Origin of the sequence: Bradyrhizobium sp. CB1717, from assembly GCF_029714325.1 — a bacterium.
Classification (GTDB): domain Bacteria; phylum Pseudomonadota; class Alphaproteobacteria; order Rhizobiales; family Xanthobacteraceae; genus Bradyrhizobium.
The window spans coordinates 7190372-7247129 of record NZ_CP121666.1 but is presented as its reverse complement, the minus strand read 5'-3'; the positions used below and the strand labels follow the sequence as shown (position 1 = coordinate 7247129).

Sequence of the window (56758 nt, the reverse complement as noted above, 5' to 3'; positions counted from 1 at the left end):
CCCGCGGTCTCCTTCAGGGTCAGCCCGATGAAGGCGACGGGGATGCCCTCGAACTCCCTGATCTCGTAGGGCGGCAGCACGGTCTTGCCGGTCGCGGTCTCGATTGTGGAGGCCGCGAGATAATGGAATTTGGCGCCTAGGAAGGGATGCGGTCCCTGGCAGCCGTCGAGCGGATGGCAGCCGCCGTTCTGCATCCGCAAGAGCTCGGTCTTGCCCTCGTCGAATTCGTGATTGCCGACCGAGGTGATCGCAAGCCCCATCATCGAGAGCGACTCGATCGAGGGCTCGTCGTGGAACATCGCCGACAGGAACGGGCTCGCCCCGATCAAATCGCCGGCGGCAACGAAGATCGTGTTCTTGTGCCCTTCGCGCAACTGCTTGACCAGCGTCGCCATGTACTCGGCGCCGCCGGCCGCGACCATCACCTTCCTGGTCTTGTCTTCGGGATCATTGATGCGGATGCCGCCGGGCGGCGGCCGCAGATTGCCGTGGAAATCATTGATCGCGAGAATGCGCAGCTCGACGGGTGCGCCGGTCTGGGCAAAGGCGGGAAGGGCGCAGGTCAGCGCGAGTGCGGCGAGGATGGATCGGTATTGCATGGCATCGAGACTAGTCGTTCCGCACGAAGATTTCACGATGCTTTCTTCCTTCTCCCCTTGTGGGAGAAGGTGGCGCGAAGCGCCGGATGAGGGGTTGTCTCCGCGAGGTGAAGTTTGAGTTCGAGGAGAGAGACCTCTCACCCGTCTCGCCGCTAGCGCGGCGAGCCACCCTCTCCCACAAGGGGAGAGAGGAAGAGCCCTCACCGCTTCTTCCTGTTCGCAAATGCGTTGAACGCAGCCACGGCGTCGTCCGATTTCAGCCGGTCGCCGAACAGATGGGCCTCCTGGTCGATGCGGCGGGTCAATTCCTCCGGCGGGGTGCGCAGCAGTTTGCGCGAGGTCGCGACCGCCTCGGCCGGAAGCCGGCAGATCTCGCGTGCCACCTTGCGCGCCTCGACCTCGGTATGTCCCGGCGAGACCACGCTGTTGACGAAGCCGGCGGCTTCGGCTTGCGCGGCGGTGAAGGTCCGCCCCATCACCAGCATCGCGAAGGCGCGATGGTACCCCATCGTATTCGGCATCAGGAGGCTGGCCGCGCCGACCGGCACGAGCCCGAGATGGATATAGGGCGCGGAGAACGTCGCGGCTGTCGAGGCGAGCACGTAGTCGCAATGAAACAGCATCACGGTGCCCATGCCGATCGACGCACCATCAACGGCTGCGATGATCGGCTTGGTGTTGAGGGCGAGCGAATAGAGAAACTTGGCGCCGTTCGACAGCGTCTCCGGCCGCGCCGTGTCGGCATGGAGAAAATCGTCGATATCATCGCCGGCGGTGAACACGCCGGAGCCGCCGGTGATGATCATGCAGCGGATATCGGGATTGTTCTGCGCGGTGTCGATCGCGTGGCTCATCTCCCGGTACATGTCCTGGGTGATCGCGTTCTTCTTGCCCGGACGGCGCAGCGTGATCACGCGCGTTCCACGCTCTTCGGTGACGACGATATTGCCATTCGGCATAAGGACCCCCTGGGCTCGCCGCGACGCGTGACTTCGGCGAGTCTCGCAAACATCAGCCTACATCATCTTGCAGGCGTGCCAATCCGCCCGCGCGACCTTTTCGAAAGCTAGTCCGTGAGACCGGCGGATGACACCGCTGTCATGACTGTCTTCCGTCCGGGAGCCGCATCGCGTCAGATCGCGCCGGTTGTATTGTCTTGCACGCTCCATTGCGCATTGCAACAAATGGCTACAATGTTTTGTTTGAAAAACCAGTGGTTGTGAGGCACGATCGTGCCCTCTGCCGTTCCATTTGACCGATTGCTCGATTGATGATTGCCGCAACGAGCGTTGACGAATCTTCGCTGTCCTATCGCGGCTGGCGCGTCGTGCTGGCCTGCTTCCTGATGGCCTTCTTCATGTTCGGCTTCGGCCTTTACGGCCAGGGCGTCTATCTCGCCGAGCTCCAGCGTGCCCATGGCTGGCCGGGCACGCTGGTCTCCACGGCCAGCACCTTCTCTTTTCTGTTGACCTCCGTCCTCGTCATTTTCACCGACGATCTGCTTGCCCGCATCGGGCTGCGCGCGCTGATCCTGTGCGGGCTATCCGCGTTGGGCGCCTCGACCGTGCTGCTGGCGCTGATGCAGACGCCCTGGCAGCTTTATCTCGCCTATGCGCTGATGTCGGTCGGCTGGACCGGGATGGGCACCGTGGTGATCGCGACCGTGCTGAATTCCTGGTTCGACCGGCGCCGCGGCCTTGCGCTCAGCCTCGCCTTCAACGGCGCGACCTGCGGTGGCATCATCCTCGTTCCGCTGCTGCTCTCGCTCACCGGCCGCATCGGCTTCCGTTCGGCGATGCTGGCGGCAACGATCGTGATGGTGGTGCTGGTGCTGCCGGTGGTCCTCGGCTTCATCGCCTGGCCCGGGGGGGCATCATTGGCATCGCCTGGACGCTCCTCCGGTGCCGGCACAGCCGCGCCGGCCCAGTCGCGCAAGGCGCTGCTTGCCAATGCGGCGTTCTGGACCATGGTGCTGCCGATCGCGATCGCGCTGCTGGCGCAGATGGGATTCATCATCCACCAGGTGACGTTCCTCGAACCGCTGATCGGTCGCGCCAACGCTGGCCTTGCGGTGACCATCATGGCCGCGATGGCGGTGGTCGGGCGCCTGTCGCTCGGCCTGTTCGTCGACCGGCTCGATCCGCGGCTTGCCTGCGCGGCGTCGATGACGAGCCAGGCGGCCGCCCTCTTCGTGCTCTTGCAAAGCACGAATCCGACCGTGCTGCTGGCGTGCTGCGCCGTCTACGGCTTCTCGATCGGCAACATGATCACGTTTCCGCCTTTGATCATCCAGCGCGAGCTCGGCTCCGCCGCCTTTGCCGCCGCGATGGGATTGGGCACCTCGATCAGCGGCGTCGTCAGCGCCTTCGGCCCGGGCATCGTCGGCCTCGTGCGCAGCTTTACCGGCAACTATACGACGGCGTTTGCGATGTGCGTGCTGCTGGATCTGGTGGCGGCGGGAATCGTGCTGTGGCGGCCGGGAGGAGGGGCGAAGCTAGCGGCTTCGTAGCCGGGATGAGTTGCCGGGGAGCGCGCAACAATCTCGGCGTCGTCCCGGCGAAGGCCGGGACCCATAACCACAGGCAGTAGTTTGACGAGGACTGGTTGTTAAGCAGTCTTTCCGCGGGACTCCGATTTGATTTCTATCGATAAATCACGCGGTATGGGTCCCGGCCTTCGCCGGGACGACACCGTTTGTGCGGTGCGCCCCCTTACCCCAGCAACACCGCATCCGCCGCCGCGACCGACTCCGCGCTTTCCGTCACGGTGCGCTCGAGCGCGCCGGCCTGCACACTGATGTTCTCGGCGAAGAAACGCGCGAGCGAGACGTAGCGCGCGGCGTCGGTATTGCCGTCGGCTTTCGCGGCAAGCGCCTCGGAGGCCAGCATGCAGCCGCCGAGCGTCGAGCCGAACTGCTGCAGATAAGGCGTCGCGCCGGCCAGCGCCTCGTTGGGTGCCGAGGTGACGCGCTCCAGCAGCCACTTGCTGGTGCGCGTCAACGCCTCCAATGCCTCGCGCAGCTTGGTGCCGGTGGTGCCGAAGGCGGGATCGTTGGAGGCTTCGACCTGCTTCACGACGGTCGAGAGCTCGTCGAGCAGCGCCCACACGGCAGCGCCGCCATTGGCCGCCAGCTTGCGCGTGACCAGGTCGATCGCCTGGATGCCGTTGGTGCCTTCATAGATCGCGGTGATGCGCGCGTCGCGATAATGCTGCGCGGCGCCGGTCTCCTCGATGAAGCCCATGCCGCCATGCACCTGCACGCCGAGATAGGCGACCTCGTTGCCGATGTCGGTGGAATAGCCTTTGGCCATCGGCGTGAGCAGCGCCGCGCGCGCGGCGGCGTCGGCGCGCACCTTCGGATCCTTGGCGCGCAGGGAGACGTCGAGCGCGACGGCGGTGGCGTAGCAGATGGTACGCGCGGCGGCGGTCTGCGCCCGCATCCGCATCAGCATGCGCTTGACGTCGGGATGGACGAAGATCGCGTCCGAGCCTTCGCCCTTCTTGCCGACCGCGCGACCCTGCTTCCGCTCCTGCGCATAGGCGAGCGCCTGCTGATAGGCACGGTCGGCAACACCGACGCCCTCGAGGCCGACGCCGAGGCGGGCCTGGTTCATCATCGTGAACATGCAGCGCATGCCCTGGTTCTCTTCGCCGATCAGGAAACCGATCGCGCCGCCATGATCGCCCATGGTCATGGTGCAGGTGGGCGAGGCATGCATGCCGAGCTTGTGCTCGACGCCGCTGGCAAAAATGTCGTTGCGTGCTCCGAGCGAGCCGTCTGCATTGACCATGAATTTCGGTACGAGGAAGAGCGAGATCCCCTTGGTCCCCGCGGGCGCGTCGGGCAGGCGCGCCAGCACGAAATGCACGATGTTGTCGGTCATGTCGTGCTCGCCATAGGTGATGAAGATCTTCGTCCCCTTGATGCGATAGGTGCCGTCGGGCTGTTTCTCGGCGCGAGTGCGCAGCGCGCCGACATCGGAGCCGGCCTGCGGCTCGGTCAGCTGCATGGTGCCGGTCCACTCGCCGGAGATGAGCTTTTCGAGATAGATTTTCTTCAGCTCGTCGCTGCCATGCGCGTCCAGCGCCTCCATCGCCGACGCCGTCAGCAGCGGGCAGAGCCCGAAGGCGACGTTGGATGCGCTCCAGATCTCGGTGCAGGCGGCGTTGATCGCCATCGGCAGGCCCTGGCCGCCGAAATCCTCGGGCCCGGACACCGCGTTCCAGCCGCCCTCGGTCCAGCGCTTGTAGGCATCCGGCCAGCCCGGCGCGGTCGTGACCTTGCCGTTATCGAGCTTGATGCCGTGCTCGTCGCCGACCTTGTTGAGTGGCGCCAGCACGTCGGTTGCGAACTTGCCGGCTTCCTCCAGCACGGCGGCCACGATGTCGCCGTCGAAATCGCCGTAATGGCCGGCCGCCACGGCAGCCTTCAGGCCGGCGCCGTGGTTGAGCGACAGCAGCATGTCAGAGATCGGCGCGCGGTAGGTCATGGCTCACTCCCGTGGACAGGTTTGGCGCCGTATTCCCATGAAACGGGAGAGGTCTCAATGGGCGTGATACGGGACCGCATCGGGCTTTTGCGGGGCCTATAATTAAGGTGTGGTGCGACCGATCCCGGCTGCTGTGGTATTTTGCCCCTCCAGGCGGTTGAAATGCCGCGCCGCACCCTATAGACCGGCTGCGACCCGAGGGAATCTGCGGCAGCCAATTCTTCCGCCAGTTCCTGGTCGCCTGATGGGGCGTAGCCAAGCGGTAAGGCAGCGGATTTTGATTCCGCCATTCGGAGGTTCGATCCCTCCCGCCCCAGCCAGATTGCCTGCCCCGCCTGAAATCACTCACGCGACCGGCCTAGCTGGGGAGCTGCTGCACAGCTCTGCGACACACTCGCCAAGGATGAAGGCCGGAGCATTGCCGAGCTGTGCGCTATAGCTCAGGCTCACCACGTGAGCGAACGTGGGATCGCGGGCGACACGCTCGATCGCACATCGACACCTGCACAGAGACCGCCGATGCATTGCGGACCTTCACCGTCTCCCAGCCGAATCTCGCGTCTTTGACAGGAACTGCCAGTGTGCAGGTCAGAATGCCCATCATGTTCGGTACGTACATGGCAACGCCGTGTCGTGCGGATACGCGGTCTCAAGAGCTTCTGTCAGCGGCAGGCTTGATGCGCTGACGGTCGGTTTCGATCAGCAGATCGACGAAATGGCGCACCCGCGCGGGTCTGAAGCGGGCGGCGGGGTAGACCGCGTAGATTCCTCCTTCCGGGAGGGACCACTGCGGCAGGACGTGGATGAGCCGCCCTTCCGTGAGGTCGCGCTGGACCATGAAATCCGGCAACACGGTGACGCCGGCCCCGGCGAGAACGCAGGCATAGGCGGCCGGGGTCATATCCGCCATGACCGCCGCCCTGCCGGAGAGAGCGACCATTTTTTTCGCGTTCGAGAACGTCCAATCTAGCGGATGTTTGAGGACCCTGTTTCCGATCCATGGCCATTTCTTGAGGTCAGCGGGAGATTGCAGTTCGGGGGAACTGCGGGCCAAGGACGGTGCACAAACCAGCAGCTGGCGAAAACTGCCGAGCTTTTGCATTTGGTGCGTACTGTCGGTGAGCCAGCCCAACCGGATGGCGACATCGAAATCGGCGCTGACGAGGTCAACAAGGGCGTCGTCGAACTTCACCTCGACCTTGAGATGTGGGAAGCGCTGCAGAAAGGCTGCGATCGCGCGCGCCACCACCGTCTGACCATACTCGACCGGCGCGGTCACGGTGAGGGTGCCGGTCGGAATTGTCGTACCTTGAGAAGCTTCGCCGAAGGCCTCCTCCGCATCGCGCAGGATCACGACTGCCCGGTCATAGAGGCCTCGCCCCGTCTCCGTGAGTTGCAGCTTCCGTGTCGTGCGCTTGAGGAGGGTCGCTTGCAGCTCTTCCTCCAGCCGACTGACCTGATGGCTGACCACCGTCTTGGCAATGCCCAGACGCTCGGCAGCCGCCGTGAATGAGCCGGCCTCCACCACGGCAGTGAAATACGCAAGCCTGTTGAGGTTTGGCACGTCGCGCATGAGATTGTCCAATTCTAACGCACAATGTATCCAATCTGTCCTGATTTATCTACCTCGATCGGTCGCGTATCTCCAGGCCAGCGATGGGAACGACATCCCAACGGTGAGCAGAAGGAGTGCCAAAAGTGAGCAGGATCGCGATCGTTTTCTTCAGCGGGTATGGCCATACGGTCCGGCAAGCCGAGGCGGTGCGCGATGGCGCCCAATCCGTCGCCGGCACGGAGGTCACGATGATCCGGATCCCGGACACAGGCGAGATCGACGCGGCGGTCTTCGAGGATATCGCCGCCGCGAGCGCGATTGTCTACGGCAGCCAGACATACATGGGCGGCGCCCCCTGGCAATTTAAGCGCTTTGCCGATGCGAGCTCGAAGGCTTGGTTTGCGCAGCGGTGGAAGGACAAGCTGGCCGCCGGCTTCACCAACTCAGCTTCACTGAATGGCGATAAATCCTCGACGATGAACTACTTCTGGACCTTGTCGCAGCAGCATGGGCAGCTTTGGGTCGGCCCGGCGACAATGCCGGCAAACAAGCTCGCCAGCGGTCCGAACGACATCAACTGGTCGGGTGGCTTCACCGGCGCGTTCGCGACTTCGCCGTCCGATTCGTCGCCTGAGCAGGCTCCATTCGCGGGGGATCTCCAGACGGCGCACCTGCTGGGACGGCGCATCGCCGAACTCGCCAAGCGTTTCGCATGACTTGCATCGGGTGAGACGCACATGACGAAGGCAGTACAATTCCATTACTTTTTCGATCCTCTGTGCGGCTGGTGCTATGCAAGCGCCCCCGCGCTTGCGGCTCTCGACGGGGCTTATCCAGGCGCGGTGCAGATGATGCCCTCAGGGCTGTTTGCGGATGGCAATGCCCGCGCGGTCTCGTCCATGGCAGACCACGCCTGGCGCAACGATATGCGCATTTCCAAACTGGCCGGTCAGCGCTTCACCGAAGCCTATCGTGAGAATGTCCTTCTGAACCCTCGCGGCGTGTTCGATTCCGGTCCCGCGACGCGGGCTTTGGTCGCGCTCGGTGAGTTGTCGGCGACATTGGAGCCAGTTTTTCTGCATCAAGTTCAGCTCGCGCGTTACATCGAAGCACGCGATACGAGCCTGCCCGATGAAGTAGCTGCTGTCGCGATTGCCGTTGCGCGGGAGGCAAACTTTCTGCTGAAATCGACCGATTTCGCGCTTCGCCTCACCGAGGACGAAGAGCTCGCAGCGCGCGCCAATGAACGCATCGCCGAAACCCGGAAACTGATGGGCCGGCTCTCAAGCAGCGGCGTTCCGCAATTGCTCGTGAGCCGCGACGGACAAGCCGAGGTGATTCACGGCGCTCCCCTTTATTCGGGCGAGGACGAAGTGCTTCGCGCAGTCTCCGACGTGACGTCGCGTCTGACTGCCGCTTCTGGTGAATAGAAGGCGAAGGTCTCACGGCGGTGAGCGATTGGGAGTTTGCCCGCCATAAGAATTCGCTATGGCGGCAGACCGCAGTCGTGCTTCCCCCGCGAACGGCCCTAAATCTATTTTTTACCGTCGGCCGCGGCAAAAAATCCAAGAGCAAAGAGGGGCCGCGGGACTTCGCAGACGCACTAGTTTGGCAGCAACGGAGCGGGGAAATGACGATCGACTTGAGCCGACGGGGGTTCTGCATCGGAACCGCCCTGCTTGGATTCCAGACCATTTCCTCCGGTGTGCTCGCCCGGAGCGAGGACGGCACGGTCAAGCTGGGTCTCGTCGCGCCCATGAGCGGTCCCAACGCGCGCTACGGTTCCTTTTCGCTGCGCGGCGCGCAAATGGCGGCGAAGGAGATCAATGGCGCGGGCGGCGTCGGGGGCCGCAAGATCAACATCATGGCGGGCGACAGCCAGGGGACCCCGGTCGAGGGCGTCTCGGCAACCCGGCGGCTGATCGACCAGGACCAGGTCGATTTCATCATCGGCGACGTATCGAGCTCGGTCACGCTCGCGATGCAGCCCGTGGCCGAAGATGCCGGCGTGCTCCTGCTCAATGCTGCCTCGTCGAACCCGAAGATCACCTACAAGGCGGGCGTCGGCGGCTTCAAATGGACCTACCGCAACTATCCGACCGACGAGAACCGCGCCTTGATCGTGCTGCAATACGCCGCCGAGAAGAAGGGTTTTACCAAATACGCCGTGCTCTCCGTCGACACCGACTATGGGCGAGCGGCCATCGAGTTCACCAAGAAATACCTTCCTCGCTTCAAGAGCCAGATCCTGACGGAAGACTATTACAAGGAGGGCGAGGTCGATTTCCGCAGCGTGCTCTCCAAGATCCGCGATTCCGGCGCCCAGGCCATCATCATGTACGGCAACGCCGACAGCACGCCCATCGTCGGGCGCCAGATGATCGAGGTCGGGATCGCCGGCAAGATTCCCCTGATCGGGAATGCCGAGTTCAACACGGCAAGCACCATCAAGGCGGCGCCGAAAGCGCTGGAAGGAGCTATCGAGGCGGCGGCCTGGCTGCCGGCCTACGACTCCGAGAAGAGCAGGGCTTTCGTTGAAAAATTCACCGCCGAGTTCCGCGAGGCGCCCAACAACCACGCCTACGTGCACTGGGAGACCGTGCACCTGCTGGCCAAGGCGATCGAGCAGGCGCAGAGCATCGACCGCGAGAAGGTCCGCACCGCGCTCTCCAATATCCACTATGCGAGCGCGGTCGGCGAGGTGACCTTCGATGACCACAATCAGGCGCGCTTGCCGATGATCCTGCTCGAGATCGAGAACGGCAAGCCGGCCATCAAGGGAGCCTATTCGGCCGACATCGACTATCCCAAATAGGACGACGGGAACGGATCAACATGGTCTACACGGTCATCGAGCAGGTCGTTAACGGCATCGTATCCGGATCGGTCTATGCGATCGTTGCCGTCGGCATGACGATGATCTTCGGCGTGCTGCGTGCCATCAACTTCGCCCACGGCGAATACTATATGCTCGGCACCTTCGGGGCCTGGTTCGCGATCGACTATTTCGATCTGCCCTATCCGGTGGCGGTCGTGATCGGCGTGGTGGCGACGGCGGTGATCGCTGTCGTCGTCGGCAATTTCGTGATGCAGCGCATCGTGGGGGCACCTGCCGAAGCCGGCGTGCTGGCAACCCTGGGCGTCGCGCTGATCCTGCAGAACACGATCATCCTGGTGTTCGGCGGCAGCTACAAATTCTTCTCCGGCGGCTACATCGAACCGGTGACGCTGTTCGGCTTCACGCTGGCCGAGCAACGCATCTTGATCATCATTGTCGGCCTCATCGTATTCGTCGGCCTCGAGCTGATGGTCACCTACAGCCGGATCGGCAAGGCGATGCGCGCGGTGTCGCAGAATATCGAGTGCTGCGCTGTCGTCGGCATCGACGTCCGCCATGTCGCGCTGTGGACCTTCATCCTCGGTGCCGGCCTTGCGGCGCTGTCGGGTGTGCTGACGGCACCCGTGAATGTCAGCGTCTATGGCGGCATGGGCGAGCTCATCACCTTCAAGACGCTGCCGATCATCATCATGGGCGGGCTCGGCAATGTCCGCGGCACCTTCGTCGCGGCGATGATCCTCGGTATCGCGGAGAGCCTCGTCGCCACCTATGTCGGACTGCAGTTCCGCGACACCGTCGGCTTTGCGACCTTGATGCTGGTGCTGATGTGGCGTCCGCACGGGCTGTTCTCCGCGCAGGCGCGCTTCTGATCGCTGGGATGTGACATTGACCGAGATCGTCCGAGACCAGACCATGACACCGGCCGAAAGCCCAGTCGCGAAGACGGGACCGGATCTGCGCGTCCCGTTCGGCCTGGCGCTCGCGGCGCTGGCTTGCGTCGCGCCCCTATTCCTCGGCAATTACCCGCTGCACGCGATCATCATCGCGCTGATCTTCCTGCTGCCGGCGCATGGTCTCAACCTGCTGCTCGGCTATACGGGCCTTCTGTCGCTGGCGCAGGCGGCGTTCTTCGGCATCGGCGCCTATGCCTCGGCGCTGCTGGCGGTGCATTTCGGCACGCCGTTTTATCTGAATTTCCTCGCCGCCGGCCTCGTCACCGGCGCGATCGCACTGCCGCTCGGAATTCCCGCGCTGCGGCTGCGCTCGACCTCGTTCGTGATGTGCACGCTCGGTTTCGTGATCATCGGGCAGGCGATTGCGAAAAACTGGATCAGCCTGACGCGCGGCGACATGGGACTAGCGGCGATTCCAAAACCTTACTTTGCGCTCGGGCCGGCGTCGTTCACCGTGTCCGGGACGGTCGGCTTCTACTATCTGGTGCTCGCCATCGCGGCGCTGGCGACCCTGGCTGTCTACCTGATCGTGCGTTCACCGGCCGGCCGCAACATGATCGCCATCCGCGAGAATGAGACGCTGGCGGAATCCGTGGGCATTCCGACCTGGTACTACAAGCTGGTCGTGTTCATGATCAGCGCCGTGTTCGCCGGGCTCGGCGGCAGCCTCTATGCGCATTATCTCACCGTGGTCAGTCCGCTGACTTTCCAGATGTACTACTCGACGACGATGCTGATCATCGTGCTCGGCGGCGGGGCGGGGACGATCTCGGGCGTCATCTTCGGCAGCCTGTTGTTCGTCGGCCTCACCGAAGCCCTGCGCGTCGCGCCTGAGCTGCGCATGATCGCCTATGGCTTCTTCCTGCTTGCCCTCGTGTTCTACTTCCCGAACGGCTTCGCGCCGCTGATCGGCCGCTTCTGGTCATTCCTCGAGAGGCGCAAATGAACGGGCTGCCGATCCTCGATATCTCGGGCTTAAGTAAATCCTACGGCGCCGTTCGCGCCGTCGACGGTGTCGACCTGCATGTCGAGCGTGGCGAGATCTGTGGTCTGATCGGGCCAAACGGTTCCGGAAAGTCCACCTTCTTCGATTGCGTGACGGGCCTCGCGCAGCCCAGCGCAGGAGCGGTGAAGCTCGATGGTCAGGACATCACGGGCTGGTCGCTGAACGATATCGCGCGGGAAGGGCGCATGCTGCGCTCGTTCCAGAAGACGGTTGTATTCTCGGCGCTCGACATCGAGGAGAACCTCGTCATCGCCGGCCAGATGTTCACCTTTCCCGGGATCTGGTCGACCTTCGGGATCGGCGCCGCAGCGCGCAATCGCGTTGCGGCCTTGCGCGAGCGGGCGCGCGAGCTCATCAAGATCGCAGGCCTCTGGGACGTACGTTTCCAGCCCGCGGGCAAGCTCTCCGGCGGCCAGCAGAAGCTGATCCAGTTCGCTTCGATGCTGATGCCGGAACCCAAGCTCATTCTGCTCGACGAGCCCATGGCCGGCATCAACCCAAAGCTGATCGAGCGCGTGGTCGAGAGCATCCGCCTCGCCAATACGTCCTTCGGCGTCAGCTTCCTGATCATCGAGCACAACATCGACGTGGTCACCAGCCTGTGCAAGCGCGTGGTCGTGCTCGACCAGGGCCGCAAGCTCGCGGAGGGAACACCCGACGAGATCGTCCAGAACCAGGCGGTGCGGGAGGCCTATCTCGGTGGCTGAATCCTCTCTCTCGATCAAGGATCTGCGCGCCGGCTACGGCACGCTCGACATCCTCAACGGCGTCGATCTCGACGTGCCGCAGGGACAGTTCGTTGCCTTGATGGGGCCGAACGGCGCCGGCAAGTCGACGCTGCTGAAGACGCTCTATGGCCTGACGACCGTCAAGGGCGGTAGCATCGACTGGCGAGGCAAGAACATCACGGCCCTGAAGTCACGCGCGATCCTGGCCGAAGGCATCTCCTTTGTGCCGCAGGGACGTTGCAATTTTCCGGTGATGACGGTCGACGAGAACCTGCAGATGGCCGCCTATACGCTGCGCGACAGCCAGGTGAAGGCGGAACGCGACTATGTCTACGACCTCTTCCCGATCCTGAAGACGCGTCGAAACACGCTCGCCGGCAACATGTCCGGCGGCGAGCAGCAACTGCTCGAGGTCGCGATGGCCGTGCTGCAGCGGCCGAAAATCCTGCTCGTCGACGAGCCCTCGGTCGGGCTGTCGCCGACTGCGATCGGCATTGTGTTCGACGAGCTGCTCCGTATCAACGAAGCCGGCCAGACCATCCTGCTGGTCGAGCAGAACACGAAGAAAGCCATGCAGGTCGCCCAGCGCGCCGTCATCCTGCGGCTTGGCAAGGTGATCTGGGACGGCCGTCCCGCCGACATCACCCATGACGAACTCGGCGAGCTCTTCCTCACCGGCCGCATGCGCGGTGAGACCGACGCCGAACACTGACACGATCTGCAACGTTAAAGGACAACCACAGTGACGATCTTCGTGCCGGCCGCGCGCGTCTCGCGCATCAAGATATCTCCGACAACGGCGGCGTCCGCGCGCGTGCGCGAGCTGAAGGCCGCCGGCCGCGACATCGTCGACATGGCGATCGGCGAGCCCGATTTCGACACGCCTGATGACGTCAAGGCGGCGGCGCATGCGGCGATCGATCGCGGCGAAACCAAATATACCGCCGTCAACGGGACCGTGGCGCTGCGCAAGGGCATTATTGCCGACTACAAGCGGCGCCTTGGGTTGGAGTACGCGGACAACGAGATCTGCGTCGGCGGCGGCGCCAAGCAGATCCTGTTCCTCGCGTTGATGGCAAGCGTGGAAGAGGGCGCCGAGGTCATCATTCCCGCACCCTATTGGGTTTCCTATCCCGACATGGTCATCGCCAATGACGGCAAGCCGGTCATCGTCCGCTGCTCCGAGAACCAGGGATTCAAGCTGACGGCGGAGGCGCTGGCGGCGGCAATCACGCCGAAGACGCGCTGGCTGATCCTCAATGCGCCGTCGAACCCGACCGGCGCAGCCTATTCCCGTGGCGATCTCGAAGCGCTCGGTGCCGTGCTGCTGCGCCATCCCAACGTGCTCGTGCTGTCCGACGATATCTACGACCAGATCTGGTATCGCGACGAACCCGCGACCACGCTTGCGGCGGCGGTGCCCGCCCTGAAGGATCGCATCCTGCTCACGAATGGCGTGTCCAAGACCTATGCCATGACCGGATGGCGGATCGGTTATGCCGCCGGTCCGGCGCCGCTGGTCGCGGCGATCAACAAGCTGCAATCGCAGATGTCGTCCTGTCCGTCGTCGATCAGCCAGGCGGCCGCGGCCCATGCGCTGGCCAGCGACCAGGCGTTCGTTCGCGACAGCGTCAAGCTCTACAAGGAGCGTCGCGACTACGCCTGTGCGCGCCTGAACGCGATCCCCGGCCTGTCGTGCCTGGTGCCTGACGGCGCCTTCTATCTCTATCCCGGCTGTGCCGGCGTGATCGGCAAGACCACGCCGGACGGCAAGGTCATCGAGAACGATCTCGACTTCGTGCTTTATCTGCTGGACGGCGTCGGTGTTGCCGCCGTGCAGGGTGCCGCCTACGGGCTCTCGCCGTATTTCCGCCTGTCGATCGCGACCTCGATGGAGGCGATCAAGGACGCCTGCAACCGTATCGAGCAAGCCTGCCGGGCGCTTCGCTGAGCGCTGCCTGACAAGAATCTCATTGAAATCAAGGGGCTAGATAAAGGATATTGGTGGTCAGGGATCACATTCTCAGAGCCGGTATTCGACCCCTATGAGTGTCGATTTCAGGAAGCTGAAAAGCTTTGTCAAAGTCGTCGATGCCGGCAGCGTCTCGCGCGCCGCCGGCCTGTTGCGAACGGCGCAGCCGGCGCTGTCGCAGCAGATTGCCGCGCTCGAGAGTCACTTCAAGCACAAGCTCCTTCTGCGCAGCAATCACGGCATCGTTCCAACCGAAGCCGGCCTGATCCTTTACCGTCATGCGCAACTGCTGCTGAAGCAGATCGAGCAGGCGCAGATCGACATCGATCAGTCGACCAAGGCGCTGGCGGGCCGGGTGTCGATCGGCCTTGCGACCTATTCGGCGTCGAGCACGCTGTCGCTGCCGATCCTGAAGGAGATGTCCGCACTGCATCCGCAGATCATCGTCCATATCAATGACAGCTTCGGCCATGTGCTGAGTGAGCTCATCATGACCGGCAAGATGGACATGGCGATGATCTACGGCTCCGGCCCGATCAAGGGCGTCAAGCTGCAACCATTGTTTCGGGAGGAGCTGTATCTGGTGTCCCGGGCGGAGCCGGCAGCCAAGAAGCAAAGCGATGAAGCGCTCCCGCTCTCGGCACTGGCCGAGGTCAAGCTGCTGCTGCCGAGCCAGGGCCATTTTCTCCGCCGCCTCATCGACGAATCGCTGGCGCGGGCGCGGGTGACGCCGAATGTCGTGTCGGAGATCGAGTCGGTGTCCGCGCTCGGAGCGGCCGTAACGGAAGGGCTTGGCTCGACCATCCTGCCGGCCTCCGTGGCGGCGAGCGCGTCGAGCTTCGACGGCGTCGAGGTTCGCCGGCTCGTTCGTCCCGCGATCGAAGCGACTGTTTCGCTGTGCGTATCGGATCACCTCCCGCTTTCGGAGCCCGCGCTGGCGACCCGATCGGTGCTTCTCACCATCGTGGAGAAGCTCATGCGCAGCCATCCGCAGGGCATCCGAGCGGTCTGAGCAACACGGCTGCCGTCAAACGTGTCCGGCGCTGCAGCGCCAGACAGGTCAGGCCATAAACAAAACCTATGGCGGCAGATCGGAGTTGTGGTGGTCGGTCGTGACCGCATTTCCTACCCTCGATGATAATCGCTTCGAGGAAACAGATGGCCAAGCTCGCATTCGACACCGGGGGAACCTTCACCGATTTCGCGCTGCTTGACGACAAGGGCGAGCTGCATCTCCACAAGGTGCTGAGCACGCCGACCAATCCGGCCGAAGCCGTGGTTCGAGGCGTCTCCGAGCTGCTCGCCGAGTTCGGTGACGTCGTCGATCTCGACGAGCTTCAGGTGCTCGGGGCAACCACAGTCGTCACCAATGCGGTGCTGGAGCGCAAAGGCGTCAAGACCGGCTTCATTTCGACGGCGGGCTTCCAGGATATGCTGCGCATCCGTAACGAAGGGCGTTACGATCTCTACGACCTGAACTTGAAATATCCCGACCCGCTGGTGACGCGCGCGAACAGCTTTGGCGCCGTGGAGCGCATGTCGGCCGACGGCGAGGTCGTTACCGCGCTGGAGGAGGAGACGGTCCGCGAGATCGCCGGACGGTTGCGCGAGGAAGGCATCAAGTCCGTCGCCGTCTGCCTGTTGCATGCCTACAAATATCCAGATCATGAGCAGCGCATCGCCGCGCTGCTGCGCGAAGAGGATCCCGATATTTTCGTGTCGTTGTCCTCCGAGGTCTGCCCGGAGGTCCGCGAGTTCGACCGCGCCTCGACCACTGTCGTCAACGCCTACACGCGGCCGCAGATGTCCGGCCACGTCGCCCATCTCGAGCGCGAGTTTGCCGCCAAGGGCATCAATCGGCAGGTGCTCTGGATGACCTCGTCGGGCGGCCTCGTGCCGAGCAGCCGGGCTGCGGAGCTGCCGGTGCGGCTGATTGAATCGGGCCCCGCTGCCGGCGCCGTCGCCGCAGCCGAATTCGGCCGCATCGCCGGCGAGGGCAGCGTGCTGTCCTTCGACATGGGTGGCACAACAGCAAAGCTGTGCCTGATCCCGAACGGCGAACCGACGGTCGGCACCGATCTCGAGGTCGCGCATTATCACCGCTTCCGCAAGGGCTCCGGATTCCCGTTGAAGATCCAGTCGATCCGCATGATCGAAATCGGCGCCGGCGGTGGCTCGATCGCAGCGAAGAATCCGCTCGGCCTGCTCGACGTCGGCCCGCGTTCGGCGGGCGCGATGCCGGGGCCGGCCGCCTATCAGCGCGGCGGCACCGAGCCGACCGTCACCGATGCCGATATCTTGCTGGGCTATATGGGCACGGAGTCCTTTGTCGGCGGCTCGTTCAAGGTGTCGAAAGACGCTGCGCTCGCGGCGATGACGAAGCTCTCAGCTTCGCTCGACGTCAGCGTGCCGCGTTGCGCCTTCGGTATCCACGATCTCGTCAACGAATCCATGAGCAAAGCGGCAGCCGTGCATGCGACCGACCTCGGTGTCGATCCGCGAAGCCTGCCGATGGTCGCCTTTGGCGGCGCTGGTCCCGTGCATGCCTATGGCATCGCGCGCAAGCTCGGCATCAAGCGCATCATCTGCCCGACCGGCGCCGGCGTCACGTCGGCGATCGGTCTCTTGATCGCGCCCGTCGCGGTCGATTTGTCCGCGAGCTTCCCGATGCAGGTCGACAACTGGGATTTCGCCGCGATGGATCGCCTGCTCGGCGATCTCTCGGCCCAGGGGGCTGAGGTCGTTCGCGCTGCCGGCGTGGCACCGAAGACCATCACCAACAGCTACACGGTCGACATGCGTCACGTCGGTCAGGGCCACGAGATCACGGTCGCTCTGCCGGATCGCAGCCTGCCGCCGAAGCAGTTCCACGAGGAGCTGCTCGCCAATTTCTACAAGCTCTACCGCGAGCTGTTCGGCCGCACGGTCGCGGGCTCGTCGGTCGAGGTGATCACGTGGCGCCTGCGCTCCAGCGGCGAGAAGGATCAGGTGACGCGGCCGCACACACGCCACGCCGCCGAGGCCAGGAAGGGCACCCGCCAGGTCTATTTCAGCGAAGCCGGCGGCTTCGCCGATACGCCGGTCTATGATCACTACAAGCTGCCGGTCGACGAGAAGATCCTGGGACCCGCGATCGTCGAGCAGCGGGAATCGACCGCGGTCGTCGGGCCGAGCGGTACCGCTCACGTCGACATCAACGGCAATCTCGTGATCAACATCGCCTAAGGACCTCGCCTCCATGTCCGCGAACGCTGCCGATTTCAATGATCCGATCAACCTCCAGGTGATGTGGAACAGGTTGATCTTCATCGCCGACCAAGCCGACATCGTGCTCGGTCGCACCGCGTTCTCGCCGATCGTGCGCGAGAACCACGACTATGTCACCGTACTGCTCGACAGCCGCGGCCGGGCGCTGGCCCAGTGCACCTGGTCGATCCCGGTCTTCATCACCTCGCTGCCGGTCGCCGCGCAGAAATACTTCCTACCCAAGTTTCCGGCCGAGACCCTGCAAGAAGGCGACGTGCTCGCCACCAACGATCCGGAGATCGGCACGGGCCATCTGCCCGACGTCACCATGATCACGCCGATCTTCAAGAATGGCAAGGTCGTGGCCTACGCGGGCTCGATCGCGCATCTGCCCGATATCGGCGGCGCGCCCTTGCATTCCGAAGCCAGCGACATCTTCGAGGAGGGCATTCGCTTCCCGATCGTGAAGCTGCACAAGGCCGGCGTTCCCAACCAGGATGTCCTCGATATCATCGCCGCTTCCGTTCGGCTTCCGACGGAGGTGATGGGCGATCTCGAATCCATGGTGGCAGCCAACAACGTCATGGGCCGCGAACTCGTCAAGTTCCTCGACGAGTATGGTCTCGACGGCATCGACGAGCTTGCCGACGCCATCCACACCCGCTCCGAAGCGCAGACCCGGCGCGCGATCCGGCAATGGCCGAATGGGACCTACAGCGCCGAGGTCCTGCTCGACGGCTACGACACCGACGTGACGCTCAAGGCCTCTGTGATCGTCCGCGACGATTCCATTCACGTCGACTACACCGGAACGTCCGAGCAAATTCTTCACTCGATCAATTGCCGCACCAACTATCGCTACGCCCACTCGGTCTATGCGTTGAAATGCCTGCTCGATCCGGATACGCCAAACAACGAGGGCTGTATCACGCCATTCACGGACGAAGCGCCGCTCGGCTCAATCCTCAACCCCGAGCAATGGACCGCGGGAAATTCGCGCAACCTGATCGGGCATGTCATTCCATCGCTGATCTTCAAGGCGTTGGAAGGCGTGGTGCCTGATAAGGTGATGGGCGACAGCGGCGGTGCGCCGATCTGGGCCGCCAATTGCGTGGGGCGGCGTGACGATGGCACGCAGTATGGCTCGGTGCAGAATTTCCATGGCGGGCAGGGTGCGCGTGCCGAGTTCGATGGGCTCGACACGCTGAGCTTTCCGTCCAACTGCAAGGTCACCGCGATCGAGATGTTCGAGATTGCCGTCCCCGTCCTCACCGAGTGCAAGGAGCTGATTGCGGATTCCGGCGGTGCCGGGAAGGCGCGCGGCGGGCTTGGCCAGCGCGTCGTGCTGCGCAATCTCGGGCGTAATCCGATGAGCATCTATCTGGCATCCGAGCGCGTGCGCCATCCGTGCTTCGGCGTCGTCGGCGGGCAGTCCGGCACTGCCGGCAAGGTGCACAAGAACGGCGAACCACAGTTTCCGAAGGGCAAGGTCGTCCTGAAGACCGGCGAACGCCTCGAGGTCGAGACCCCCGGTGGCGGTGGATGGGGGCAGACGTCCGAGCGCAGCGCGGCATCGATCGAACGCGACCTAGCGGAAGGCTTGATTACGCCGGCGGCCGCGAGGCAGATTTACGGCTATCAGCGCTCAAGCCTGGCCGCGACCGCAGCCGAATAGAGGTAACATGGGTCTGCTCGATGGAAAGATAGCACTCGTCACCGGTGCCGGAACGGGGATCGGGCGCGAGACCGCGATCCTGATCGCCAACGAAGGCGCAACGGTCGTCCTGACCGGACGCCGGATCGAGCCGCTGCGGGATGTCGTCTCGGTGATCGAGCAAGCGGGCGGCAAGGCCGTCGCCCATGTGCTGGACGTCGCCTCGCGCGAGTCGATTCTGGAGACGGTGGCCTGGGCCAAGCGAGACGTCGGGGCGATCGACATCCTCGTCAACAATGCCGGCAGCGCCAGCAAGGTGCTCAATGCCCGCTTCCTCAGCGAGGCCGAGTGGACCGCTACGGTAAACGTCAATCTCACCGCGGTGTTCAATCTCACCCAGGCCGTGCTGGAGGACATGATCGCCAAAAAGGAAGGCACGATCATCACCGTGTCCTCGCTTGCGGTCGTCAACCCGAACCTGCTTGGCGGCGCTGCCTATGGCGCAGCGAAAGCCGGCGCGAAGAATTTCATGACCTTCCTGCACAACACCTATCGCAACCAGGGCATTCGAGCGACGACGATCCTGCCGGGCGAGACCGACACGCCCATCATGGATAATCGCGCGCGCCCTCCGTTGGAGAGTGAACGGGCCGTGATGCTCAATCCGCACGATGTCGCGCGCGCGGTGCTGCTCTGCGCCAGCCTGCAACAGGGCGCCATGATCCCCGAGCTTCACATCTGCCCGACCTTCATGCGCGACACGTCCGCGGACATCGAGACCGCCCGCTGGGTCGGTGCGCCCGAAGGCCTCAAGGACAAGCCGAAGAGCTAAAGAAGAGGATTTCCCATGAACGGAGCCAAACTGCGCGAGCGCCTCGCGAAGGGCGAGGCGATCAGCATGCTAACGCCGCACCACTCCTCATCGGGGCTGGCGGTCCGTCTGGTGGAGCTTGGCGCGGACGCGATCTTCGTCGATTGCGAGCACGGCACCTGGAGCTTTGAGGACGTGCGCGGAACCGCGCAGGCGATTCGCGGGGCAGGTGGTGCGGCCATTGTCCGGCCGCACTCACACGAGCGGCCGCTCCTGATCCGCTATCTCAATGCCGGCGCCGACGGCCTGATGGTGCCGATGGTCGAAACTGCCGAGCAGGCCCGCGCCATCGTCGATGCCGTCCGCTACGCGTGCCCCGCCGACCATGAGAAGCGGCTGATCATCGCCATGATCGAGACGCCGCAGGCGATCGACAACATTGATCAGCTACTCGCGGTAGAAGGGATCGACGTGTTCTTCATCGGTCCCGGCGACCTGTCCCAGAACATGGGCTATCCGCCGGCTCCGGCGTTCGGCCAGCCGCGGCCGCAGGCCGTCACGGAGCGGGTCGGCTTTGCTGTCAAGAAGATCTGCGCGGCCCGCAAGATCGCCGGCACGCTCGTGACGTCGGGCGAGTTGCCGTCCTGGCTCGAGCACGGCGTGCGATACTTCTACATCCATTCCGATCCGTTCCTACGCGTCGGACTGGCTGGCGTGATGAAGATGCTCGGCCGCTAAAGAAGTTTATTCGAAGTTGTCTCAACTTGAGAAGCGGGATTGTCTCTTATCGGCTTCCTCGGCCACTTGAGCCAATCGTCTGCAAGCCGGAACCAAGCTGCTCTGTCCTGTGCGTGGAGTGCCTTATTGGCCAACTTGCGGCATTCTTCCGCTTCATTCCTAAAGCGGTCCGCCTGGGACGCGCTCATCAAAGCCCCCAGCACGACGGCGGTTTTAAGTTACTTGGTGCTCACTTCGTTCCTAGCTCTTTCGTCTGGGCGAGGGCGGCCGATATGGGAGTGTCCGAACGCCAAAACCGGCGATTGCTGGCGCACTCGGCGCAGAGCCAGATTGCTCGGTCGCCTTACGCCGCGGTCCAGCCCCCATCGACCGGCAGATTGGCGCCGGTGATCTGCGCGGCGTCGTCGCTGCACAGGAACATTGCGAGCGAGGCAACCTGCTCGACCGTAACGAATTCTTTGGTGGGCTGCGCAGCGAGCAGGACATCGCTAATCACCTCATCTCTCCTCATCCGACGGGCCTCCATCGTGTTCGGGATCTGCTTCTCTACGAGCGGCGTCCAGACGTAACCGGGGCTGATGCAGTTGCAGGTGATCTTCGATCTGGCGAGTTCCAGCGCCACCGTCTTGGTGAGGCCGGCGATGCCGTGCTTGGCCGCGACATAGGCCGATTTGAAGGGTGAAGCGACAAGCGAATGCGCCGAGGCTGTGGTGATGATGCGGCCCCAACCGCGCCTCTTCATGCCTGGCACGGCTGCGCGGATTGCGTGAAATGCGGCCGACAGGTTGATCGCGATGACCGCGTCCCACTTCTCGATCGGAAACTCCTCGATCGGAGAGACATGCTGGATGCCGGCGTTATTGACGAGGACATCCACACTGCCGAAAGTTTTCTCCGCGAGTGCAATGAACTCGGAAATCTCGCTCGGACACGCCATGTCCGCGGGTGAATAGATCGCCTTGACGGCGAAGTCGCGCTCGATCGCGGCGCGCTCCCTTTCAACCTCGGCCGGCGCACCCATCCCGTTGAGCACGATATTGGCGCCGGCGCCGGCGAACGCACGGGCACACGCAAGGCCTATGCCGCTGGTCGAGCCGGTCACAACGGCCGTTTTACCCTTCAGAATTCCCATCTCGCTTACCTTCGTCTGTGTCTCGCAAGGAAAGAACCGAAACATTGCTAGCCGGAACATCTTCCGGCGGGGGCAGCACTGGGCTCAGAAGACCAGCGCTCTCTCGTTGGCCCGGAGCGAGCGTCGAATAGGTTGCTGCAGATAGTCGTGGACCACTTTGCCGAGACCGAGCGTGAGGTCTGCACGGATGTGAACGGCGGAAACGATCTCCAGAACCGGAAGCTCGGCAACGGGTGCCAGAGCGTGGGGCGTCAATGCCAGAGCCGCTGGGCCGGTCCAGGCCCCCTTCAGCACGATGTCCTCGAGGTGGTATTCGACCAGTTCGCAAATGCGCGGACTGCCGTCGACGTGAGGAATGATCTTGAGCAGGAAATTCGGCTCGTTGAGAGCGGCGTTGACATGCGCCAGTTCGACCTCGCGATGCTTATAGCCCATCGTTCCCGTTGCGACCCGCAGCGGGCCGTAGTCCAGCGTTCCGATCAGGGTATCGATCTCGGTTCGTAAGGTCGGCTGCGCGAGCTTCTTCGGAAAGCCCCAGAGCTCGCGTCCACCCGCAATGGGCCCCTCGTCATTGAGAAACATGCAATGCGTGTAGCCGCCCTTGCGCCCGCGGAAAGAGACGGGGATGACCTGGCCGCTTTCCGTGTAGTCGCCAAACCCGTTGGAGTCCGGCATCCGAATGAACTCATATTTGACGAGAGCTTCGCGCTCGTCGAATTCCAGCGGTTCGGGCACGATGGCGCGCAGCTTCGCGGGATCGGTGCGATAGGTGATGATCAGATACTCGCGGTCGACAAAGCGATAGGGCCCCGGCGAATAGGCCGGGCTGGTCAGGGGCATGGCAAAAGCCCGCCTGAGGACGTCATTCTCGCGCATTTTGGGTTCTCCGTATGACACTGGCGATCGGTCTACTCGCGGCCATCATGCTCGAGGTCGAACGTGAAGACGCCATCAGGACTGGTGGGACGAGCGAGCACTTCGGGATGGCGCAGCGTGCGCAGCGCATCGTGATAGCCGGCGCGCCAATGGTCCTGCATCGACAGGCGGGAAAACTCGTAGTCTTTGGAGTGCCCCTCGTGATTGCGCGCCCGATAGATCAGGTGGACGATGTTGTAGACATGATCGGACGAGGCCGTGCTGAGGAGTTTCACGTCCTCGTGCTCGCGAAGATCTTCGGGCAGGCGTCGCAACAGAGCGGCAAGGGCGCGCTGCAGACGATGAACGCGCTTGAACTGGTCCGTACTTGCGCGCGTACGGCTTGAATACTGGACCTCCTTCTGCCGCGTCGCGACTTCGCCCATGTTGCGCGGAACCTGGCCCCCTGCGCTCCAGAGGTCGACTTGAAAGGCAAGCATGTCCTGCGGGACACCCCACTCGATCACCCACTGCAAGGGTGTGTTCGAAACGAGGCCGCCGTCCCAGTAATGCTCGCCTTCGATCTCGACGGCCGGAAAGCCAGGCGGCAGCGCGCCGCTCGCCATGATATGCTCCGGCCGGATCGTATGCGTTGTGGTGTCGAAATAGACGAAATTTCCGGTTCGGACATTGACCGCCCCTGCGCTGAAGCGCGTCATTCCGGTGTTGAGGCGATCGAAATCGACCAGACGCTCGAGCGTACTCTTGAGCGCGCCGGTGTCGTAGAAGCTGGTGGCATCGCTGCTCCCGGCAGCCTGCAGCCAGGGCAGCATCGGGCGCGCGGAGAAAAAGCCACTCGCGCCGCAGGCCGCGGCGAGGCCCGCACTCATCTGGTTGACGAGATTGCGCGTGGCGTCGCTCCGGGCCCAATCAAAAAGGGAATTGCCGGACCAATCCCAAGGACCGGTCGACGTCACCTGAGTCCAGAAATCCCGGAGCCGGTCAACACGGGTTTCGGGCGGGTTGCCGGCGATGATGGCGGCGTTGATGGCGCCGATCGAGATCCCGGCGACCCAGTCTGGATGGACGCCGGCTTCGGCCAGCGCCTCGTAGACGCCTGCCTGATAGGCGCCGAGGGCGCCGCCGCCTTGCAGGAGCAGGGCGATGCAGTCGAAGGGCAGCCGCCGCTGTGCGGTGGTGAATTGCGCCTGAGGCTGAAAGTTCATGATTTGATATGCTCTTGTTTGTGGAGTGGCCAACGTTCCTGGTTTGTCGAAAGCGATTGCCTGTTGCTGCTATTGCCGGGACGACCCTTGCTTTCCGACCTTGGGCGGCTCGAGCGTGACCTCTTTCAGATGGTCGCCACTGGCGACGACGATCACGAAGTTGAGCTTGCCGTCCTGCGTGATCAGCCCTCCAGCCAGCGCGCTGCCGGCTGCGGCTTTTTCGGCGACCTGCACCGCATCCGCCATTTCCTGCTTGATCCATCTCAGGGCAATGACTTTGGCGAGGTCTTCTCGATCGAGCTCCTTGAGAGTAGATGCGATCTCCTTGCCCGTGATGCTGCCGGTGTTTGCATCAATGACGTTCTCCCATACATGCTCGTTCTTGATCGTGCGCACGCGATAGACGGGTGTGTCGGATGCTTCGAAGCTGATATCCGCGGTTCTGGAGCCGTCATGCAAATGCTCGGCGATCGCCATGGCCTGGCTGAGCGGGACGTGCGTGGCGTGGAATTGCTCGAGCACGCGGCGAATCGCCGTCTCCTCCGAACCGCTTTGTGCCGCCGCGCCGACGGGATCGGCATCCGCAGGCCTCTGGGCGATATCGGCGAGCGCGCCCGTTGCGGCAAGCGTGGCAGACCACACGATCAGGGCAAACAAATGCTTCTTCGACATTCAGGTAAATCCCAAGGTTCAAAACGGCAGGTCGTCTAGTCCGTGTACGAGGGTATGAGCGCGTAGCGGCAGGCGCCGCCGCTGAACGCATTGCACCGGCCGAGCGTGCCGCCGGGTCCCAGACGCCCTGCAGATCGTCGGCGCTTGTCGCTCCGCGCGTGAGCGGATGTGGGTCGCGGCTCGGTCATGGCACGCGCCCCGTCGTGATCGGCGATGGACTGCGCGAGGCTTTCGCGCACTCGCGGGGTCATCGGTGTTGCGGGGCCACTTCGCTGCCGTCCACGGACGCGAGCGAAACCGGCTCTTGGACAGCATCGGCTGCATCAGCGTTCTCCAGATGCGCGGAGGCTGCGATGTCCTTGTCCGCCAGCACTCGCGCGGGCTGATTGGTATCGATGACCACCAGTTCCGGTCCCTTCACATCGGAGTGGATGCGGATCGGCGGCATCGCTCGATCTGGCGCCGCAGATCGGCTCGGCAGGGCAGCAGGCAGCACCCAATCGGCCGCGCACAGCAGCAGGAGCAAGCCCGCGCCGGCCCACAGAAAGTAAGCCCGCAGTGGAATGCCGGACCGAGCGGATCGGCTCGCGCGCATCGATAGAACGGATTGTCGGCTCACTGCACCCGGCTCCTGACCATGATATGGATCGGTCGCATTGTCAGATGCCCCAGGGGCGAGGATGTTGGCGGGCAAGCTCGGAGTCGAGATAGCCTCGCTCGTCGAGCCATGCTCTCGGACAATAGGCGGGCGCCTGCGGGTCGATCACGAAGCCGTCGCGCTCAAGCGCCGTTCGCGTGCCCGTGAGCCCGGTCCAGACGGCACGTCCGGTGGTCGGATCCACGTCCATGACGTTGAATACCTCGACAAAATTCAGCATGTCAGGACCTCAGTCATGATGATCAGGCCGTGTGCGGCGCGACCTGGTCGGCTGCCTCGAGCGCAATTCCTCTGCGCGCCAACTCCGATTCGATCAGGTCGAAAGCGCATTCGATGGGTGCGATCCAGATATTCACCCAACAGATGATGCAGTCGCGCGACAGCAGCAGCATCGGTGTCATGCGAGCCTCCTCCGCGCGACGCGGTTTCGCACCGGCCCCGGCTCGCGATCGGCGAGCGCATGCAGACAGGCGACTACCGAAATCGTGATACCCAGCAGCAGGCTGACGCCCGCGAGCGAAACGGCCACGATCAGATTGAGCGATGCGACGGCAATCCCCGGCCAGGGATTTTCCCGTACGAGCGCCAGGAACGGGCTTGACATCTTTCATCTCCTAAATAAACTACACCGTATATTTCATATACAGCGCGGATATCGGGATGTGTCAAGCGCAGAGATTCACAAGCCCGTGTTCGTCCTTGTTGGACAGAGGGGAGCTCGGTCGCGAGACCTGGTCCGCTCGGAACGCAGATGCCTCACTTTGAGAAAGGATCCGATATGTTCAAGAACCGACTGGTGCTCGCGGTCTGGATTTTCATTTCCATGGGCGCGGCGGCCGCCCTCGCGCAGGAGGACCGCGGCACACCTGAGCAGAGGGCGGCGTGCGCTCCTGACGCGTTTCGTCTGTGCGCCGGCTACATCCCCGACGCCGCGAATGTGGAAGCCTGTCTCAGGCAAAAGAAGTCAGACCTGAGCGATGCTTGCAGAGTCGTCTTCGAGCACGCAGCGCCTGCTGCTTCGGTCAGGACCATAGGATCGCAGCGGTATCGCGGCGCAAAAGATGAGGAATGATCGTATGAACACGATTTATGTTCCCGCTTTCGCCGCGTTCGGCGGCTCGGCCTTTGCGGCGATCTCCACGATCGTGACCGGGTGGGTGACCCGTCGCCGCAGGGTCCGCGAGCGCCATCATGCCCACGCGGTTACCAAGCGTGAAAAGCTGTATCGAAGCTTCATTGAGGAGGCGTCCCGGCTTTATGCGGAGGCGCTGATCAGCGACAAGTCCGAAATCCCGGCGCTGGTGAATTTGTATGCGCTTATCGGGCGTATGCGGATTCTGTCCGACGACGAGGTGGTCCATGCCGCGGAGCGGGCAGGCCGGCTGATCATCGAGACCTACCTTGCACCGAACACGTCGTTCGTAGACCTGCCAGGGTTCATGGAGGAGATGGATCCGTTGCGGGAATTCGGCGAGGCGTGCCGGCGTGAAATGCACGCGATTCCGTCGCGTTGAGGCCTAGCATGCTGAAGGCGCGGACTACCCGTCAGATTGGACCCTCGTGCACTCGCGAACGAATTGTGCAGGCTGCAATCCGCTTATACCGGGAGATCGGGTACCGGAAGACCACGGTTGCCGACGTCGCACGCGACGCATCGATGTCCCCCGCAAATTTCTATCGGTTTTATCCCTGCCGCCGAGCGCTCGAAGAGGCCGTCGTGACAGCGCTGCTTGAGGAAGTATCCGCGGCGGCCGCAAGTGCAGCACGAAGCAGCCGCTCCGGCCTGGAGCGGTTAAATGCCGCTTTTAGGGCGATCTCCCGGATGCATGAAGATCGGCTGGCAAGTAATGTCCAATTGCACGAACTGGTGGTCGCCGCAGGACAAGAAAACTGGCCGGCCAGCCTGTCCCATGCGGCTCGCCTTCGCGGTGTCGTGCAGTCGGTGATCGCGGCCGGGCAGGCCGGTGGCGAATTTCGAGCAGGGAGTCCGATGGTGCTGGCCTGCTGCCTGCTGGACGCGATGGACGCATACCTCAATCCGTCCCGTATCAAGGCGGCCGCTCTTCGGCCGACCTTCGACGAGATGATGAGCTTTTGCGCGGGCGCGCTTAGCAACGCAGTGTCCGTCAACGAGGCGCCCCCGCAAGTGACCAGCATTCGAGCCGGTTTACCTTACAAGCTTCACTGTCGCGCCTAGCGTTTGCGATCGCCGGCTCACGGCGTCCAGTCTGCCTCGCAGGCCGCAAGGAAAAAGCCAACCCGTTCGCGCACGAAAGACGGCAGCTCGCGTCTCAGGTCCTTGGATGTTTCCCCCACCAGCGAACGAAACAGCATCGGCAAAAGTATCAAATCCAGGAAGATCTGAGCGGTTGCAAGGCTTCGCTTGCCACTGAAGGGACCTTTTGAAGACCGCGCCAGCTTCTGCGTTGCTTCATTCAGGAGTTGGGAAATGGCGTTGACGGAGCGATCGCGTGCGGCATCGTGGACGTTGCGGCTCAACTCGGGGAAGCGCTGCGCTTCGGCAATCGTGGCGCGGACCATGCCCAACGATTCTTCGATGACCTTCTCCACGACGGCGGTGCCGAGGCTCGAGAGCTTGTCCTGAAGCGTGCGGCCCTCGGGCTCGAACCCTTCGAAATCCGTCAGCCCGGTAATGGTGCGGGCCACCACCGCCGCGAACAGTGCCTCCTTGCCGGGAAAATGCGCGTAGATGGTTGGTTTGCTCGCCGGCGCCAGCTCGGAGATGTCATCGATGCTGGCGCTACGGTAGCCCTTCTCGAGAAAAAGTTGTTGGGCTGCATCAAGGATCCGGGCCTGAACGTCACCGGCGAGGTCTTTGGGCGGTCTGCCCCGTTTCGGGCTGTTCTTCTTCGTCATCCGTCGATCTCCCAATCACGAGTCTGTGCGCGCGCAGATCGCACTTGACACGCCCGGCGGGAAAAGGCAACAAAAAGAAAATATACGGTATAGTTTATTTAATCGTCGCGACGCCCTCCGGGGCCCGCGACGGCCTCCGGAGGATCGGGGCCCGCAAAACATTTGCGCGCTGACCCCCGAGCATCCGGTCCACCTTAGGAGATCAAAGTGACTGTGCTGAGCCCGGACCCGCACCGCCCACAAGACGGCGTCCTGCTGCGCGAATTGCATCACAGGGTCGATCAAGGGATCGCCTCGGCGATCGATCTGGTTTCGGCCGCGGTCATCCGGGCTGACGGCGCGGAAGCAAAGGCCGCGTTAAGCGATGTGGTCGAGCTGCTGCACGGGCATGCCGAGCTGCATCGGGCGCTCGCAATGCCCCAGGGCGAAGCCCTCCATGACGCCGCGACTTACATTCGCAAGCTGGGCTGCGCCATGCGCCAGTCCCTGTTGGATCGAATGGGGATCCGGTTGGCATTCGCCACGGAATCTCTTCCGCTTCAATCAGAGCGGTGCTGGCGGCTTGGTCTGATCGTCCACGACCTGATCGTAAGCGCAGCGAAGCATGCGTATTTCGACGCGCGCGCCGGCGAGATCAAAGTCAAGCTGACGCGTATCGGCACGGTGGTGAACTGCGTCGTGCTGGATAACGGCTCACGGTTGGCGCGGGCGGCCCCGGGGCGTGAGCGCCAGATCAGTAGCGACCTTGCCAGGGGGCTGGGCGGACGAATTGAGCACGGCCTTGCCGCCGAGTTCACATCAGTCGTTCTCTCGTTTCACTTGAGCGAGCGGGAGCGGCAAGCGAGCTGGTCGATGGCGACGCGCCGCATGAGGTCGCAGCGCCCGCTGAAGGTGAGGTCGTCCGTGACGCCTGGCTCGGGCTCCGGCCTCTCCGATCAGGTCGAGCGCCGGGGCGCGATCGGAGCGGATCCAAATTTGCTGCGAGTGCATCCGAATGAGCTGGCCACGCTCCGCAAGGGCTCGGACGTCTTGGGCGAGCTGCTGTCACCCTCTCACCGCATGGACGCGCTATGAAACCGGACTATTCGAACCACACCAAGATGAAGCCTTTCGCAGGCTTGGCGCTCGCGCTTGTCGCGGCCGCGCTCGGCGGCTGCAACGATCGGGCCAGTGCTCCGCCTGCGCGCGCCGCGTATGTGCGCACAGAGGTCGTCCAGCCGAAGGACCGGCAAGCCTCGATCACCCTGACCGGCGAGGTGCAACCCCGCTTCCGCGCTGATCTGTCGTTCCGTGTCAGCGGACGTGTGATCGCGCGCTATGTCGAAGTCGGGACCCATGTCAAATCCGGCGAAGTGCTGGCGCTTCTCGACCCCGCCGAGCAAGAGGCTGATGTCGATGCCGCGACCGCTGCTGTCCTCGCCACAGAATCCCAGCTGCGTGTGGCGAAGGCGACTTTCGAGCGGCAGAAGGCGCTGATCGCTAGCGGCTTCACCACGCGCACGGCCTACGACCAGGCGGAGGAAGGATTGCGAACCGCGGAAGGCGCGCTCGAAGCGGCGAGAGCGCAGCTCGGAACGTCAAAGGAGACCCTTGGCTATACCGCGCTACGAGCCGAAGCGGCCGGCGTCGTCACCGCTCGCAATCTGGAAACCGGTCAAGTCGTGCAGGCTGCGCAACCGGTATTTTCGCTGGCGCAGGATGGGGAGCGGGACGCCGTGTTTGACGTCTATGAGTCCATTTTCCTCGGCAATGCCGACAACCGCAGCGTTTCGTTGGCGCTCGTCTCCGATCCGGGCGTGACCGCTCGCGGCCACGTTCGGGAGGTTTCGCCGGCCGTCGACGCCAAGAGTTCGACCATTCGGGTCAAGGTGGCGATCAAGGACCCGCCTGCCGCAATGACGCTCGGAAGCCCCGTCGCAGGAACTGTGAAAGTACATGCCCAGCGGCAGATTGCCCTGCCTTGGAGCGCATTGATGGCCGCGGGCACCAGGCCCGCGGTCTGGACTGTCGATCCGGCAACGCGGACCGCCTCGCTGAAGCCGGTAACAGTCGATGGCTATGAGGCGGGAGAAGTATTGATCAAGGCGGGTCTCGAGCCGGGCGAGCGAGTCGTCGTCGACGGCGGCAAGCTTTTGAGCGTGGGCCAGCCCGTGACTTATGAAGGAGATCCCTCATGACGAGCCGCGCAATCATAGTGGCAGCCCCGCTTTCATGGGCGCTTGCACTTGCCGGATGTCAGCAGGAGACAAAGGCGCCGGAGCCCGTGCGGCCCGTCCAATCGGTGCTTCTCGAAGCGGACCACGCAGACGATGCGGTTGCGGTGGGCGTTGTCGAGCCGCGCTACAAAACAGATCTCGGTTTCCGCGTGCTGGGACGCCTGACGGCGCGTCCGGTCTATGTCGGTGATATCGTGAATGAAGGACAGACGGTCGGCATTATCGACTCGACGGCCCTTGAGCTCGCCGTTCGCTCGGCCAAAGGGGAGCTTGCCAAGGCCGAGGCGCAATTCGCAACTGCCCGAGCGACGGAAGAACGGCAGCGAACGCTCATCACCACCGACGCGACCACAAAGCAGACGCTGGATAATGCCGAGCAGGCCCGCGCCGGCGCCGAAGCAACGGTGGCGCACGCACAGGCAAACCTGACCAAGGCGATCGAGCAACTCGGCTATTCGCAGATCAGGGCCGACTTCGCCGGTGTGGTCACCGCAGTCGGGGCGGAAGTCGGCCAGGTGGTATCTCCCGGCCAAAGCGTGGTGACGGTCGCGAGACCCGATGTTCGCGAAGCTGTCGTCGATATCGGACCGGACTTTCCGCTGCCGCTGGAGATCGGTCTGCCATTCACGGTCAGCCTACAGCTCTTGCCCGCCGTTCAGGTGCAAGGCAGCATTCGCGAGATCGCGCCGCAAGCCGATCCGGTGACGCGATTGAGGCGGGTCCGTATTGCGCTCAACAATCCGCCTGAAGGCTTCCGCCTCGGCACGACCGTCACCGCGAAACTTGACAAGGGTCAAGCCCGGATATTGCGCCTGCCTGCCTCGGCGCTGCTCGCCAAGGACGGCGCAAACTTCGTCTGGATCGTCGATCAGCCCGCCAGCACGGTGTCGCTGCAAAAGGTCGATGTCATCGCTGATCAAACCGGCGCGCGCGTCACCGGTGGACTGGTCGCCGGCGCGCGCGTCGTCACCGCCGGGATCCACAGCCTCAAGCAAGGACAGCAAGTCCGCATCGAACAGGATGAAAAGCCATGAAGTCGTTCAACCTTTCCGACTGGGCGCTCGGCCACCGTTCGCTCGTCTGGTACTTCATGATTGCCTTCATGGCGGCGGGCCTTTTTGCCTATCTCCAGCTGGGGCGGCAGGAAGACCCCGACTTCACCATCAAGACCATGGTGATTCAGGCGCAGTGGCCGGGCGCTTCGCCTGAAGAAGTGGCGCGCCAGGTCACCGACCGGATCGAGAAGAAGCTCGAGGAGCTGGAATCGCTCGATTACACCAAGAGTGTCACTGTAGCCGGCGAGACCACCGTCTTCGTCTATCTGCGTGACACCACGAAGGCTGCCGACGTGAAGCCGACCTGGATTCGCGTCCGCAATATGATTGCGGACATCAAGGCCGAGTTTCCGCAAGGCGTGATCGGACCCGGCTTCAACGATCGCTTCGGCGACGTGTTCGGCAACATCTACGCCTTCACCAGCGACGGCTTGAGCCAGCGTCAGCTCCGTGACCGGGTCGAGGACATCCGCGCCAAGGTCTTGACCGTGCCGGATGTAGGCAAGGTCGATATTCTGGGCGCGCAGGACGAGGTCATTTATCTCGAATTCTCCACCCGCAAGATCGCGGCCCTCGGTCTCGACGTCCACTCCATCATGGCTTCTCTGCAGGGGCAGAACGCGGTCGCGCCGTCCGGCGTATTCCAGGAAGGGCCCGAGCGGATCAGCGTACGGGTGAACGGCCAGTTCACCTCCGAGGCGAGCCTGAAGGCGGTCAACCTCCGTATCAACGATCGTTTCTTTCCGTTGACCGATGTCGCAACCATCACCCGCGGCTATGCCGATCCCGCCAAGACCTTGTTCAGGTACAACGGCGAGCCGGCGATCGCGCTCGCGATCGGCATGAAGTCCGGGGCAAATCTGCTGCACTTCGGCGAGGCCCTGAAGGAGGAGATGTCGAGGATTACGGCCGACCTGCCGATCGGGGTCGGCGTTCACCTGGTCGCGGACCAGCCGATCGTTGTCGAGCACGCCGTGTCCGGCTTTACCGAGGCGCTCTTTGAGGCCGTGATCATTGTTCTCGGCATCAGCTTTCTCAGCCTGGGGATGCGCGCTGGCCTGGTTGTCGCGATTGCGATTCCGCTGGTTCTCGCCATCACCTTCGTCGTGATGGCCTATGCCGGAATTTCGCTTCAGCGAATTTCGCTTGGCGCCTTGATCATCGCGCTCGGCCTGCTGGTTGACGACGCCATGATTGCGGTCGAGATGATGGTGGCGCGGCTCGAGATCGGCGATGCCCTCGAAAAAGCGGCGACCCACGTCTATACGTCGACCGCCTTTCCCATGCTGACCGGAACCCTGGTAACCGTTGCCGGCTTCATTCCAATCGGGCTCAATAGCAGCAATGCGGGCGAGTTCACCTTCACGCTGTTCGTGGTCATCGCCGTCTCCCTGATCGTCTCCTGGATCGTGGCAGTGCTGTTCACGCCATTGCTTGGCGTCACCATCCTGCCCGCCAAAATGAAGGGCCATCATGAGGAGAAGGGGCGCGTAGCGCAGTTGTTTGGGCGTCTCTTGCTGTTCTGCATGCATCATCGTTGGATGACGATCGGCGTTACGGTCGCAGCCTTTCTGCTGGCACTGTTCGGTATGAATTTCGTGCAGCAGCAATTCTTCCCGTCCTCGGATCGTGCTGAGCTCGTGATCGACTGGAATTTGCAGCAGAACGCCTCCATTGCCGATACCAATTCGCAGATGACGCGCTTCGAGCACGAGCAGCTTCAGGACAATAATTCGGTCGACCACTGGTCGACCTATGTCGGCACCGGCTCGCCGCGCTTCGTCCTGTCCTTCGACGTGCAGACCGCCAACACCTGGTTCGGTCAGATGGTGGTCGTGACCAAGGGAGGCATCAAGGTGCGCGACCAGGTCAAGGCGCAATTCGAGGACTACCTCAAGAAGACGTTCCCCGGCACCGACACCTACGTCAAGCTGCTGGAGGTCGGCCCGCCGGTTGGACGTCCTGTGCAGTACCGCTTGAGTGGGCCTGATATCGCGAAGGTGCGAGATCTTTCGCAGAAGCTCGCGGGGATCGTCCGGAGCAGCCCCGACTTGGGCAACGTCGTGTTCGACTGGATGGAGCCGGCCCGCGTCGTCAAGGTCGACGTTCTCCAGGACAAGGCGCGCCAGCTCGGCGTGACCTCGCAGGACATCGCCACGACCTTGAACTCCGTGCTCGAGGGCTCGCCGATCACCCAGGTGCGCGACAGCATCTATCTCGTCAACGTCACGGGACGGGCGACCGCGCCGGAGCGCGCTTCCATCGACACCCTGCGCGATCTGCAATTGACGGGCCTCGGCGGTCAATCTGTGCCGCTCGGGGCCGTGGCTAATCTGCGTTACGAGCTCGAGCAGCCGACGATCTGGCGGCGCGCGCGGATCCCCACCATCACGTTGAAGGCCGGCATCGCTGGCAACGTGCAGCCCAAGACAATCGTGGATCAGCTCGCGCCGAAAGTCGCGGAGTTCACCAAGGAGCTACCGGCGGGCTATTCGGTGAATCTTGGCGGCTCCGTCGAAGAGAGCGCCAAGAGCCAGGCGCCGATCGTTGCCGTCGTTCCGCTCATGCTGTTCGTCATGGCGACGGTGCTCATGATCCAGCTGCAAAGCTTCCATCGTTTGTTCCTGGTCTTCGCGGTCGCGCCGCTCGCCGTGATCGGCGTTGTCATGGCCTTGCTGCCGAGCGGAGCGCCGCTCGGTTTCGTTGCCATCCTCGGTGTGCTCGCCCTGATCGGAATTTTGGTCCGAAACTCGGTGATCCTGATCGTGCAGATTGAGGATCTGAAGAGGGAAGGGCGCCCAGCCTGGGAGGCCGTCGTGGAGGCGACCGAGCATCGCATGCGGCCGATCCTGCTGACCGCAGCCGCCGCAAGTCTCGCGCTGATTCCGATCGCGCGCGAAATCTTCTGGGGGCCGATGGCCTACGCGATGATGGGCGGCATCATCGTCGGCACACTGCTGACGCTGTTGTTTCTGCCGGCACTCTATGTGGCCTGGTTCCGAATCCAGCCTGAGCAAGGCGATGGATCGCTCGCCCACGAACCTGAAGCGTTTGCACATGAGAAGCCAGCCGAACAGGTAGCCGCTCACGATGCACCAGAGCTGGTGCTCGAGACGCAAATCTAGAACGGAGACGACAATGCCCTCGAAGAGATTATCGACCTTTGCCGTCGGCGTGACGCTCGCCCCAGCCAGTGTTTAAGCTGTTGAGTTCATTCGTTAAGCAGTTCGATCCCGGTCAGGTCTTTTGGGCGCGTTTGGAGACAGAGACTCAGTCCAGAATCGAACTAAACGGCGTGGCCATGCTGGCTTATCTCCGAGGCTTCCATCCCGACATATACCGCGGAAGCTGCTCGGGCAGGTCTGTTTTGCCTTCATCGTAGAATAGGGTGCCACGGCGAACGACGCGGACAGCCGGTCGAGATGCGGTTGTGCGGAATTGCAGGCGTGCCGCAGTCCGCCCAGCCGGCGGCCTCGGGGGGCGGTCGTTGCCCGCTATCGGGAAGCACTACGACTGCAGATCGCGTGGCCTTCGTTTCCTTGCCCGACCGGAACGATGCAGGCCCCGCACTTCCTGCTGTTGAAAAAGCTCGGCGCATACATCACGCAACCATTGGCTTGCCGGATCGTGATGGAAACGGGCGTGCCAATATTGCTTTACTGTAAAGCCGGAGATCGCCAGCGGACAGTCGAGCACGCGCAGTCCGTAATAGTGAGCCAGCGTTTCGCCAATGTGCCTTGGCAGGGTGGCGATCAGGTCAGTCGTCCCGACGATTGCGGGTAACCCCAAAAAGCCGGGTAGCTCGAGCGCAACGTCAAGAACGATCCGCTGCTCCTGTAGAACGGCCGCCAGCAACTGATGTCCAGTTCCGGAGCGAATGAGGACGTGCGCCTCACGCCTGAAATCCTTGGCAGTGATGCGCTCGCGGATCCGGGCATGTCTAGCGTTTGCCAGGCAGACCCAATCCTGCGGAAACAGCGCCTGCTGGAAGTGTCCAGCGTCGAGATCCGAGATGTAGCCGAGCGCCAGATCGGCCTCGCCGGATTGCAGCATTCGCGGGGTATCGCCGCCGATCTGCGCCGCCTCAATGCGGATGCCCGGCGCAACGCGGCGAACGTAGGCGAGGATGGCCGGAAGCAGCGTGATGTGGCTCGCATCCGTCATGCAGATGACGAAGTGGCGCTTTGCAGTCGCCGGATCAAACTCTGGGCGAAGCTCCGCCAGACGACGCAGCATCTCCAACGCCTGCCGGGCCGTGCCGATGAGAGCCTCGGCGCGCGGGGTCGGCAGCATTCCTTCCGCCGACCGGATGAAGAGCGGATCATCCAACTCCTTTCGCAGGCGCGCCAGCCAGATCGAAATGGTCGGCTGGCTTTGACCGAGCTTCTCGGCGGCCTTGGTGACGCTGCCTGTGGAGAACAACGCGTCAAACAGCCGGAGCAGGCGCGGCTCCAAAAGGTTCGTCTCGGACGGGTCCCGTTGCTTCATTGAGATCTGCAATAATGGTTATAAGTATCATAGCATATCCAAATACTACGCAGCCTGCTAGCACGCTTCCAACGCCAAAAATCGGCGAGGGAGAAGCGTTCGGATGAGGATCTGCTTTGTCGGAGCGGGAGCCTTGGGCTCGACCATCGGCGGCACACTTGCGCGCGGCGGTGCCGAGGTTTGGTTGATCGATCCGTTTCAGGCCCATGTCGAGGCGATCAACGCCGGTGGTCTGCGGATGCTCGAAGGTGGCGCCGAGACCGTCGTGAAGGTCTCTGCCTGCACCTCCGCGGACCAGGTCGGCAATGTGGCGGACCTCGTCATCGTCCTCGTCAAATCCTATCACACGCGGGACGCGATCCGGGCGGCGGCGCCGATCATCGGACCGCAGACGGTTGTGATGTCGTTGCAAAACGGCCTTGGCCACGAAGACATCCTTTCGGAGGAAGTCGGTCGTGACAGGGTCATGGCAGGCAAGACGTATGTTGGCGGCGTGCTGCTCGGACCCGGTCATGTTCGCTCCGGCGTCGTCGGCAAGGAAACCATCATCGGCGAGCTCGATGGACGCTTGACCGAGCGCGCACAGCGGATTTCCGAGACGTTCAATCGTGCCGGCGTTCTCACGCTGCTCAGCGACAACATCCTGGGCACGATGTGGGACAAGCTCTTCATCAATGTTGCCGGCGGCGGAATCACCGCCGTTACCGGCCTGACTTATGGCGGTCTCTATTCGCTGCCGATCCTGGAAGATTGTGCGCTGGCCGCAATCTCGGAGGGCATCGCGGTGGCGCAAGCTGCCGGCGTGAAGATCTCGATTGCCGATCCGCGCCTTGCCTGGACGATGGCGTCTGCCGGACTGCCGCCCGAGTTCAAAACGTCGATGTTGCAGAGCTTGCAGTCCGGCAATCTGACCGAGGTCGACTACATTCACGGCTCGGTCGTGCGTTGGGGCGCCAAGTTCAACGTGCCGACCCCCGTCAACGCGACCCTCGTCGCGGTGGTCAAAGGGCTTGAGTACGCCCGCAGCGATTATCCGGGAAAGGCCTGAGACGATGTCGTTGCCCCGCGCTTATGTCGAACACGTCGCGATCCGCGTGCCGGATGTCGATCGTCACGTCGGCTTCTTTCGTGAGGTGCTTGGTCTTGCCATTCGCGACGAGCAGCCCGCCGAAGGCGCGCGCCCGCGGCAGGTCTGGGTGCTCGGAAGCGTGCAACTCATCGAGGATCCGAGTTTCGTCGGACCGGAGGGGCGCCTCGCCCATCTCGGCATCATGGTCGACGATTATGAAGGTGTGCTCGCCCGTGCCGCCGCCTGGGGCGCCAGGGCGCTGCCTGCTGGGCGGAACTGGCTCGAGCTGCCGGGCGGCCTGAACGTCGAAATCTTGCAAGCCAGTGCGGGTGCCGTGGAAGCGGCGCTGGCGATCAATCCACGGGCCTAAGGAACACGCGACATGACCAATGAGCGCTACTGGGACGATGCCAAGGTCGGCGACGAATGCGTCACCCCCGCGGTGACGGTCACCGAAGCAATGGTGAATGCCTATGCCGAACTGACGGGTGATTTCACGCCTGTTCATGTCGACGAGGAATACGCCAAGACCACACCATTCGGTACGCGCGTCGCGCACGGGCTGTTTGGTCTGTCGCTGGCCGATGGCTTGAAGACCCGCGCCGAGTACCGCTTCCTTCCGGGAATGTCGCTGGGCTGGACGTGGGATTTCAAGCTGCCGATCAAGCTCGGCGATGCCGTGCACGTCAAGTTTCGCGTTGGTTCAATGCGCGCCACGAAGCGCGAAGGGTGGGGCATCGTGGTGCTGCCCTCGGAGCTGATCAATCAGCGCGGCGAAGTGGTGCAGCTCGGCGAGCACCGGCTGATGATTCCGATGCGCCCGAAGACCAACGCGGCAGGAGAGCAGGCATGACCGCGCAAGATCTCCCTCTCAAAGATCTGCCGCTCAAGGGCATTCGCGTCATCGACTACAGCCATTTCCTGGCAGGCCCGTTCATGGGCCGCTGCCTCGCCGCGATGGGCGCCGAGGTCATCAAGGTGGAGCGTCCGAAGGCGGGCGATGCGGGCCGCGCCCATGGCTATTTCAAGAACGGACAATCCGGCTACTTCCTGCAGCAGAACATGGGCAAGCAGGGATTGTGCATCGACCTGCGCGATAAGCGCGGTCTCGACATGATGATGAAGCTGGTCGACACGGCCGATGTCTTCATCGAGAACTACCGCCCCGGCGCACTCGAGCGCCTCGGGCTCGGTTACAAGGCGCTGTCGGCGCGGAATCCCGGGCTGATCTATTGTTCGGTCTCCGCCTATGGCCACACCGGTCCCTACGCCGACCGTCCGGGCTTCGGCCTGATCGCAGAGGCGATGTCGGGCGCTCTGGCGCAACTGGGCAATCCCGGTGAAGCGCCGCCGCTGCTGCGGATGCCATTGGCGGACATGTATACCGGCATCCACGGCGTGGCTGCCATCAATGCCGTGCTGGTCGGCCGCGCGTCGTCCGGACGCGGTCAACACATCGATCTGGCGCTGTACGATTGCATGGTCTCGATGCACGACTATGCGGTGCAGCGCTACTTCCTCTCCGGCGGTATCGACCTGCCGAAGCAGACTGGAAGCGGACAGCCAGACTCGACCGTCTACGGCGTCTTTCCGGCCAAGGACGGCAATCTTGTCATCGCCGCGCAAGTTGATGATGCGTGGCGACGATTGGCGAGCCTGATCGGAGGAGACACGCTGGCATCCGACGAACGCTTCACCACGCCTGCTGCGCGGAATGCGTATTATGCCGAAGCGATGGAGATTGTGCGCAACTGGACGCTGTCGCAGCCGTCCCGGGACGCTTGTCTTGCCGCACTCGAGCAAGCAGGCGTGCCGTCCGCTCCCGTGCAGACCATCGAAGAGGTTGTGAGGGATCCGCAGATCCACGCGCGCGGCATGCTGGTCGAGCAGGAGCATCCCGTGCTCGGCAAGGTGACGTTGCCCAACTTGCCCTTCCGCTTCTCCGATTGCGACACCACGGTGCGAACTCCGGCGCCGCTGCTCGGCCAGGACAATCGCCGCATTGCAAAGTCGCTTGGACTATCGGCCGAGGTCATCGACGCGATGGTGCGCGACGGCGTGCTGTACAACGAAGCTGCAGTGCAGGAGTGAGCCATGAGCGACCGTTATGCGGTGATCGGCAATCCGATCGGCTTCAGCAAATCGCCTCTCATCCACAGTACTTTCGCCAAGATGACGGGACAGGACCTCGTCTATGAGGCGATCGAGGCACCCCTCGGTGGCTTCAGCGAACGGGTCGATCAATTCCGGGCAGAGGGCGCCAAGGGGCTGAACATCACCGCCCCGTTCAAGCTTGATGCTTTCGCCTACGCAAACGAGCTTTCAGAAAGCGCTGACCGAGCTGGCGCCGCAAACTGCCTGAAGTTTGCCGGCGATCGGATCATTGCCGAGAATTTCGACGGGATCGGCCTCGTGCGTGACATCACCGTCAATCTCGGCGTCAAGATGGCGGGCCGGCGCGTCCTGATGCTCGGCGCTGGAGGCGCGGCGCGTGGCGCGTTGCTGCCGTTCCTGCGCCAGGAGCCGTCCGAGCTGGTTCTCGTCAATCGTACCTTATCGAAGGCTGTCGCATTGGCCGAAGAGTTTGCCGGTTGCGGTCCCCTGATCGTCAGCGGCTATGCTGAACTGGCCGATCTTGCCGAGGGCTATGACGTCGTGGTCAACGCGACCTCGGCCAGCCTGCGCGGTGAGAAGCCGCCGCTTCCAGGCAACGTCTTCCGCGGTGCGGAGCTGGCGTACGAACTTGCCTACGGCAAGGGGCTAACCCCCTTTCTGCAAGCCGCCCGGGCGGAAGGCGTAGCCAAGCTGGCCGACGGCGTCGGCATGCTGGTCGAACAGGCGGCAGAAGCTTTTGCCTGGTGGCGCGGCGTTCGACCGAGCACGGCTCAGGTCATCGCCGAACTGACCGTCCCCTTGAGCTGACGGGCGATGTCGGCCATGCATCAGAAGTCCAGCTTTCTCGTCGGCCTGATCGGGAGCGGCATCGCGGCGTCACGCACTCCGCCTATGCATGAAGCGGCCGCTGACGCCGCGGGCATCCGCTATCTCTACAAGAAGATTGACCTGACTGAGTTGAAAGTTGGTGCCGAAGCGCTGCCGGAGTTGCTGACGGCGGCAAAGCGGATGGGCTTCGACGGTTTGAACGTGACCCATCCCTGCAAGCAGGCGATCCTTCCACTCCTGGATGAGCTTTCGCCTGACGCGGAGGCGCTTGGCGCCGTGAACACCGTGGTCATCAGGAACGGTCGAATGACCGGCCACAACACCGACTGGTTCGGCTTCGCCGAGAACTTTCGCCGCAACATGCAGGGTGCGCCACTCGGTCGTGTCGTCCAATTCGGCGCGGGCGGTGCAGGCGCGGCGGTTGCTTTCGCGCTGATGAAGCTCGGCGTGCAGGAACTGACCATTATCGACGTCGACTTGGCCAAAGCGCAGAGCTTGGTGGATAGCTTGTCCCCCCGATTTGCAGAGGGGCGCTTGAGGGTCGGCCACGATGTTGCGGCCGCCGTTGCTGCCGCAGACGGAATTGTCAACGCCACGCCGATCGGCATGGACAAATATCCTGGCACGCCGCTGCCGACGACCTTGCTGCGTCCCGATCTCTGGGTCGCCGAGATCGTCTACTTCCCGCTGGAGACCGCATTGCTGCGTACAGCGCGTGCCCTCGGCTGCCGCACCGTCGACGGCGGTGGCATGGCGATCTTCCAGGGCACCGAAGCATTCCGCCTGTTCACGGGCATCTCACCAGATCCAGGCGTCTTCTTCGCGACTTTTGCATCCCTGGGAGGGTGACGTCAGGCCGATGGGCGAGCGGCACGCACAACGCCCGAGAGGAAACGCAAGATGGGCTATACGCTCGATTTCTCGGTGGTTTGGCATGCGACGCCCGCACTGCTGTGGGGGTGCGTGGGTACATTGGGTCTGGCGCTTGCCGGCATGACTCTCGCGATGATGATCGGTGTCGCCGGGGTCGCGGCACGCGATTCGAGGGCGGCCTGGTTGCGGGCCATCGTCATCGGCTTCGTCGAGATCGTGCGCAATACGCCCTTCCTGGTGCAGATCTTCTTTCTGTTCTTCGCCCTGCCGCTCGTCGGATTGAAGCTCAATCCGACCGCCACCGCCATTATCGCGCTCGGTGTCAATGGCGGCGCCTACGCCATCGAGATCATCCGCGGCGGGGTGCAGTCCATTCATAAAGGACAGGTGGAAGCCGGCTACGCGCTCGGACTGCACAAAGGGCAGGTGTTCCGGTTCATTGTGCTCAAGCCCGCGCTTCGCGCGATCTACCCCTCGCTGACGGGGCAGTTCATCATGCTGACGCTGACCTCATCGATCTGTTCGGCGGTATCGGCCTACGAATTGACATCGGTTGCGCAGCGCATCGAAAGCGACACGTTCCGCAGCTTCGAGGTCTACTTCTTCGTCACCTTCCTCTACCTCGCGATCTCCTGGCTGTTGATGCTGGGCTTCGCGGTCGTCTCTCACCGCTTCTTCTCTTATCCGACGCGCTGAGGGAGGCGATCATGACACCGCATTTCGGTCTTCCTGAGTTCGGTTTCCTGCTGCGTGGTCTGCAGTGGACGATGCTGCTGACGCTGGTCGCGTTTGTGGGCGGCTGCACGGCGGGGCTGGCTGTGGCGTTGCTGCGTACCTGTGGTCATAAGGGCGTGGAATGGATCACCCGCATTTACATCGGGATGTTCCAGGGCACGCCGCTGCTGCTGCAGCTCTTCGTCGTGTATTACGGATTGGCGCTCACCGGGCTGAAGCTCGACGCCTTCGTCGCGGTGGCGATCGGTTTCACCGTGAATGCCTCCGCCTTCCTTGGTGAGATTTGGCGCGGCGCGATACAGGCCGTGCCGCGCGGCCAGACCGAGGCGGCGATGGCGCTTGGACTGCACTATTCGTCCCGCATGCGCGACATCGTGCTGCCTCAGGCGATCCGCATCTCGCTGCCGGCGACCATCGGCTATCTCGTGCAGCTCATCAAGGGCACTTCGCTCGCTGCCATCGTCGGCTTCATCGAACTCGCCCGCGCCGGTCAAATCGTATCGAACCAGACCTTCCAGCCCTTGCTCGTCTTCGGCGTGGTCGGCGCGATGTACTTCATCCTCTGCTGGCCACTGTCGTGGTGGGGCAGTCGGATGGAGGCCAGGCTCGCCCTGGCCAGTCAAAGGTAGGAACGGCGCACCTGCTCAATCACAAACAGCCATCACCAGGAGGAGATACTCATGTTGTTTTCACCCAACCGTCGCCAGCTCGGCATCGCGCTGCTGGCATTGGCGGCTATCGCCATCGCAGGCAAATCGCAGGCCGGCACTCTGGAAGACGTGAAGAAGAAGGGCGTCGTCGTCATCGGCATTCAGGGCGACAATCCTCCCTGGGGCTATGTCGACAGCTCGGGAAAGCAGGATGGCATCGATGCCGACATGGGGCGGGCCTTCGCTGAATATCTTGGCGTGAAGGCCGATTTCGTTCCGCTGGCGGTGGCCAATCGTATTCCGGCGCTGACCACGGGCCGCGTGGATATTCTGTTCGCTACCATGGCCATGCTGCCCGAGCGTGCGAAGGCGGTGCAGTATTCTAAACCCTACGTCGCCAACGAGATTACCCTGGTCGCAGCCCAGGCAACGCCGATCAACAGCAATGCCGACATGAGCAAATTCGTCATCGGCGTTCCGCGGTCCTCCACGCAGGATACTCAGGTGACCAACAACGCCCCGTCCGGGACCGAGATCCGCCGATTCGACGATGACGCCGCCACCATCCAGGCGTTGCTCTCTGGCCAAGTCCAGGCAGTCGGCGCGAATCTGTTTTATCCGCAGCGCCTCAACGCCGCAAAGCCGGAATTGGGGTTCGAGCCCAAGCTTCACTTCACCGCCCTTTACAACGGCGCTTGCACACGACTGGGCGAGAAGGAGTGGAACGAGACGGCCAACAAGTTCATCGACCAGATCAAGTCGAACGGCAAGTTGGCCAGTTTCTACGCCAAATGGATGAAGGTCCCGGTCCCTGTCTTTCCGGACTCCGTCCCCGGCGTTCCCTTCACCGTCCAGTAGCCACCGCGAGCGGCCGACGCGACCCGCGTTGGCCGCCGCCCAACGGCGGAGACCAGCATGCAGGACCAGATCCTGATCGAAATGAAGGGCGTGCAGAAGTGGTACGGTGGGTACCAAGCTCTCCGCGACGTCGATCTCACCGTGCGCAAGGGCGAGAAGATCGTGCTCTGCGGTCCGTCCGGCTCAGGCAAGTCGACGCTGATCCGCTGCATCAACCGCCTCGAGCCGATCCAGCAAGGCAGCATCGTGGTGAACGGTCATCGGCTTGACGACAGTATCAAGGCTATTGATGTCGTCCGTCAGGACGTCGGCATGGTCTTTCAGAGCTTCAATCTCTTTCCGCATATGACGGTCTTGCAGAACTGTATGCTCGCACCCATCCGCGCGCGCCGCATCAGCAAGAGCGAGGCGGAAGCGATTGCGCGAAAATACCTCGAGCGCGTGCGCATCGGTGACCAGGCCGAGAAGTATCCGGCTCAGCTTTCGGGCGGCCAGCAACAGCGCGTCGCGATCGCCCGCGCGCTTTGCATGCAGCCCAAGGTGATGCTGTTTGACGAACCGACCTCGGCACTCGATCCTGAGATGGTCAAGGAGGTGCTCGATACGATGATAGGCCTCGCCAACGACGGCATGACCATGATTTGCGTCACCCACGAGATGGGCTTTGCCCGCCAGGTTGCCGACCGGGTCATCTTCATGGCCGAAGGCCAGATCATCGAAGAAGGCGCGCCCGACGCTTTCTTCCGCAATCCCCAGCAAGCCCGCACCAGGCAGTTCCTCGGCGAAATCCTTGCCCATCACTGAACGGAGTAGTTCCATGAGTCGTCTTGTCTACGTCCTGAACGGACCAAATCTCAATTTGCTCGGAAAGCGCCAGCCCCACATCTACGGTCACGAGACGCTTGCGGACGTGGAGCGCGATTGCCGGGCGCTAGGCAAGGAACTTGGCCTGGAAATCCGCTTTCATCAATCCAACAGAGAATACGAGATCATCGATTGGATCCACGAGGCGCGCGAGACGGCTGCCGGGGTCGTGATGAATCCCGCGGCTTTCACCCATACGTCAGTCGCCATCCTTGATGCTCTAAACACGTTCGAGGGGACAGTGATCGAGGTCCATATTTCCAACGTGCACAAGCGTGAGGAATTCCGCCATCACTCGTTTGTCTCCAAACGAGCCGATGGGGTCATTGCAGGTTTCGGCACCCAGGGTTATCTGCTCGGCTTGCGTCGCGTGGCCAGGCTGCTTGATGAGAAGAAGGAGTAGCATCGGATGAGTGAACCCGTCCGCCTCTCGGTGATGGGAGCGGGTCTCATCGGCAAGCGACATATCGAGCACATTCTCGCGCGGCCGGAGGCGATGCTGTCGTCGATCGTCGATCCGGAGCCCGCGGCCAGAGAGTTGGCGGCGTCGCTGAAGGTGGACTGGTATCCGTCCTTTCAGGACATGCTCTCCGGAAATCGGCCGGAGGGGGTGGTTGTCGCCACCCCCAACCAGATGCATGTGGCCAACGGCATGGATTGTATCGCGGCTCGCATCCCAGCTCTCATCGAGAAGCCGCTAGCGGATGACGTCATCGCTGCGCAGAGCCTGGTCGAAGCCTCGGAGCGGGCAGGCGTGCCGCTGCTCACCGGCCATCATCGCCGCCATAACCCGATGATCCAACGCGCCAAGGCGGAGATCGACAGCGGCCGGCTCGGCCAGATCGTGTCGGTGCATGGCATGTTCTGGTTGATCAAGCCGGACGATTATTTTGACGTGGCCTGGCGCCGCGAAAAAGGAGCGGGGCCTGTTTTCCTGAATCTCATCCACGATATCGACCTGCTGCGGTACCTGTGTGGGGATATCGTCGCGGTACAGGCTGCCCAATCCAATCGGCTGCGTGGACATGCGGTTGAAGAGACAGCGGTGATCATCCTGCACTTCGCCTCCGGCGCGCTGGGAACGGTCAATGTGTCCGATGCCATCCAGTCGCCTTGGAGCTGGGAATTCACCGCCGGTGAGAACCCGGCCTACAGTCATACGCAGGAGGCCTGTTACCAGATCGGCGGCACGAGGGCATCGCTGGCTATTCCGCAACTCAATCTATGGCATCACCCAAGCAAGGCCAGCTGGTGGGCGCCGATCGAGCGCGAGCCGCTGCGCTACGAGAAGCAGGACCCACTTGGCCTGCAGATCGCAAATTTCTGTGGGGTTATCCGCGGTACGACCGAGCCTGTGGTGGGCGGGCGTGAAGGGCTGAAAACCCTCAGAGTGATCGACGCGGTCAAACGCGCGGCGGAAACCGGAGAGTTCATATCGGTTTGATACCGGAACGCACGGCGCCCACGCCGAGGTATCGGCGTCTGTGGGCGTTCGAAATTCGCAAGCCCGCTTTTTCATTTGGAAGCAACCGCTAAGCCACTGCGCCTCGCACATCACGTACAACCGGGGGTGGCACAATCGCCGCAAAACTGCCAAGGCGATCACATCCGGCAAATGGATTTGTGGACCTGATCCTTGATCGGAGTTGATTGATACCCTAATACTGTTACTGACGGGCAACACAGGTGCGGACCGGTGCGGACGATCATTGCTGACGATCACGCGATCATGCGGGAAGGTCTGAAGCAGCTTCTGTCGACCGTGGACGAACTCATTGTCAGCGGAGAAGCAGCGGACGCAGAGGCTGTTCACCGGCTGCTGAACGAAAGCCCCGCCGATCTTCTCATCCTCGATCTCGGCATGCCGGGTGTGAGCGGCTTTCAATTCATAGCTCACCTGAGAACCGCTTGGCCGGAGCTGCGGGTACTTGTCCTCACCGCCAATATCGAGCCGCGTTCCGTTCGGGCAGCCTTTTCCGCGGGCGCAAACGGCTATCTGACCAAGAGCGGTGATCCATCCGAACTCATCGCTGCGATCGATGCCATCAGAAAAGGCCATGCCTATGTGGCGGAGGAGGTTCGCTTTGCGGTGGACCACCATGACGGCCCGAGCGAAATCCCGGAGCCCTCGGCAGCGATCATATCTCCGGTCACGCTGACGAGGCGCGAGCGGCAAATCCTGGCGATGATCCCTCACGGCGTCACCAACCGCGACATCGCCAGCCGTCTCGGCATCAGCCTGCTCACGGCGAGAAAACATCGCGAGAATCTCATGCGGAAGCTCGACCTGCACAATGGTGCAGAACTGACCGCCTACGCGGTCCGTCTCGGCCTTCCGGCGGGCTAGAGCATGATCCGGAAAAGTGGGCGCCGGTCTTGAGAACTATTTCATGCTTAAATGAAGCGATATGGCCGGATGACGATCAAGATAAGCCATCACGCTCCAGCGCAGTGAAAGTTGCGAGCGGAGCGGCCGCACTTGCCGGCGCGCGGAGAGTTTCGATGCAGGAAGACAAGATACGCGAGGCGCTCGTAGAGCTCCTGTATCGCAATGCCTATGGAGTAGTGGCTTCCAACGTCCTCATCTCCCTGGCGGCGGCATACGTGATGAGGAGCACCGTACCGCCGAGCTGGTTGGTCGGATGGCTCGGTGCGCTCTATCTGCTCACCGCCATACGCGTCTTTGCGGCGCGCCGGTTCTTCAGCCGGAATCGAGAACCAGCGTCTGTGTCGCGATGGGCGTGGCTCGCGGCCGGGTTTTCCTGCGTGTCGGGACTGCTGTGGGGAATGCTCGGCTGGGTTGGGTTCGTTCCCGAACAGCCCGCTCCTTTCTTGTTCACCATTGTTGCCTTGACCGGTCTGGTCTGCGGCACGGTTCCGTCGCTCTCGGCCTTTCCGCCGGCTCTCGTCGGCTCGATCATCGCAACGGTGCTGCCGGTGATGGTGCGCTCCGTTATCAGTGGAGGTGATAATTCCGGCGCATATCTCGCCCTGCTTACGGGGCTTGTGGCCATCAATCTCTATTATTGCCGCACGACGCACCGCATGCTGCGTGAGTCCATCAGGTTGCGCTTGGAAAATGTCGAACTGGTTGGTCACCTCCAGGAAGAACGCGACCGCGCGCAAGCCGCCGATCATGCGAAAACGCGTTTTCTCGCTGCCGCCAGTCATGACCTGCGCCAGCCGATCCATGCCTTGAGCCTGCTGATCGCCACGCTCGCGACGCTGGGGCGCCGCGGCGCCGTCCAGTCCGGCGATGCGCGCGATCTTGCCGGCAAGGCAAAATCCATCGTCGGAAATCTCAGCGCCCTTCTGAACGGACTGCTCGACATCTCGCGGCTCGATGCCGGCGTCGTCACTATTGCGAAGGAGACGGTGAATCTCTCCCAGCTGTTCAACCAGCTCAGCAACGAATTCGCCCCGGAGGCGAAGGATCGAGGCCTCGACTGGCGGGTCGTTGAAAGCCGTCTTCACGTGGACAGCGATCCCATGATGCTGAAACGGGTCCTCGGCAATCTGCTGTCGAACGCCTTTCGATACACGGGATCCGGTGGCGTCCTGCTCGGTTGCCGCAGGCGCGGTGCTGCTGTGGAAATCCAGATATGGGATACCGGCCCCGGCATCCCCAGAGATCAGCAAGCGATGATCTTCGAGGAATTCGTGCAGTTGCAGAACCCGGCGAGGGATCGCACGCAAGGCCTTGGCCTCGGCCTCGCCATCGTTCGTCGCACTGCCGCACTGCTGCAACATCCGCTGAAGCTGGTCTCCGTCGTCGGCCGCGGTTCGATGTTTTCCGTGACGGTTCCGCAAGCCAGTGCCGTGGCGCCTCCCTCGCCCGATCAACGAGCGCCACCCGCAGACATCACCATCAGCATCATGGTCGTGGAAGACGAGGGGGATGTTCTCGATATCATGGTGCAGTTGCTCACGCTGCAGGGACATCAGGTCTATGCCGGCCGATCTGCCGCCGAGGTGCAGCGGATTCATGCGGAGGCGATGGCGGCCGGCGATGCGCCCGTCGATCTGATCGTCGCCGACTACCGCCTCGGAGATGGCGCGACTGGCCAGGACGCAATCGAGGCTCTTTGCGCCTATATCGGCCGGTCCTTGCCTGCCGTTATCGTGACCGGCGATACCTCGCCGGCGCGGATCAAGGAAGCCACCGCCAGCGGTCATCGTATTCTTCACAAGCCGATTACCGGCGAGCAATTGCACGAAGCGATCATTGCAGCCTGTGTAGATCGCAAGCAACCAATCGATAGCGACTGCTGAAAGGATGTGCATCCGCCGCCAGATTGGCGATGATGCGACGGCGGTTGAGATTGTGTCCCGGCGCTGGTCTCACACCGTGCCGCCACCTGCAGTAGGCTGGGCCTTTTTGACATCAACCTCCTGACCGGTACCGAAATACGACATCTGCCGTATCGCTCGCGAATCAACCCAGCGGTATCTTTCTCCTCAATTGAACGCGTTTGCGCACCCGCCGATCTTGAATCCGGCAGGTGGGAGCACGGCTGCGCCATCAACAGAGCCTGTCAAGACGAGCAGCTTCGCTTCGAACGGTTGCAGGAAGGTCATTTGGATATGGCAATTTCCGATAGCTGCCACGCCCGGCGACCATCGTCGCCTCTCAAGGCCTGGACAATCGCCGTCCTCGCGGGCTTCGGCATTTTGCACGTCGTCGCAGGAGACATGCTGCATCACGCGCCGAGTGTCCGCCCCGTCGAAACGGCAACAACGGCGATCCACAGCGACTAGATGGATTGGCTGTTGTCACGCGAGTGAGCAAAGACGCCCTCACGTTGTTTTCCAGAAAGCAATGCCATGTCAGACATAGCGGTTTACTTGGTGCTAAGCGGGGCGGTTTTTGCAGGTGCGTTCGTTTCCGGCCTTTCCGGATTTGCGTTCTCGGCGGTCGCCGGCGCCATCCTGCTGCATGTGTTTCCGCCCATGGAAGCTGTGCCATTGATGATGGCCTGCAGCATCACCGTACAAGCGGCCAACCTGTATGCGCTGCGCAAGAGCATGCAATGGAAAACCAGCCTGGTTTTCATCGCTGGTGGACTATTGGGCATTCCGATCGCGATCTATCTCCTGCAGAACGTGGATACAGGTGTTTTCAGGCTTGGGTTTGGAACGCTCGTATCGCTTTACGCGGCATATGCCTTGGTGCGGCCGACGGCTGCCTACTTGCGTCAGATGGACAGCCGGAGCAGGAACGCGCTGGTCGGATTTGGTGGCGGGCTGGTCGGCGGCTTGACAGCGATGCCTGGCGCACTTCCTGCGATCTGGTGCGACATCCACGGTCTCCCGAAAAATCAGCAGCGCGGCCTGGTTCAGCCCTACATCGGCGTCATGCAGCTTTTCGCCCTCGCTCTCATGCTTTCGCACCAAAGCCTCTCGTTAAAGGTCTTGATCGACTTTGGCATGTCTCTGCCCGCCTTGGCTGCGGGAACGGCTGTAGGTATCGTGCTGTTCGGACGGGTCAACGAGGCGGCCTTCAAACGAATTATCCTGGGCTTGTTGCTGTTTTCGGGACTTTGCCTTGTGATCTAGACGGGGCGTCGTCGATTGGCGGTCACCCGGCCACGATTGAGATTGTCTCGGCGCTGATCTAACACCGCGCCGCCACCTGCGGCGGCGCAGGGCGCTTCGACATTGGCCTCCTGACCGACGACAAAATACGACATCTGCCGTATCGCCCAGCGGCGCAGATCAAGATATGAAGCCTGGTCGTGGGGCGAATTTCGTCTCGGGCATTCGCGTGAGTGGATAGTCGGTGAACCGACGAAACGGTTTTCCGTAGCGCTCGAAATACTCTCGAAAAAGACCTGAGCGTAATGTTGGAACGTCATTGTGAAGCTTGGCATTGATGAAACTGGAGATGGAACATGAGCAACACGCAGGACACCAATTCGCAAGGGCAGGCCGAGCCCAGCGAGAGCCTCAAGGACGCTGTGCAGAACAAGATCTCCTCCACGCCGGCGAAGGATGCACTCGGCGACGGCTCGCTGGACGATGTGTCGGGCGGCCTTTGGCCATACGTTATGAGCTCCAATACATACAATAAAACCATCTGACTTTGGATTTAACCGATAGCATTGATGAAACTGGAGATAGAATGTGACCATTACGTAAGACGCGGAAAAACAAGGGGAAGCCGAGGGCCTCGAAGGTGCCGCTCGGAACGAAGTTTCCCATATCTCGACGACGTCTGAAAAGGATGCGCTCGGCGACAGCTCCCTGGACGATGTGTCGGGCGGTACTTGGCCGTTCAATAGTCTCGCGCGTGCCAGCTACGCCAGCACGGGCGGGGGAGGTTGACTGAAAAAGCACCTGAACCAACGACGGCTTGAAGAGGTCGGCATGCCGTCGCGCATCGGTCCGGACAGGGTCGATCTCGTCGATATCGGCATGTCCGCTTTGCTCCATTCCTCGGGGGAGCCGACATGGACGGCGGGATCGGTTTAGATATTGCCGTGCTCTTACGACCGATGGTCCCGCGGGCGGGGTGTCGCCGGCAAGATCTGCTTGAAAAAGCGCAACTATTCCTGCCAAATTCAGCGGAGCAGGGCGGTCCGCGCTGGCGGGGGGCTGTATGAAACGGGGGACGGAACGAATCTTTCGGGAAGCGGCGATCGAGCGGCTTTCGAATCCCGAGCAGCTTGATCATGTCGTCGGCGTGACGCGCCCGTTCGACTGGGTGGCCGCGGCGGCACTGGCGCTCGGCCTTGTCGTGCTCATCGCCTGGAGTGTGCTGGGCCGCATTCCGACCCGCGTGTCCGGCGACGGCATCTTGCTCAGCAGCGGCGGTCGCCTGGTCGACGCGGTATCCGCGGTCAGCGGCAAGCTCGCCGCTCTCGAGATAGGCATCGGCGACACGGTCCGCCGCGATCAGGTGATCGCCCGCGTCGCTCAGACCGAGACCGAGCAGCGGCTGCAGCAGGCGAGGGACGTGCTGCGCGAGCGCGAGCGCGAGCATGCCGAGCTCGTCGGTGCGATCTCGCGCGAGATCGACGCCAAGCTTGCCAATTACACGGCTCAGGAAGCGGGCCTCGCCAACGTGATCGCCGCCGCCGAGAAGCGCTCGGTCTACCTCACGGACGAGGTGGCGAAGCTCGAGCCAGCCGCGGCGAGCGGAATCGTGACGCGCAAATATCTCGAGGACCGTCGCGTCGAGCTGAACAACGCGCGCGAGCGTATCACCGACGCCAGAAACGACATTCTCAAGCTCAATGCGCAGCGGCTGGATCTGCAGAGCCAGCGCGAGCGCGACCGCCTGCTGTCCGAGTTCAAGATCAACGATGCGAAGCGGACGGTCGAGCATCTTGGGGCCGAGCTGGAACGGGGATCGCGGATCCTCAGTCCCGCCGACGGCCGTGTCGTCGAGCTCAAGGTGTCCGGCGGCGCCGTGCTTGCCGTGGGCACGTCAGTCATCGAGATCGAGACCGCAGGGCAGGTCCTGGAGGCAACCGTCTACATGCCGGCGGACCGCGGCAAGACCATCAGGCCGGGCATGGAGGTTCGTATCGAGCCGAACACCATCAAGCGCGAGGAGTACGGTGCGATCGTCGGCAATGTGGTCGCGGTCTCGGATTTCCCCGTGACGCCGCAAGGCATGCTGGCGGACCTGCACAACGATGCGTTGGTCAAGCGCTTCTCGCAGGACGGCGCGCCCTATGCGGCGAAGGTCGCGCTGGCGCGCGATGCGTCGACCTTCAGCGGGTATCGCTGGACCTCGGGCAAGGGGCCACCGATCCCGCTCTCGAGCGGTACGCTGACCCGCGCCGAAGTCACGACGCGCGAGCAGCCGCCGATCGATCTGGTGATCCCGTTGATGAAGCGGCTGAGCGGAATCGGCGGCTAGGATCGCCAGCACATGACCGCATCGCGCCAAACCGACGCCCAGCCGCCGCTCCTCGATCGCCTCGGCAACTGGATCGGGCGTATTCCGCTGCCAGGGCGGCGGCGCTGGGTCACGCCCACGGTATTCCAGATGGAAGCGCTTGAATGCGGCGCCGCCTCGCTTGCGATGATCCTGGCCTATCACGGTCGGTGGGTGCCGCTGGAAAAGTTGCGCGAGGCATGCGGCGTCTCCCGCGACGGCAGCAAGGCCAGTAACGTTCTGAAGGCCGCGAGAGCCTTCGGATTGACGGCTAAGGGCTTCAGGAAAGAGCCCGCAACCCTCCACGAGTTGCCGATGCCGTCGATCATCCATTGGAACTTCAACCACTTCGTGGTTCTGGAGAGGCTGGATTCGAACTACGCCTATGTCAACGATCCCTCGACGGGGCGCCGCAAGGTCGGTCACGACGAGTTCGACGCCGCCTTCACCGGCGTCGTGCTGGCGATGGAGCCGGGACCCGAATTCGAGCCGGGCGGGCGCGAACCGGATTTTCTTCCGCTGCTGGTGCGGCGGCTGGCGAATTCGTTGTGGGCGGTGCTGCTGCTGGTAGGGCTCAGCATGGCGCTCGTGGTGCCCACCATCCTGGTCCCGACCTTCGCGAAGATCTTCGTCGACGACGTCCTGGTCCGGCATGTCGAGGGCTGGTTCACGCCCTTGCTGATTGGCATGGCGATCACGGCCGCGGCGCGGGCGCTGATCACGGCGTTTCAACAGTCGCTGCTGCTGCGCATCCAGACCAAGCTGACGGTGACGATGGTCAGCCAGTTGCTGTGGCACGTCCTGACGCTGCCGATGGAGTTCTTCACCCAGCGCCATTCGGGAGATCTCGCCAACCGCATCGCCGCCAGCGAGCAGATCGCCCAGCTGCTTTCCAACGGCGTGGCTGCCAACGCGCTGAACCTGATCTCGGTCGTCTTCATCGCCGTCACGATGGCGTTCTACGACACGCTCTTGGCCGCGATCAGCATCGCCATGGCCCTGCTCAACGTCGTCGTCCTCAGGCTGGTCGCCCGCCAGCGCGAGGATATCAACCGCAAGCTGGTCATCGAGCGCGCCAAGCTGAACGGAAGCACCATCGAGATCATCCGCACCATCGAGACGATCAAGGCCGGCGGCCTGGAGGACGATGCCTTCGCGCGCTGGGCGGGGTTTCAGGCCAAGGTGCTGAACGCCGAGCGCGAGCTCGGCGTCTACGCCACCTTCCTCGACGTCTGCCCGATCTTCCTGACCGGATTGACCACCGCGATCGTGCTCGGTGTCGGCGGCTTGCGCATCGTCGACGGTGCATTGACCATCGGCGGCCTTGTCGCGTTGCAGGCGCTGCTCGCAAGCCTGGTCGAGCCGGTCAACGCGCTTGTGCAGCAAGCCTCCGCCTTCCTGGCGATCAAGGGCAATCTGTTCCGGATCGAGGATGTCTTCAACTATCCCGCGCGTCCGCTGGTGCCGATCGAGCGCGCGCCCGCGCGCATGCCCGCGAAATTGTCGGGACGGGTCGAGCTGAAGAACGTCTCGTTCGGCTATTCCGCGCTCGAGCCGCCGTTGATCGAGGATTTCTCGCTGCTCGTCGAGCCCGGCCGCCGGGTGGCGCTGGTTGGCGGATCGGGCAGCGGAAAATCCACCATCGGCCGGCTGATCAGCGGCCTCTACCGGCCGTGGTCCGGCGACATCCGCATCGACGGCTGGCCGCTGGCCGAGATCCCTCAGGAGATCTTCACCAACTCCGTCGCCTATGTCGATCAGGAGATCCTGCTGTTCGAAGGCACGGCCCGCGACAACCTCACGCTCTGGGACGACACCGTGGCCGAGGCAGGCGTGTCCCGGGCGCTCAAGGATGCGCTGGTCCACGAGGAGGTGGCGGTCCGTGCCGGCAATTACGATTGCCACGTCGCCGAGGACGGCAGGAATTTCAGCGGCGGCCAGCGCCAGCGGCTCGAGATCGCACGCGCGCTCGCCGGCAATCCCTCCGTGGTGATCCTCGACGAGGCGACCTCGGCGCTGGACCCGATCGTCGAGAAGGCGATCGACGACAATCTCCGGCGCCGGGGATGCACCTGCATCATCGTCGCGCACCGGCTCAGCACGATCCGCGACTGTGACGAGATCCTGGTGATGAGCAACGGACGCGTGGTGCAGCGGGGGACGCATCAGGAGCTGCTCGCCGAGGGCGGTGAATATGTCCAGCTGGTGTCGGGCGAATGAGCAGCGCCTACCAGCCGCCGTCGCTCGAAACCGTGCCTCGCCACCGGATCGCGGCGTCCACGCCAGTGGCGCTCGAGAGCCATCGGCCGTTGCCGGTCGACGACGTCGATCTCGTCCTGCATGTCGTGCGCGGCTATGTCGACCTGTTCGCCGTCAGGCAGGGCGCTGACGGCGAGCCGAGCCGGCGGCACCATCTGTTCCGCATCGAGCAGGGCGGCGTGGTTTTCGGCCTGCCCGCGATCAACGATCCGAGCGGAGCACCGGCGGCGGTGGTCGCGGTCGGCGGTCTCGACACCGAAATCGTGATCGACCACCGTGGCCGTTTCGGCGATCGCAGCGCCATCGACGCCTGGGCCGCGCGCGTGTCGGACATCATCGCGGCGTCTCCTCCGGGCGCGGTCGTGCAGCAGGCGGCGATCGGCTCGCGCCATGCCCTGGCATCCGGCGACATTCTGCGGCTCGCCGGCCGGCATGTCGGCTGGATCGAAATCGTGCATGGCGCCGTCGGCGTGATGGAGATGCCGGAGTCCCATGGCGCGCGAGAATGTCCCATTCCGATGCCGCCGGGAACGTGGATTGTCGCCCGCGAGGAGGCGACGCTGGAGGTTCGGGAGAGCGCGGCGTTTCCGTTCGACGAGATCTGGGCCGCGCTCGATCGATTTCACGCAGGCGTCATGGCGAGCCTGTGTCGCAAGCTCGACGAGGAGGCTCGTGCCGAGGCTGAGCGCCTGCGCCTGCGGTCGGATCTCAACCGGCTGCGGACCACCGGCATCGTCAGCCGCCTCGCCGGCATCATCGCCGCCGGGCCCGGATCGTTGCAGGCCGGTGCGGTCGGCGCGGGCGGTCTGCTCACCGCCTGCCGCGAGGTCGCAGACGTCATGGGCATTTCGCTGAAGGCTCCGCCCGGCATGCTGACCGGCCGCGACGATCTCGCCGACGCCATGCGGATCGCGCGGGCCTCGCGGGTGCGCGCGCGACGCCTGTTGCTGCGGGCCGACTGGTGGACCAACAGCTCCGGCCCGTTCGTCGCATGTCTCGGCGAAGAGCGGCGGGCGGTCGCTGTATTGCCGGCGGCGGGCGGCCGCCACATCATCGTCGATCCCGTGACCGGAGCGCGCCGCGAGCTGACGCGCGCGATCGCCGCCGAACTCGCCCCCGAGGCGGTAATGTTCTATCGCCCGCTGCCGTCGCGCGCCCTGGGGATCCGCGATCTCCTGACGTTCGTCGCCGCGACCGTCCGGGCCGATGTCCTGCGGATCACGCTCGCCGCCCTCTGCCTCGGCCTGCTCGCATTGGCGACCCCGCTGGTCGTCAAGCTGCTGATCGATTCCGTGCTCCCGCGCGCCGAGGCTGACCAGGTCCTGATCTGCACCATCGCACTCATTGTCGTCACGCTGGTGTCAGGCGGGTTTCAGTTGATGCAGGGCATCGCCATGCTCCGGCTGGAGAGCCGGCTGGACTTTGCCTTGCAATCGGCGATCGTCGACCGCCTGCTGCGGATGCCGGCCGCCTTCTTCCGTGACTTCTCCGTCGGCGATCTCGCGGACCGGGCGCTCGGCATCGAAGCCGTACGCAGCATCGTCACCGGCCGGGCGGTTCGCGGCTTTCTGGCGCTGATCTCCTGCGCCTTCAGCTTCGCCGTGATGCTGTACCTCGATCTCAGGCTGGGCATGGTCGCCGCTGTCCTCGCAGGGCTGCGCGTTGCCATGGTGGTGGCGATCAACCTCGCCCGGCTGCCGAAGGAGCGCGCCAGCCTTTATCTGCAGGGGCGGCTGGAGGGACTGGTCCTGCAGTTTCTCACCGGCGTCGGGAAATTGCGGATCGCCAATGCGACCATGCACGCGCTCGCGATCTGGGTCGAACGCTTCTGCGAGCAGAAGCGCAATTTCATCGCCTCGCAGCAGCTCGGAAACCTTCAGAAGAGCCTAGAGGCAGCGTTTCCCGCTCTGGCGACGCTGCTCATCTTTGCCCTCGCCGAGAACGTGTCGAGCCTCAGGCTGCAGCATGATCTCGGCACGTTCCTGGCGTTTTACGCGGCGTTCGGGCTTGCGCTCGCTGCGATCGGCGAGTGGGCGGCGGCGATCGGGGAGCTGCTGGTCGCAATCCCCCGGATCGAGCGGCTGAGGCCGATCATCGCGGCGGCGACCGAGATCGGCGACGACCGCAAATCGGTCGGGGAAATCAGCGGCGCGATCGAGTTTGCCAATGTGTCGTTCCGCTACGGCGACAGCGGACCGCTGATCCTCGACGATATCAACCTCGCCGTGCGCAAGGGCGAATATCTCGCCATTGTCGGCCCCTCGGGCAGCGGGAAGTCGACGCTGTTCCGGCTGCTGCTCGGATTCGAGAGGCCGGCGTCCGGCGTCATCTTCGTCGACGGCAAGTCGCTCGAGACCATCGACCTTGGACTGCTGCGCCGCGATGTCGGCGTCGTCCTGCAGAACTCCAGGCTCGCCTCCGGCAGCATCTATGACAACATCTGCGGCGCGGCCCAGCTGTCGATCGACCAGGCCTGGGAGATCGCGCGGCTGGCGGGACTCGACCGCGACCTCGAGGCCATGCCCATGGGCATGCAGACCCTGGTCGCGGAGGGCGTCAGCACGCTGTCGGGCGGCCAACGCCAGCGTTTGCTGATCGCGCGGGCGCTCGCGCATCGGCCGCGGCTCCTGCTGATGGACGAGGCCACCAGCGCGCTCGACAACCAGTCCCAGGCCATCGTCAGCGATTCGATATCGCGGCTCAATCTGACCCGCATCGTGATCGCGCACCGGCTCAGCACGGTTCAGTCGGCGGACCGCATCGTCGTGCTCGACGGCGGCAGGATCGCGCAGACCGGCACCTTTGCCGAGCTGATGGCGCAGCCGGGCCTCTTTGCGGATTTCGCGGAACGT

Annotated in this window: 56 protein-coding genes and 1 tRNA gene (2 of these 57 cut by a window edge); 41 read left to right on the top strand and 16 right to left on the bottom strand. The window is 63.1% G+C overall.

Features of this window, described 5'->3' with window-relative positions:
• Both QA649_RS33865 and QA649_RS33860 read right to left on the bottom strand, forming a co-directional pair.
• A protein-coding gene (locus QA649_RS33865; protein ID WP_283021027.1) for a bifunctional metallophosphatase/5'-nucleotidase crosses the window boundary here: on the bottom strand, positions 1-599 show its start. It extends 1057 nt beyond the left edge of the window; only the first 599 of its 1656 coding nucleotides appear in the window; the start codon lies at positions 597-599; its stop codon lies beyond the left edge, outside the window.
• Positions 600-799: 200 nt separating this feature from the next.
• Positions 800-1558, bottom strand: a complete 759-nt coding sequence (locus QA649_RS33860) for an enoyl-CoA hydratase-related protein (protein WP_283021026.1) — start codon at positions 1556-1558, stop codon at positions 800-802.
• A 311-nt stretch (positions 1559-1869) separates the two neighbouring features.
• Here QA649_RS33860 and QA649_RS33855 point away from each other — a divergent pair, with 311 nt between their 5' ends.
• Complete coding sequence (locus QA649_RS33855; RefSeq protein WP_283021025.1) at positions 1870-3108, top strand: MFS transporter; 1239 nt, start codon at positions 1870-1872, stop codon at positions 3106-3108.
• Between the two features lie 202 nt (positions 3109-3310).
• Here the strand turns inward: QA649_RS33855 and QA649_RS33850 are convergent, their stop codons facing one another.
• Positions 3311-5089, bottom strand: coding sequence for an acyl-CoA dehydrogenase (locus QA649_RS33850; RefSeq protein ID WP_283021024.1), 1779 nt, complete (start codon positions 5087-5089; stop codon positions 3311-3313).
• Between the two features lie 245 nt (positions 5090-5334).
• Between QA649_RS33850 and QA649_RS33845 the strand changes: the two genes are divergently transcribed.
• Positions 5335-5409: transfer RNA gene (locus QA649_RS33845), tRNA-Gln, on the top strand.
• A 329-nt stretch (positions 5410-5738) separates the two neighbouring features.
• On the opposite strand, the gene QA649_RS33840 is transcribed toward QA649_RS33845, so the two are convergent.
• Entirely contained in the window at positions 5739-6662 is a 924-nt protein-coding gene (locus QA649_RS33840) for a LysR family transcriptional regulator (RefSeq protein ID WP_283021023.1), read from the bottom strand.
• A 125-nt stretch (positions 6663-6787) separates the two neighbouring features.
• Here QA649_RS33840 and QA649_RS33835 point away from each other — a divergent pair, with 125 nt between their 5' ends.
• The 13 genes from QA649_RS33835 (at position 6788) to QA649_RS33775 (ending at position 20591) form a co-directional block, all read left to right on the top strand.
• Positions 6788-7360, top strand: a complete 573-nt coding sequence (locus QA649_RS33835; RefSeq protein ID WP_283021022.1) for a flavodoxin family protein — start codon at positions 6788-6790, stop codon at positions 7358-7360.
• A gap of 21 nt (positions 7361-7381) precedes the next feature.
• Positions 7382-8074, top strand: coding sequence for a protein-disulfide isomerase (locus tag QA649_RS33830; RefSeq protein ID WP_283021021.1), 693 nt, complete (start codon positions 7382-7384; stop codon positions 8072-8074).
• Positions 8075-8274: 200 nt separating this feature from the next.
• On the top strand, positions 8275-9459 hold the full coding sequence (locus QA649_RS33825; protein ID WP_283021020.1) for an ABC transporter substrate-binding protein: 1185 nt from the start codon (positions 8275-8277) through the stop codon (positions 9457-9459).
• A 20-nt stretch (positions 9460-9479) separates the two neighbouring features.
• Positions 9480-10352 (top strand): branched-chain amino acid ABC transporter permease, encoded by an 873-nt coding sequence (locus QA649_RS33820; protein WP_283021019.1) that lies wholly within the window; start codon positions 9480-9482, stop codon positions 10350-10352.
• Positions 10353-10368: 16 nt separating this feature from the next.
• On the top strand, positions 10369-11382 hold the full coding sequence (locus QA649_RS33815; RefSeq protein ID WP_283021018.1) for a branched-chain amino acid ABC transporter permease: 1014 nt from the start codon (positions 10369-10371) through the stop codon (positions 11380-11382).
• Entirely contained in the window at positions 11379-12149 is a 771-nt protein-coding gene (locus QA649_RS33810; RefSeq protein WP_283021017.1) for an ABC transporter ATP-binding protein, read from the top strand. The genes QA649_RS33815 and QA649_RS33810 overlap by 4 nt, the downstream gene beginning before the upstream one ends.
• A complete protein-coding gene (locus tag QA649_RS33805; protein ID WP_283021016.1) occupies positions 12142-12882 on the top strand; it encodes an ABC transporter ATP-binding protein in 741 nt (246 codons plus the stop codon). Before QA649_RS33810 ends, QA649_RS33805 begins: the two co-directional genes overlap by 8 nt.
• A gap of 30 nt (positions 12883-12912) precedes the next feature.
• Positions 12913-14121 (top strand): aspartate transaminase, encoded by a 1209-nt coding sequence (locus QA649_RS33800; protein WP_283021015.1) that lies wholly within the window; start codon positions 12913-12915, stop codon positions 14119-14121.
• A gap of 94 nt (positions 14122-14215) precedes the next feature.
• Complete coding sequence (nac, locus tag QA649_RS33795) at positions 14216-15154, top strand: nitrogen assimilation transcriptional regulator NAC (protein WP_283021014.1); 939 nt, start codon at positions 14216-14218, stop codon at positions 15152-15154.
• 146 nt (positions 15155-15300) lie between these two features.
• Positions 15301-17367, top strand: coding sequence for a hydantoinase/oxoprolinase family protein (locus QA649_RS33790; RefSeq protein ID WP_283021013.1), 2067 nt, complete (start codon positions 15301-15303; stop codon positions 17365-17367).
• A gap of 13 nt (positions 17368-17380) precedes the next feature.
• Complete coding sequence (locus tag QA649_RS33785) at positions 17381-19063, top strand: hydantoinase B/oxoprolinase family protein (protein WP_283021012.1); 1683 nt, start codon at positions 17381-17383, stop codon at positions 19061-19063.
• A gap of 7 nt (positions 19064-19070) precedes the next feature.
• Positions 19071-19874, top strand: a complete 804-nt coding sequence (locus QA649_RS33780) for an SDR family NAD(P)-dependent oxidoreductase (protein WP_283021011.1) — start codon at positions 19071-19073, stop codon at positions 19872-19874.
• Between the two features lie 15 nt (positions 19875-19889).
• A complete protein-coding gene (locus tag QA649_RS33775) occupies positions 19890-20591 on the top strand; it encodes an aldolase/citrate lyase family protein (protein WP_283021010.1) in 702 nt (233 codons plus the stop codon).
• 343 nt (positions 20592-20934) lie between these two features.
• Here QA649_RS33775 and QA649_RS33770 read toward each other — a convergent pair whose 3' ends face one another.
• The 8 genes from QA649_RS33770 to QA649_RS33735 all read right to left on the bottom strand — a co-directional run bounded on the left by QA649_RS33770 (position 20935) and on the right by QA649_RS33735 (position 25738).
• Positions 20935-21723 carry a 3-hydroxybutyrate dehydrogenase gene (locus QA649_RS33770; protein WP_283021009.1) on the bottom strand — a complete coding sequence of 263 codons (789 nt, stop codon included), beginning with the start codon at positions 21721-21723 and terminating at the stop codon, positions 20935-20937.
• A gap of 84 nt (positions 21724-21807) precedes the next feature.
• Entirely contained in the window at positions 21808-22599 is a 792-nt protein-coding gene (locus QA649_RS33765; RefSeq protein ID WP_283021008.1) for an acetoacetate decarboxylase, read from the bottom strand.
• 32 nt (positions 22600-22631) lie between these two features.
• Complete coding sequence (locus QA649_RS33760) at positions 22632-23804, bottom strand: DUF3734 domain-containing protein (RefSeq protein WP_283021007.1); 1173 nt, start codon at positions 23802-23804, stop codon at positions 22632-22634.
• A 69-nt stretch (positions 23805-23873) separates the two neighbouring features.
• On the bottom strand, positions 23874-24461 hold the full coding sequence (locus QA649_RS33755) for a PepSY domain-containing protein (protein WP_283021006.1): 588 nt from the start codon (positions 24459-24461) through the stop codon (positions 23874-23876).
• A gap of 262 nt (positions 24462-24723) precedes the next feature.
• Positions 24724-25095: a hypothetical protein gene (locus QA649_RS33750; RefSeq protein ID WP_283021005.1), complete on the bottom strand. Its 372-nt coding sequence runs from the start codon at positions 25093-25095 to the stop codon at positions 24724-24726.
• 40 nt (positions 25096-25135) lie between these two features.
• A complete protein-coding gene (locus QA649_RS33745) occupies positions 25136-25354 on the bottom strand; it encodes a hypothetical protein (protein ID WP_283021004.1) in 219 nt (72 codons plus the stop codon).
• A 22-nt stretch (positions 25355-25376) separates the two neighbouring features.
• Positions 25377-25535, bottom strand: a complete 159-nt coding sequence (locus QA649_RS33740) for a hypothetical protein (protein ID WP_283021003.1) — start codon at positions 25533-25535, stop codon at positions 25377-25379.
• The gene (locus QA649_RS33735; protein ID WP_283021002.1) at positions 25532-25738 is read right to left on the bottom strand and encodes a hypothetical protein; all 207 of its coding nucleotides are present in this window, start codon (positions 25736-25738) and stop codon (positions 25532-25534) included. The genes QA649_RS33740 and QA649_RS33735 overlap by 4 nt, the downstream gene beginning before the upstream one ends.
• A 174-nt stretch (positions 25739-25912) precedes the next feature.
• Between QA649_RS33735 and QA649_RS33730 the strand changes: the two genes are divergently transcribed.
• The 3 genes from QA649_RS33730 to QA649_RS33720 are packed head-to-tail and all read left to right on the top strand — an operon-like array spanning position 25913 to position 27331.
• On the top strand, positions 25913-26206 hold the full coding sequence (locus tag QA649_RS33730) for a hypothetical protein (RefSeq protein WP_283021001.1): 294 nt from the start codon (positions 25913-25915) through the stop codon (positions 26204-26206).
• A 4-nt stretch (positions 26207-26210) separates the two neighbouring features.
• Positions 26211-26648 carry a hypothetical protein gene (locus tag QA649_RS33725; RefSeq protein WP_283021000.1) on the top strand — a complete coding sequence of 146 codons (438 nt, stop codon included), beginning with the start codon at positions 26211-26213 and terminating at the stop codon, positions 26646-26648.
• An 8-nt stretch (positions 26649-26656) separates the two neighbouring features.
• Entirely contained in the window at positions 26657-27331 is a 675-nt protein-coding gene (locus QA649_RS33720; protein ID WP_283020999.1) for a TetR/AcrR family transcriptional regulator, read from the top strand.
• Between the two features lie 17 nt (positions 27332-27348).
• Here QA649_RS33720 and QA649_RS33715 read toward each other — a convergent pair whose 3' ends face one another.
• On the bottom strand, positions 27349-28011 hold the full coding sequence (locus tag QA649_RS33715; protein ID WP_283020998.1) for a TetR/AcrR family transcriptional regulator: 663 nt from the start codon (positions 28009-28011) through the stop codon (positions 27349-27351).
• A 207-nt stretch (positions 28012-28218) separates the two neighbouring features.
• On the opposite strand from QA649_RS33715, the gene QA649_RS33710 reads away from it, so the two are divergent.
• Genes QA649_RS33710 through QA649_RS33695 form a run of 4 tightly spaced genes read left to right on the top strand, consistent with a single transcriptional unit; the run spans position 28219 to position 34407 of the window.
• A complete protein-coding gene (locus QA649_RS33710; RefSeq protein WP_283020997.1) occupies positions 28219-29085 on the top strand; it encodes a sensor histidine kinase in 867 nt (288 codons plus the stop codon).
• Positions 29082-30188: an efflux RND transporter periplasmic adaptor subunit gene (locus QA649_RS33705; RefSeq protein WP_283020996.1), complete on the top strand. Its 1107-nt coding sequence runs from the start codon at positions 29082-29084 to the stop codon at positions 30186-30188. Before QA649_RS33710 ends, QA649_RS33705 begins: the two co-directional genes overlap by 4 nt.
• Entirely contained in the window at positions 30185-31261 is a 1077-nt protein-coding gene (locus QA649_RS33700; RefSeq protein WP_283020995.1) for an efflux RND transporter periplasmic adaptor subunit, read from the top strand. Before QA649_RS33705 ends, QA649_RS33700 begins: the two co-directional genes overlap by 4 nt.
• Positions 31258-34407 carry an efflux RND transporter permease subunit gene (locus tag QA649_RS33695; RefSeq protein ID WP_283020994.1) on the top strand — a complete coding sequence of 1050 codons (3150 nt, stop codon included), beginning with the start codon at positions 31258-31260 and terminating at the stop codon, positions 34405-34407. Before QA649_RS33700 ends, QA649_RS33695 begins: the two co-directional genes overlap by 4 nt.
• Positions 34408-34789: 382 nt before the next feature.
• On the opposite strand, the gene QA649_RS33690 is transcribed toward QA649_RS33695, so the two are convergent.
• On the bottom strand, positions 34790-35770 hold the full coding sequence (locus QA649_RS33690; RefSeq protein WP_283020993.1) for a LysR family transcriptional regulator: 981 nt from the start codon (positions 35768-35770) through the stop codon (positions 34790-34792).
• 103 nt (positions 35771-35873) lie between these two features.
• On the opposite strand from QA649_RS33690, the gene QA649_RS33685 reads away from it, so the two are divergent.
• The 14 genes from QA649_RS33685 to QA649_RS33620 all read left to right on the top strand — a co-directional run bounded on the left by QA649_RS33685 (position 35874) and on the right by QA649_RS33620 (position 48034).
• Positions 35874-36818 carry a ketopantoate reductase family protein gene (locus QA649_RS33685; RefSeq protein ID WP_349254042.1) on the top strand — a complete coding sequence of 315 codons (945 nt, stop codon included), beginning with the start codon at positions 35874-35876 and terminating at the stop codon, positions 36816-36818.
• Between the two features lie 4 nt (positions 36819-36822).
• A complete protein-coding gene (locus QA649_RS33680) occupies positions 36823-37209 on the top strand; it encodes a VOC family protein (RefSeq protein WP_283020991.1) in 387 nt (128 codons plus the stop codon).
• A gap of 12 nt (positions 37210-37221) precedes the next feature.
• A complete protein-coding gene (locus tag QA649_RS33675; RefSeq protein WP_283020990.1) occupies positions 37222-37692 on the top strand; it encodes a MaoC/PaaZ C-terminal domain-containing protein in 471 nt (156 codons plus the stop codon).
• Positions 37689-38930 (top strand): CoA transferase, encoded by a 1242-nt coding sequence (locus QA649_RS33670; protein ID WP_283020989.1) that lies wholly within the window; start codon positions 37689-37691, stop codon positions 38928-38930. The genes QA649_RS33675 and QA649_RS33670 overlap by 4 nt, the downstream gene beginning before the upstream one ends.
• A gap of 3 nt (positions 38931-38933) precedes the next feature.
• Entirely contained in the window at positions 38934-39761 is an 828-nt protein-coding gene (gene aroE, locus QA649_RS33665; protein WP_283020988.1) for a shikimate dehydrogenase, read from the top strand.
• A gap of 15 nt (positions 39762-39776) precedes the next feature.
• Positions 39777-40631: a shikimate dehydrogenase gene (locus QA649_RS33660; RefSeq protein WP_283020987.1), complete on the top strand. Its 855-nt coding sequence runs from the start codon at positions 39777-39779 to the stop codon at positions 40629-40631.
• Positions 40632-40682: 51 nt separating this feature from the next.
• Positions 40683-41351 carry an amino acid ABC transporter permease gene (locus QA649_RS33655; protein WP_283020986.1) on the top strand — a complete coding sequence of 223 codons (669 nt, stop codon included), beginning with the start codon at positions 40683-40685 and terminating at the stop codon, positions 41349-41351.
• An 11-nt stretch (positions 41352-41362) separates the two neighbouring features.
• Positions 41363-42019, top strand: coding sequence for an amino acid ABC transporter permease (locus QA649_RS33650; protein WP_063694790.1), 657 nt, complete (start codon positions 41363-41365; stop codon positions 42017-42019).
• A 51-nt stretch (positions 42020-42070) separates the two neighbouring features.
• The gene (locus QA649_RS33645; protein ID WP_283020985.1) at positions 42071-42898 is read left to right on the top strand and encodes a transporter substrate-binding domain-containing protein; all 828 of its coding nucleotides are present in this window, start codon (positions 42071-42073) and stop codon (positions 42896-42898) included.
• 57 nt (positions 42899-42955) lie between these two features.
• Positions 42956-43702 (top strand): amino acid ABC transporter ATP-binding protein, encoded by a 747-nt coding sequence (locus tag QA649_RS33640; RefSeq protein ID WP_283020984.1) that lies wholly within the window; start codon positions 42956-42958, stop codon positions 43700-43702.
• Between the two features lie 13 nt (positions 43703-43715).
• Complete coding sequence (gene aroQ, locus QA649_RS33635) at positions 43716-44165, top strand: type II 3-dehydroquinate dehydratase (RefSeq protein WP_283020983.1); 450 nt, start codon at positions 43716-43718, stop codon at positions 44163-44165.
• 6 nt (positions 44166-44171) lie between these two features.
• A complete protein-coding gene (locus QA649_RS33630; protein WP_283020982.1) occupies positions 44172-45206 on the top strand; it encodes a Gfo/Idh/MocA family oxidoreductase in 1035 nt (344 codons plus the stop codon).
• A 252-nt stretch (positions 45207-45458) separates the two neighbouring features.
• On the top strand, positions 45459-46109 hold the full coding sequence (locus tag QA649_RS33625; protein ID WP_026312337.1) for a response regulator transcription factor: 651 nt from the start codon (positions 45459-45461) through the stop codon (positions 46107-46109).
• Positions 46110-46264: 155 nt separating this feature from the next.
• Entirely contained in the window at positions 46265-48034 is a 1770-nt protein-coding gene (locus QA649_RS33620; protein ID WP_283020981.1) for an ATP-binding protein, read from the top strand.
• A 186-nt stretch (positions 48035-48220) separates the two neighbouring features.
• Here the strand turns inward: QA649_RS33620 and QA649_RS33615 are convergent, their stop codons facing one another.
• Entirely contained in the window at positions 48221-48466 is a 246-nt protein-coding gene (locus tag QA649_RS33615; RefSeq protein WP_283020980.1) for a hypothetical protein, read from the bottom strand.
• A 120-nt stretch (positions 48467-48586) separates the two neighbouring features.
• Here QA649_RS33615 and QA649_RS33610 point away from each other — a divergent pair, with 120 nt between their 5' ends.
• Positions 48587-49318 (top strand): sulfite exporter TauE/SafE family protein, encoded by a 732-nt coding sequence (locus QA649_RS33610; RefSeq protein WP_283020979.1) that lies wholly within the window; start codon positions 48587-48589, stop codon positions 49316-49318.
• Here the strand turns inward: QA649_RS33610 and QA649_RS33605 are convergent.
• On the bottom strand, positions 49315-49617 hold the full coding sequence (locus tag QA649_RS33605) for a hypothetical protein (protein ID WP_283020978.1): 303 nt from the start codon (positions 49615-49617) through the stop codon (positions 49315-49317). The two genes, QA649_RS33610 and QA649_RS33605, sit on opposite strands and share 4 nt — an antisense overlap.
• Positions 49618-49653: 36 nt before the next feature.
• On the opposite strand from QA649_RS33605, the gene QA649_RS33600 reads away from it, so the two are divergent.
• The 4 genes from QA649_RS33600 to QA649_RS33585 form a co-directional block, all read left to right on the top strand.
• Positions 49654-49842, top strand: coding sequence for a hypothetical protein (locus QA649_RS33600; RefSeq protein ID WP_283020977.1), 189 nt, complete (start codon positions 49654-49656; stop codon positions 49840-49842).
• Between the two features lie 518 nt (positions 49843-50360).
• On the top strand, positions 50361-51629 hold the full coding sequence (locus tag QA649_RS33595; RefSeq protein ID WP_018645184.1) for an NHLP bacteriocin system secretion protein: 1269 nt from the start codon (positions 50361-50363) through the stop codon (positions 51627-51629).
• Positions 51630-51641: 12 nt separating this feature from the next.
• Complete coding sequence (locus tag QA649_RS33590; protein ID WP_283020976.1) at positions 51642-53867, top strand: NHLP family bacteriocin export ABC transporter peptidase/permease/ATPase subunit; 2226 nt, start codon at positions 51642-51644, stop codon at positions 53865-53867.
• Positions 53864-56758, top strand: partial view of an NHLP bacteriocin export ABC transporter permease/ATPase subunit gene (locus tag QA649_RS33585; RefSeq protein WP_283020975.1) — the 5' portion only. Its footprint extends 12 nt past the window's final position; 2895 of the gene's 2907 nt are visible here — the first part of the coding sequence; the start codon lies at positions 53864-53866; the stop codon falls past the right edge of the window. The genes QA649_RS33590 and QA649_RS33585 overlap by 4 nt, the downstream gene beginning before the upstream one ends.

Excerpts from the sequence above, each read along its gene's own strand:
- QA649_RS33860 (WP_283021026.1), bottom strand. The coding sequence starts at position 1,558 with ATGCCGAATGGCAATATCGTCGTCACCGAAGAGCGTGGAACGCGCGTG.
- QA649_RS33855 (WP_283021025.1), top strand. The coding sequence starts at position 1,870 with ATGATTGCCGCAACGAGCGTTGACGAATCTTCGCTGTCCTATCGCGGC.
- QA649_RS33850 (WP_283021024.1), bottom strand. The coding sequence starts at position 5,089 with ATGACCTACCGCGCGCCGATCTCTGACATGCTGCTGTCGCTCAACCAC.
- QA649_RS33840 (WP_283021023.1), bottom strand. The coding sequence starts at position 6,662 with ATGCGCGACGTGCCAAACCTCAACAGGCTTGCGTATTTCACTGCCGTG.
- QA649_RS33830 (WP_283021021.1), top strand. The coding sequence starts at position 7,382 with ATGACGAAGGCAGTACAATTCCATTACTTTTTCGATCCTCTGTGCGGC.
- QA649_RS33825 (WP_283021020.1), top strand. The coding sequence starts at position 8,275 with ATGACGATCGACTTGAGCCGACGGGGGTTCTGCATCGGAACCGCCCTG.
- QA649_RS33820 (WP_283021019.1), top strand. The coding sequence starts at position 9,480 with ATGGTCTACACGGTCATCGAGCAGGTCGTTAACGGCATCGTATCCGGA.
- QA649_RS33810 (WP_283021017.1), top strand. The coding sequence starts at position 11,379 with ATGAACGGGCTGCCGATCCTCGATATCTCGGGCTTAAGTAAATCCTAC.
- nac (WP_283021014.1), top strand. The coding sequence starts at position 14,216 with ATGAGTGTCGATTTCAGGAAGCTGAAAAGCTTTGTCAAAGTCGTCGAT.
- QA649_RS33790 (WP_283021013.1), top strand. The coding sequence starts at position 15,301 with ATGGCCAAGCTCGCATTCGACACCGGGGGAACCTTCACCGATTTCGCG.
- QA649_RS33785 (WP_283021012.1), top strand. The coding sequence starts at position 17,381 with ATGTCCGCGAACGCTGCCGATTTCAATGATCCGATCAACCTCCAGGTG.
- QA649_RS33780 (WP_283021011.1), top strand. The coding sequence starts at position 19,071 with ATGGGTCTGCTCGATGGAAAGATAGCACTCGTCACCGGTGCCGGAACG.
- QA649_RS33775 (WP_283021010.1), top strand. The coding sequence starts at position 19,890 with ATGAACGGAGCCAAACTGCGCGAGCGCCTCGCGAAGGGCGAGGCGATC.
- QA649_RS33770 (WP_283021009.1), bottom strand. The coding sequence starts at position 21,723 with ATGGGAATTCTGAAGGGTAAAACGGCCGTTGTGACCGGCTCGACCAGC.
- QA649_RS33765 (WP_283021008.1), bottom strand. The coding sequence starts at position 22,599 with ATGCGCGAGAATGACGTCCTCAGGCGGGCTTTTGCCATGCCCCTGACC.
- QA649_RS33760 (WP_283021007.1), bottom strand. The coding sequence starts at position 23,804 with ATGAACTTTCAGCCTCAGGCGCAATTCACCACCGCACAGCGGCGGCTG.
- QA649_RS33745 (WP_283021004.1), bottom strand. The coding sequence starts at position 25,354 with ATGCTGAATTTTGTCGAGGTATTCAACGTCATGGACGTGGATCCGACC.
- QA649_RS33740 (WP_283021003.1), bottom strand. The coding sequence starts at position 25,535 with ATGACACCGATGCTGCTGCTGTCGCGCGACTGCATCATCTGTTGGGTG.
- QA649_RS33735 (WP_283021002.1), bottom strand. The coding sequence starts at position 25,738 with ATGTCAAGCCCGTTCCTGGCGCTCGTACGGGAAAATCCCTGGCCGGGG.
- QA649_RS33730 (WP_283021001.1), top strand. The coding sequence starts at position 25,913 with ATGTTCAAGAACCGACTGGTGCTCGCGGTCTGGATTTTCATTTCCATG.
- QA649_RS33725 (WP_283021000.1), top strand. The coding sequence starts at position 26,211 with ATGAACACGATTTATGTTCCCGCTTTCGCCGCGTTCGGCGGCTCGGCC.
- QA649_RS33720 (WP_283020999.1), top strand. The coding sequence starts at position 26,657 with ATGCTGAAGGCGCGGACTACCCGTCAGATTGGACCCTCGTGCACTCGC.
- QA649_RS33715 (WP_283020998.1), bottom strand. The coding sequence starts at position 28,011 with ATGACGAAGAAGAACAGCCCGAAACGGGGCAGACCGCCCAAAGACCTC.
- QA649_RS33705 (WP_283020996.1), top strand. The coding sequence starts at position 29,082 with ATGAAACCGGACTATTCGAACCACACCAAGATGAAGCCTTTCGCAGGC.
- QA649_RS33700 (WP_283020995.1), top strand. The coding sequence starts at position 30,185 with ATGACGAGCCGCGCAATCATAGTGGCAGCCCCGCTTTCATGGGCGCTT.
- QA649_RS33695 (WP_283020994.1), top strand. The coding sequence starts at position 31,258 with ATGAAGTCGTTCAACCTTTCCGACTGGGCGCTCGGCCACCGTTCGCTC.
- QA649_RS33690 (WP_283020993.1), bottom strand. The coding sequence starts at position 35,770 with ATGAAGCAACGGGACCCGTCCGAGACGAACCTTTTGGAGCCGCGCCTG.
- QA649_RS33685 (WP_349254042.1), top strand. The coding sequence starts at position 35,874 with ATGAGGATCTGCTTTGTCGGAGCGGGAGCCTTGGGCTCGACCATCGGC.
- QA649_RS33680 (WP_283020991.1), top strand. The coding sequence starts at position 36,823 with ATGTCGTTGCCCCGCGCTTATGTCGAACACGTCGCGATCCGCGTGCCG.
- QA649_RS33675 (WP_283020990.1), top strand. The coding sequence starts at position 37,222 with ATGACCAATGAGCGCTACTGGGACGATGCCAAGGTCGGCGACGAATGC.
- QA649_RS33670 (WP_283020989.1), top strand. The coding sequence starts at position 37,689 with ATGACCGCGCAAGATCTCCCTCTCAAAGATCTGCCGCTCAAGGGCATT.
- aroE (WP_283020988.1), top strand. The coding sequence starts at position 38,934 with ATGAGCGACCGTTATGCGGTGATCGGCAATCCGATCGGCTTCAGCAAA.
- QA649_RS33660 (WP_283020987.1), top strand. The coding sequence starts at position 39,777 with ATGCATCAGAAGTCCAGCTTTCTCGTCGGCCTGATCGGGAGCGGCATC.
- QA649_RS33655 (WP_283020986.1), top strand. The coding sequence starts at position 40,683 with ATGGGCTATACGCTCGATTTCTCGGTGGTTTGGCATGCGACGCCCGCA.
- QA649_RS33650 (WP_063694790.1), top strand. The coding sequence starts at position 41,363 with ATGACACCGCATTTCGGTCTTCCTGAGTTCGGTTTCCTGCTGCGTGGT.
- QA649_RS33645 (WP_283020985.1), top strand. The coding sequence starts at position 42,071 with ATGTTGTTTTCACCCAACCGTCGCCAGCTCGGCATCGCGCTGCTGGCA.
- QA649_RS33640 (WP_283020984.1), top strand. The coding sequence starts at position 42,956 with ATGCAGGACCAGATCCTGATCGAAATGAAGGGCGTGCAGAAGTGGTAC.
- aroQ (WP_283020983.1), top strand. The coding sequence starts at position 43,716 with ATGAGTCGTCTTGTCTACGTCCTGAACGGACCAAATCTCAATTTGCTC.
- QA649_RS33630 (WP_283020982.1), top strand. The coding sequence starts at position 44,172 with ATGAGTGAACCCGTCCGCCTCTCGGTGATGGGAGCGGGTCTCATCGGC.
- QA649_RS33620 (WP_283020981.1), top strand. The coding sequence starts at position 46,265 with ATGCAGGAAGACAAGATACGCGAGGCGCTCGTAGAGCTCCTGTATCGC.
- QA649_RS33610 (WP_283020979.1), top strand. The coding sequence starts at position 48,587 with ATGTCAGACATAGCGGTTTACTTGGTGCTAAGCGGGGCGGTTTTTGCA.
- QA649_RS33605 (WP_283020978.1), bottom strand. The coding sequence starts at position 49,617 with ATGACGTTCCAACATTACGCTCAGGTCTTTTTCGAGAGTATTTCGAGC.
- QA649_RS33600 (WP_283020977.1), top strand. The coding sequence starts at position 49,654 with ATGAGCAACACGCAGGACACCAATTCGCAAGGGCAGGCCGAGCCCAGC.
- QA649_RS33595 (WP_018645184.1), top strand. The coding sequence starts at position 50,361 with ATGAAACGGGGGACGGAACGAATCTTTCGGGAAGCGGCGATCGAGCGG.
- QA649_RS33590 (WP_283020976.1), top strand. The coding sequence starts at position 51,642 with ATGACCGCATCGCGCCAAACCGACGCCCAGCCGCCGCTCCTCGATCGC.